We start from the raw sequence: 54,651 nt of genomic DNA, 5'->3' as shown, positions 1-54,651 counted from the left end.
GGTGTCCATCATCGGCCTCGCTGACCTGGTCAAGGCCGCGCAGGACGCTGGCAAAAGCACCTATCAACTGTTCTATTTCCTGGTGCTGGCCGCGTTGATCTACCTACTGATCACCAGTGCCTCCAACTTCATCCTGCGCTGGCTTGAACGCCGTTACGCCGCCGGCTCCCGGGAGGCCGTACGATGATCGAACTCCTGCAGGAATACTGGAAACCCTTCCTTTACACCGACGGTTACAACATCACCGGCCTGGCCATGACCCTGTGGCTGCTCAGTGCGTCGATCTTCATCGGTTTCCTGGTGTCGATCCCGCTGTCCATCGCCCGGGTGTCGCCGCATTTCTACATTCGCTGGCCGGTGCAGTTCTACACGTACCTGTTCCGCGGGACGCCGCTGTATATCCAGCTGCTGATTTGCTACACCGGGATCTACAGCCTGGCCGCCGTGCGTGAGCAGCCGATACTGGACGCGTTCTTTCGCGACGCCATGAACTGCACCATCCTGGCGTTCGCCCTGAACACCTGTGCCTACACCACGGAGATTTTCGCCGGGGCGATTCGCAGCATGGCCCATGGTGAAGTCGAAGCGGCCAAGGCCTACGGTCTGACGGGCTGGAAGCTGTATGCCTACGTGATCATGCCGTCGGCCCTGCGTCGCTCGTTGCCTTATTACAGCAACGAAGTGATTCTGATGCTGCACTCGACCACGGTGGCGTTCACCGCGACCATCCCGGACATCCTGAAAGTCGCGCGGGACGCCAACTCGGCGACCTTCCTGACCTTCCAGTCGTTCGGCATTGCCGCGCTGATCTACCTGACCGTTACCTTTGCGCTGGTCGGCCTGTTCCGCCTCGCCGAACGCCGATGGCTGGCGTTCCTCGGGCCGACCCACTAGGACTTCTTGCAAATGCGCCACCAGATACATGACCTGCTGGCCCCGCTGCCGGGGACCGCGCGACAGATTCACAGTTTCCACTTCGGCCCGACGTCGGCCCAAGGCAAGATCTACATCCAGGCGTCCCTGCACGCCGATGAAATGCCCGGCATGCTGGTCGCCTGGCACCTCAAGCAGCGCCTGGCGGAACTAGAAGCCTCCGGCCGCCTGCGCAGCGAAATCGTACTGGTGCCGGTGGCCAACCCGGTCGGCCTGGAACAAGTGCTGATGGATGTGCCGCTGGGCCGCTACGAGCTCGAAAGCGGCCAGAACTTCAACCGCTGGTTCGTCGATCTGAGCGAAGAAGTCGGCAATGAGATCGAAGGTCAGCTCGGCGACGATCCGCAGCGCAACCTCGAACTGATCCGCAGCAGCCTGCGTCAGGCACTGGCGCGACAGACCGCCAGCACCCAACTGCAATCCCAGCGTCTGGTCCTGCAACGGCTGGCCTGTGACGCGGACATGGTGCTCGACCTGCATTGCGATTTCGAAGCGGTTGCGCACCTCTACACCACGCCCGAGGCCTGGCCGCAGGTCGAGCCGTTGGCCCGCTACATCGGTGCCGAAGCGAGCCTGCTGGCCACCGACTCCGGCGGCCAGTCGTTCGACGAGTGCTTCACCCTGCTCTGGTGGCAGTTGAAGGAACGTTTCGGCGAGCATTTCGACATTCCGCTTGGCAGCTTCTCGGTGACCGTCGAATTGCGTGGCCAGGGCGACGTCAATCACCCGCTGGCCAGTCTCGACTGCCAGGCGTTGATCGATTACCTGATTCATTTCGGCGCGATTGCCGGCGAAGCGACGCCGCTGCCGGAACTGCCGTATCCCGCCACGCCGCTGGCCGCCGTCGAACCAGTGGCCACGCCCGTGGGCGGTTTGCTGGTGTTCACCGCGCTGCCGGGGGAATACCTGGAAGCCGGGCAACTGATCGCCGAAATCATCGACCCGATCGCTGATCGCGTCACCCCCATTCACTGCACCGTCGCCGGGCTGATGTACGCCCGCTCGCTGCGGCGCATGGCCACTGCAGGCATGGTGATCGCCCACGTCGCGGGCATCGAAGCCTATCGCAGCGGCTACCTACTTTCGCCTTGAGGATGCATGCCCCATGTACAAACTGACCATCGAAGGCCTGCATAAAAGCTATGGCGATCATCATGTGCTCAAAGGCGTTTCACTCAAGGCCAACACCGGCGACGTCATCAGCCTGATCGGCGCCAGCGGCTCGGGTAAAAGCACGTTTCTGCGTTGCATCAACTTTCTCGAACAACCCAACGACGGCGCGATGACCCTGGACGGTCAGGACATCCGCATGATCAAGGATCGCCACGGCATGCACGTGGCCAACCCCGATGAACTGCAAAAGATCCGCACGCGCCTGGCCATGGTGTTCCAGCACTTCAACCTGTGGAGCCACATGACCGTGCTGGAAAACATCACCATGGCGCCGCGCCGGGTGCTGGGTTGCAGCAAGCAGGAAGCGGAAGACCGCGCCCGTCGTTATCTCGACAAGGTGGGCCTGGCCGCACGTGTGGCGGACCAGTACCCGGCGTTTCTGTCCGGGGGTCAGCAACAACGGGTGGCCATTGCCCGAGCGTTGGCCATGGAGCCGGAAGTCATGCTGTTCGACGAACCGACCTCGGCGCTCGACCCCGAGCTGGTGGGTGAAGTGTTGCGAGTGATCCAGGGCCTGGCCGAAGAAGGCCGGACCATGATCATGGTGACTCACGAAATGAGTTTCGCCCGCAAGGTGTCGAGCCAGGTGCTGTTTCTGCATCAGGGACTGGTCGAGGAAGAAGGCGCGCCGGAAGACGTGCTGGGCAATCCGAAAAGTGAACGGTTGAAGCAGTTCCTCAGCGGCAATCTCAAGTAAACCCCCGCCCCCTGTAGGAGCAGAGCTCCTACAGGGGGCAGTGTTGATCAAGCGCAAAATTAAACTTGTTCACTCGCGCCGCGGTCACTGAAAGAACACTTTCAGAGCGCACACCGCCGGCATGGGAACCTCCCCCGACTTCGCAAAACACTGGTTCACTGCCCGAGGCTGGAAGCCGTTCGCCTTTCAAAAACAAGTGTGGGCGGCGGTCAAACAAGGGCGATCCGGGTTGCTGCACGCCAGCACCGGCGCCGGTAAAACCTATGCGGTCTGGTTTGCGGCGCTCAATCGCTTCGCCTCTTCAGTCCCTTCCGTTGAAACGCCTCGCAAACGAAAACCGCTAGCCGAACCACTGACGGTGCTGTGGATAACTCCCATGCGCGCCCTGGCCGCCGACACCGCTCGCGCACTGGAAGCGCCGCTGCACGACTTGCAGATCCCGTGGAGCGTCGGCCTGCGCACTGGCGACACCAGCAGCAGCGAACGCGCGCGGCAGACTCGGCGGCTGCCCTCTGCGCTGATCACCACACCGGAAAGCCTCACCCTGATGCTCGCCCGGGCCGACTCGCACACCGCGCTGTCGACCTTGCGCATGGTGGTCGTCGACGAATGGCACGAATTGCTCGGCAACAAACGCGGCGTTCAACTGCAACTCGCCCTCGCCCGCCTGCGTCGGTGGAATCCCGAGCTGATCGTGTGGGGTGTTTCCGCAACGCTGGGTAATCAGGCCCACGCCGAACAGGTGTTAATCCCACAGGGCGCAGGCATCAGCGTTCAGGGCGAGACCCGCAAGGCGCTGCACGTCGACACACTGTTGCCACCCGCCATCGAGCGCTTTCCATGGGCCGGGCATATCGGTCTGAAGATGTTGCCGCAGGTGGTCGCGGAACTGGAGGTGAGCCCCGCCAGCCTGGTCTTCACCAACACCCGTGCCCAGTCCGAAATCTGGTATCAGGCCCTACTGGAAGCGCGCCCCGACTGGGCCGGTTTGATTGCCTTGCACCACAGCTCACTGTCACGGGACACCCGCGACTGGGTCGAGCGCGCACTCAAGGACGGCCTGCTCAAAGCGGTGGTCTGCACCTCCAGCCTGGACCTCGGCGTGGATTTCCTGCCGGTGGAGCGGGTGTTGCAGATCGGCTCGGCCAAAGGCGTCGCGCGGCTGATGCAGCGTGCCGGGCGTTCCGGTCATGCACCGGGCCGCGTGTCGCGGGTGACGCTGGTGCCGACGCACAGCCTGGAGTTGATCGAAGCCGCCGCTGCACAGGACGCCGTAGCGCAACGCCGGATCGAACCCCGTGAATCGCCGCATAAACCGCTGGATGTGCTGGTTCAGCATCTGGTCAGCATGGCGTTGGGCGGTGGTTTTTTGCCCGATGAGTTGTATGAGGAAGTCCGCGGAGCGTGGGCCTACCGGGATCTCACGGCGGAAGACTGGACCTGGGCGCTGGCTTTCGTACGCCACGGTGGGCTTTCCCTGACGGCGTATCCGGATTATCGCCGCGTTGAACCGGATGAACAGGGTGTCTGGCGTGTGCCGGATGCGCGCTTGGCACGCCGCCATCGCATGAGCATCGGCACAATTGTCAGCGACGCAAGCATCCAGCTGAATTTCTGGAGCAAGGGCGGCGGGGGCAAACAGCTGGGCAGTGTCGAGGAGGGTTTCATCGCACGGCTCAAACCGGGCGACGGCTTTCTGTTTGCCGGTCGTTTGCTGGAACTGGTCAGGGTGGAAAACATGACGGCCTACGTCAAACGCAGCACGGTGAAGAAAGCCGCGGTGCCACGCTGGAACGGTGGGCGCATGCCACTTTCCAGCGAGTTGGCCCGGGCGGTGGTCGAGCGTTTCGGCGCGGCGGCGCAGGGTGAGTTCATCGGTCCTGAAATGCAGGCCCTGCGTCCGTTATTAGAGGTGCAAGAGCGCTGGTCCGGGTTGCCCACCGAGAACAGTCTGCTGGCCGAAACGCTGAAATCCCGCGAGGGTTGGCATCTTTTCCTCTACCCCTTCGCCGGGCGCCAGGTGCATTTGGGGCTGGCGAGCCTGCTGGCATGGCGTGTCAGCCAGAAACAGGCGGTGACGTTTTCCATTGCGGTCAACGATTACGGACTGGAACTACTCAGCGCCACCTGTGTGGAGTGGTCCACTGTCCTGAACCCCGGACTGCTGAGTCCCGAGCAGCTATTGAACGATGTGCTCGCCAGCCTGAACGCTGGCGAACTGGCGCTGCGGCGCTTTCGGGAAATCGCACGGATTGCCGGGCTGGTGTTCGCTGGTTACCCCGGCGCACCGAAAAGTACGCGCCAGGTTCAGGCCTCCAGTGGTTTGTTCTTCGAAGTGTTCAAGCAATACGACGCCGGGAACCTGCTGCTGGCCCAGGCCGGGGAAGAAGTCCTGCGTAACGAGCTGGATATTCATCGTCTGGAACAGACGCTGGAGCACATCAGTCGACTAAAGCTCGACGTGCATCCGGTCAAACGTCCTACGCCCCTCGGTTTTCCACTGCTGGTGGAACGCATGCGTGAAAGCATGAGTTCGGAAAAACTCGCCGACCGCATCCGACGCATGGTCAGCGACCTTGAGAAAACTGCCGAAAGCGGAAAAGCCTGATGAGCACGCCCTATCCCATACGCCTGGCCGGCGAAGAACTGTGGCTGCTGCCGGAAAAAGCCCTCTACTGGCCTGCGCAACAAGCCCTGCTGATCGCCGATGTGCATTTCGGCAAGGCAGCTGCCTATCGAAGTCTTGGCCAGCCAGTGCCTCGGGGCACCACCTCCAGCAATATCGCCGTGCTCGACGGATTGCTGGCGGCCCTGCCCTGCCGCCAGCTGATTTTCCTCGGCGACTTTCTTCACGGACCCGGCTCCCACGCAACCGCGACACTGAAGGCATTGGCTGACTGGAGAGCACGACACCGCGAGCTGCCCATGACACTGATTCGTGGCAACCACGACAAACGCGCCGGGGATCCACCTGCATCGCTGAACACTCGCGTGGTGCCCGAGCCGTTGCTGTTGGGGCCGTTCGCGTTGCAGCACGAACCTGAACCGCATCCGCAGAGGCACGTACTCGCGGGTCATGTGCATCCGGTCTATCGGTTGAACGGTCGAGGACGGCAAAGCCTGCGGCTGGCCTGCTTCAGATTTGGCGGGGAAGTCAGCCTGCTACCGGCCTTCGGCGCGTTTACCGGTGGGTATCAGGTCGAAAGGGACGACAACTGCAGGATTTTTGTCATCGGAGATAACGAAATATGGCCCGTGTAGGAGCGAAGCTTGCTCGCGAAGGCGGTGTGTCAGGCAAGGATGATGTCGGCTGACACACCACTTTCGCGAGCAAGCTTCGCTCCTACAGATCTTTGCGCTGATCAGGCGACAGGCGCGGGAGGCGGCTCATCCGGCAGGGTTGGCTCACCGGGCTCGGTGGGTTGTTCGTTGGGGGTATCGGGATCAGGCTGACCGGGGATGCCCCCCGCCATGCTGATGGGCGGATGTGCCAGCAAGGACCAGGCTAAAACACCAACCTGATTGGGCTCAAGCCTTGCCAGTTCGGCACTTATTCGCGGGTCGATCTTCATAGAGCACTCCTGAGCGATGGCCCGATCCGCCTTGCGCGGATCGGAGCAGTACACTTCATAGAGTGTACGCTCGCTCAAGAATTCCCACAGTCGGTCAGACGGTTGACTCAGGTGCGTGGCAGGGTCACGCCGCGCTGGCCTTGGTACTTGCCGCCACGGTCCTTGTAGGACACTTCGCACTCTTCGTCGGATTCAAGGAACAGCATCTGCGCCACGCCTTCGTTGGCGTAGATTTTCGCCGGCAGGTTGGTGGTGTTCGAGAACTCCAGCGTCACGTGCCCTTCCCACTCAGGCTCGAGCGGGGTGACGTTGACGATGATGCCGCAGCGGGCATAGGTGCTTTTGCCCAGGCAGATGGTCAATACGTTGCGCGGAATACGGAAGTACTCAACGGTGCTGGCCAGCGCGAAAGAGTTCGGCGGGATGATGCAGACGTCGCTGTGGATGTCGACGAAGCTGCCGGCATCGAAATTCTTCGGGTCGACGATGGCCGAATTGATGTTGGTGAACACCTTGAAATGATTCGTGCAACGAACGTCGTAGCCGTAGCTCGACACGCCATAGGAGATCACACGGCTATCGTCGCTGCCGCGCACCTGACGCTCGACGAAAGGTTCGATCATGCCGTGCTCTTGCGCCATGCGGCGAATCCACTTGTCCGATTTGATGCTCATGGCGGGTGTCCTGAATAGCGAGGTGGAAAAAATCTGTCCGGCATCTTACCGGGCGCGCGCTTCGGGTTCAAAGACCGCGGCGCAATTCTCGCCGATCCCCCGTAAATTCCGGAGCTTCGCCGCAATACGATGCACCGTCAGTCACGAAAACAGAGAAACCTGCGCAGGAAGCATTGGCACGTCCCTGAAAAAGGGTTAAGGTGGCGCCACTGTGCTGCTTGTGTCACTGAGAATCTCTACACGATATGTTGAATTTCGATCCAACCATCTACAAGAATTTTTCCTGCTCTTTGCACTCAGTCTCGTCCAGGGTTCTTCCTGTGTCGCAGTTATCTTTGTTCAAGGAGTTACACCATGTCTAATCGCCAAACTGGTACCGTTAAGTGGTTCAACGATGAAAAAGGCTTCGGCTTCATCACTCCACAATCCGGTGACGACCTGTTCGTTCACTTCAAAGCTATCCAATCCGACGGCTTCAAAAGCCTGAAAGAAGGCCAACAGGTTTCTTTCATCGCTACCCGCGGTCAGAAAGGCATGCAAGCTGAAGAAGTTCAAGTTATCTAACTTGTACTTGCTTTAGTAAAAAGCCCCGCCCTTAAAAGCGGGGCTTTTTTGTGCCTGTGTGTTTTGCAGGCAAAAAAAATCGCAGCCCATGGGCTGCGATTTTTTGCGTCTTACCAGGCCACACCGAATCCTGCGGTGTAGCGGGTCTTGTCCAGATCGGCATCGTCATCAGTACCGCTGATGATGTCTCGTTCGGCCTTCAGGTTAAGCGACGCCCACTCGGTCACTTTGTAGCGCAAGCCCACTTCCGCATCGAGCGCATAATCCGCCACGCCCGACAACGGCTTGCCCACTTCGCCATTGGTGAAGAACTCCACCTTCTTGCCGATCAGGTAGCGGTTGTAATCCCACTTCATCGCCAGGGAATAGAAGTTTTCCTTTCTGCCGTCGTCGAACTGGTAGTCCGTGCGGTTGATCAGCGAGCCCAGCGAGAATGCGCCCAGCTCGTCATCCCAGAACTGGTAACCCGGACCGGTACCGACGGTGCGCTGACGGGAGAGTTCTTCAACCTTGTCGCGCTTATATACCGCGCGACCCTGCCAGAACCACTTCTCGGTCAGGAAGCGGTCAAGCGAGTATTCGCCCCGCCAGTTGTCCGTGGTGACCACGTCATCCTGGAATTCTCGGTTGTACTCGCCTTCCGCGATATGCCGCCATCTGCCATGACGCGCAGTGGTCTTGAAGTCGATGTCGTAATCGTCGGTGTCTTTTTCCGCCCGCTGGTAATCCAGCGCTGCATCGATATTGCCTTTCCAGACCAGATCTTCGACGACCGGCTTGGGCTTGAGAATCTGCTGGATACTCGCCAGCTCGACCGTCTTCGGCGCATCGCCGTTTTCCAGCGTCACCTTGCCGTCGTCTGCCGCGTGCAGCGACTTGGCCTTCTCGCCTTTGTAGGTGTCCTGCTTGACCAGCAACTCCTGATCGCTTTCCAGGGTTTTCACCTGTTTCCAGTCGATAGGCACCGCGCCGGCGTACTCGGTCTGAATCAACAGTTTGCCGCCGTCGAACAGCGTGATCTTGCCGCTCAGCTTGTCACCGTTCTTCAACCAGACGGTATCGGCGAGCAAGGGCGTGGAAGCACTCAAGACAGCGAGGCACAGCAGGGTTCTGGACACCATAAGCAAATACAGGCTCAAGTTTGCGAAAAAAGTCGGCATTATCCCAAGGAATAAGGCCCTAGCTTGGACTGACCCGACTATTTCCGTTGAGTTCATTTCTCAGCGGGCGATCAAGGATTTACTCTACAGACGGTAATGCGAACCTCTTCAGGAAGCCCGGACGTGACCGACCCCACCACCGAAACGGAAAGTGCTGCGCAAATCCGACGCACGGCGCTCTATCTGACCCTGGCGCAGGTGCCGGAGGGCAAAGTCGTGAGTTATGGTCAGCTTGCCGAGCTGGCAGGACTCGGCCGCGCGGCGCGTTGGGTCGGTCGCACCCTGAGCCAGTTGCCCGGCGACACCAAATTGCCCTGGCACCGCGTGCTCGGCGCCGGCGGCCGGATCAGCCTGCCTGTGGGCAGCCCTTCGGGGGATGAGCAGCGCGCGCGATTACGCTCCGAAGGCATCAGTGTCCTGAACAATCGTGTTGATATTCAGCGCCATGGCTGGCGCCCGGTAGAGCACAGCGGTTAGAGTGCGCGCTTTGTTTCCGTAATCTTGAGGCAGACTTCAGCCCATGCCCCGTAAAACCTGGCGCGCCGCGCTCGCCGCCTATGCCAGCCCTTCAACACTTGTGCTGTTGTTGCTTGGTTTCGCCGCCGGCCTGCCCTACATGCTGGTGTTTTCGACACTTTCGGTCTGGTTGCGTGAAGCCGGTGTGGCTCGCGAAACCATCGGCTATGCAAGCCTGATCGGCCTGGCCTACGCCTTTAAATGGGTCTGGTCGCCGCTGCTCGACCAATGGCGCCTGCCATTCCTCGGCAAGCTCGGGCGCCGACGCTCGTGGCTGGTGCTTTCCCAGGCACTGGTAATCCTCGGCCTGATCGGGATGGGCTTCTGCGACCCGCAAAAACACCTGTCCTGGCTGATCGCCATCGCCGTCGTCGTGGCCTTCGCCTCGGCGACGCAGGACATCGCGGTCGACGCCTACCGCCTGGAAATCGCCGACGACACCCGCCAGGCCGCTCTCGCCGCCAGTTACATGTCCGGCTACCGGATCGCAGCGCTGCTGGCCACTGCCGGCGCCCTGTTCTTCGCTGAAGGTTTCGGCTCCACCGGGTTCAACTACAAGCATTCGGCCTGGGCCGGCACTTACCTGCTGTTCGGCGTCCTGATGATTCCGGCGTTGCTGACCTCGTTTTTCATGCGTGAACCGCCGGTACCATTGCGCACGCAACTGCAGGCCGGGCGCTACAGTTTTGTGCATCAACTGGCCTCGGTGTTCGTGCTGATCGTGTTGCTGGTGTCCGTGCCGGCCATGTTTACCCAGCTCTACAACACCGACTTCGCCAGCGTGCTGTTCGAAGGCACGAGTCTGCTCGACCTGCTGCTCGAAGACCGCGCGTTCCTGCGGGCGATTCTATACACCACGCTCACCGCGTTGTGCCTGTCGGCCATGGGCCGCCGCGGCCTCGCGCCAGTGCTGACCCCGATCAACGACTTCATTCTGCGTTACCGCTGGCAGGCGCTATTGCTGCTCGGACTGATCGCCACGTATCGGATGTCGGATACGGTGATGGGCGTGATGGCCAACGTGTTCTATATCGACCAGGGCTTCACCAAGGATCAGATTGCCAGCGTCAGCAAAATTTTCGGCCTGATCATGACCCTGGTCGGCGCCGGCATGGGCGGACTGCTGATCGTGCGTTTCGGCATCCTGCCGATCCTGTTCATCGGCGGCGTGGCGTCAGCGGGTACTAACCTGCTGTTCCTGATGCTCGCCGACATGGGCGCCAACCTGAACATGCTGATCCTGACCATTTCCCTGGACAACTTCAGCTCCGGCCTGGCGACCTCGGCGTTCGTCGCCTATCTGTCGAGCCTGACCAACCTCAAGTTCTCGGCCACCCAATACGCCCTGCTCAGCTCGATCATGCTTCTGCTGCCACGTCTGATCGGCGGCTATTCCGGGGTCATGGTGGAAAAGTTCGGCTATCACAATTTCTTCTTGATCACCGCGCTGCTGGGTGTTCCGACGCTGCTGTTGATCGCTTTGCACTGGTTCCAGGAGAACCGCCGCGAAGGCCCGACACCGACACCAGAACCGGTTCCGAGCCAGGTCGCGGAAGAATCGTAGCCTTCCGAACCAGAAGCATGCCGAGGGCGTGGAGAATCCCGCCCTCGAGCCACACCACCGACCGCACGCCTGTACGCCAGCGGATCTCGCCCGTACAATGCTCCGTCATTTCTCGTCATCAGCAACCGACAACGGCCAACCATGCGCACCAGTCAATTTTTGCTCGCCACACAGAAAGAAACGCCTTCCGACGCGGTCGTGATCAGCCACCAGCTGATGCTGCGCGCCGGCATGATCCGCAAACTCGCCTCGGGCCTGTACACCTGGCTGCCGATGGGCTTGCGAGTGATGCGCAAGGTCGAAGCCGTCGTTCGTGAAGAAATGAACGCCGCGGGCTCTCTCGAAGTGTTGATGCCGAGTACTCAACCGGCTGAGCTGTGGCAGGAATCCGGTCGCTGGGAAGAATACGGCCCTGAATTGCTGCGCTTCAAGGATCGTCACGGTCGCGACTTCTGCGCCGGCCCGACCCACGAAGAAGTGATCACCGACCTGATGCGCAACGAATTGAGCAGCTACAAACAGTTGCCGATCAACCTGTATCAGATCCAGACCAAATTCCGTGACGAAATCCGCCCACGCTTCGGTTTGATGCGCGGCCGCGAATTCATCATGAAGGACGCCTATTCGTTCCACGCTGACCAGCCTTCGCTGCAGGTCACCTACGACCGCATGCACCAGGCGTACTGCAACGTGTTCACCCGCCTGGGCCTGAAATTCCGCCCGGTTGAAGCTGACAACGGCTCCATCGGCGGCGCCGGCTCCCACGAGTTCCACGTACTGGCCGAATCCGGCGAAGACGACATCGTCTTCAGCAACGGTTCCGACTACGCCGCGAACATCGAAAAGGCCGAAGCCGTACCGCGCGAAACCTCCCGCGCCGCACCGGCCGAAGAGCTGCGCCTGGTCGACACGCCAGAGACCAAAACCATCGCCGCGCTGGTGGAAAAATTCAATCTGCCGATTGAAAAGACCATCAAGACCCTGGTGGTGCACGCTGAAGAGAAAGGCAAGCTGATTGCCCTGATCATCCGTGGCGACCACGAGCTGAACGAAATCAAGGCCGCCAACCAGCCAGGCGTTGCCAGCCCGCTGGTCATGGCGTCCGAAAGCGAACTGCGTGACGCGATTGGCGCCGGCGCCGGTTCCCTCGGCCCGTTGAACCTGCCGCTGCCGATCATCATCGACCGTTCCGTCGAGCTGATGAGCGACTTCGGCATCGGTGCGAACATCGACGACAAGCACTACTTCGGCGTGAACTGGGAGCGTGATCTGCCGGTTCCGACCGTTGCCGACCTGCGTAACGTCGTGGCGGGCGACCCTAGCCCTGACGGCAAAGGCACCCTGGAAATCAAGCGCGGCATCGAAGTCGGGCACATTTTCCAGCTGGGCAACAAGTACAGCAAAGCGATGAAGTGCGAAGTGCTGGGCGAGAACGGCAAGCCGGTCACCCTGGAAATGGGTTGCTACGGCATCGGCGTTTCCCGCGTGGTCGCCGCTGCCATCGAGCAGAACAACGACGCCAACGGGATCATCTGGAGCGACACGCTCGCGCCGTTCCAGGTTGCCCTGGTACCGCTGCGCTACGAAACCGAGCAGGTTCGCGAAGCCACCGACAAGCTGTATGCAGAACTGACTGCGGCCGGCTTCGAAGTGCTGCTGGACGATCGCGACAAGAAAACCAGCCCGGGCATCAAGTTCGCGGACATGGAGCTGATCGGCATTCCTCACCGGATCGTGGTCAGCGACCGCGGCCTCGCCGAAGGCAACCTGGAATACAAGAGCCGTACCGAGCCCGAAGCGCAAGCGCTGCCGGTCGCTGACGTGCTGTCCTTCCTCCAGGCCCGTATCCGCCGCTGACACCAGATAGAGAAGTCATGTTCAAGCGAAACACCTTAGGCCTCGGTGGTGCCGCCCTGTGCGGCACCCTGCTGGTCAGCGGCTGTGCCAATCACATGTCGCAACGCAGCGAGCACGAGGAACGTGTCGAGCGCAAACTGCTCGATCACAGCCTGCAGATCGATGTCGGTGAGCCCAAGGTGCTTGAGCTGCCGCAACGTCGGGTGAAAATCCACGAGCAGAAGACCTTCGAAGTCACCGAATTCGAAGTCACGCGGCATTACGATCGCTACACGCCTTACCAACCCTGGCGGGAGATCTACGAGATCCCGCTGGGCGCGGTGGCCGTGGTGGCCGGTGTCGGCGCGAACGTGGTCAACGTGTTCGCCCTCGGCAACTTGCCGGATAGCGTGACCAAGGACTGGTTCAGTTACGGTTTCGCCGGGCTCAACCCGTTCATGAACGCGCCGTCTCACGGTCGTGCACAGCAGAACCTCGCGGGTATCGACGAAGTCCAGCTCGACAAACGCACGGAATACTCGAGCCTGCCGTGGAGTGAGCGCCCGGTTGAGGTCAAGGCCGGCAAGGAAACGTTCGAGCTGAGCACCGACAAGAACGGCGTGTTGCGCCTGAACCTGCTCGATAGCCCGTTCGCCGAACATGACATCAATCACCTGAGCCGGCTGCTGATCAAGGTCGAAGATGGTCAGGACGATGTGCACACCGACTCGACCCTGGCGGTCAGCAGCTCGTTGCGCGGCAAACTGCTCGAAGCCCACGGGCTGATTTACGACGATCTTGAAGACGACGAAGTGAGCCAGTGGGTGCACCGGGTCAAACGTCTGTCGGAACTGGGTCTGGAAGAAGAAGCCAGCGAGCTGGAACAGAGCCTGATCGAGCTGACCCGCAACGATCCAGAGCTGCAGACCGAATTCCTCAAGTCATTGACCAAGGATGCCGGGCGACTGGTGGCGGATCCCGGACCGAATTAAAGCCTGAAAAGCATCGCGGGCAAGCCCGCTCCCACAGGTATCTGCTGTGAACACATTATTTGTGATCCCTTCAAATCCCTGTGGGAGCGAGCTTGCCCGCGATGGCGGCCTGACAGTCACAACGGCATCAAAACTCTGCCCCTACCGCTCAAACAACTCCATCTGCTCAAACCCGCCGCGCAAATCCTCCAGCCTGACCCCAATCCCCAACAACCGCACCGGCTTGCCACCGCGATTGAACGCCTGGGTCAGCAACAACTGATAACTCCCCAGATCCCGCCCTGCCCCGGCCTGTTCCAGCGTCGTCTGGGTAAAGTCATGGAATTTCACTTTGACGAACGGTTTGCCCGGCCGATAACTGTCGTCGATTCGCGCCATCCGGCCTGCCAGGGTTTCCAGCAACTCCGGTAATTTATCCAGGCAGCTCACCAGATCCGGCAGGTCCACGTCATAGGTGTTCTCGACACTGATCGATTGCCGTCGACTGTCGTTGTGCACCAACCGGTCATCGATCCCACGGGCCAGACTCCACAGTCGTTCGCCAAAGCTGCCGAATTCACGCACCAGCGCCAACTTGTCCCATTCGCGCAAATGCGAGCAATCGACGATGCCGAGCCGGCCCAGTTTGTCGGCGGTCACTTTGCCCACGCCGTGCAGCTTGCTCACGGGCAAACCACTGACAAAGTCCTCGACCTGGTCCGGTGTAATGACGAACAACCCATTGGGTTTCTTCCAGTCGCTGGCAATCTTGGCCAGAAACTTGTTCGGCGCCACGCCGGCCGAGACCGTGATATGCAACTGATTGGACACCCGCCGGCGAATGTCCTGGGCAATCCGCGTGGCGCTGCCGCCGAACTGCGCGCTGTCCGACACATCCAGGTAGGCCTCATCGAGGGAGAGCGGTTCGATCAGGTCGGTGTAATCGCGAAAGATCGTATGAATTTCCTTCGAGGCTTCGCGATAGGCGTCCATGCGCGGCTTGACGATGGTCAGGTCCGGGCACAACTTCAAGGCGTGCCCGGAAGACATCGCCGAACGCACGCCATACGCCCGCGCTTCATAGTTGCAGGTGGCAATCACCCCGCGCCGATCCGCCGACCCGCCCACCGCCAGAGGTTTTCCGGCCAGGCGCGGGTCGTCACGCATCTCGATGGCGGCGTAGAAGCAGTCACAATCGACGTGGATGATTTTTCGCTGAGTCATATGAAAGCGGTGTTCATGGCGTAGAAAAGGAGACATGGCAGGCCGGATCAGCAGTATCTCACTGACACCTGTATATAGCACCAGTAGTCTGAATGTTCTTTCCCGCCAGTAGGAAAAGTCGCGGATGAATTTATTTTCTCAATCGAACGACCACCCGCGATAGAGCTGCAAGCCTTGCCACGCCTGACTCGCAGCCGATTACACCGTCGTGTTTTCAAGCTAAGCGATTGAACCAGAACAGGTTTTATCCAGATTGAAGGTTGACAGCCCTGCGATCCTCTGTAGAATGCCGACACACAGACGCGGGATGGAGCAGTCTGGTAGCTCGTCGGGCTCATAACCCGAAGGTCGTCGGTTCAAATCCGGCTCCCGCAACCAAACATCAAAAAAGGCTACTCGAAAGAGTGGCCTTTTTTGTGCGCGTGAAGAAACCATCATTACCTGTAGGAGCGAGCTCGCTCGCGATAGTCGTGAACGATAACGCGTAAAACCAGATGCCCCGTGGTGGCCTTGAGCTTTTAGCGAGCAAGCTCGCCCCTACAGGTGACTGTTTTTACCAAAATCGAGAAATCGTTCTGTTTCCGAAACTTAGCGCTCCCCTGCGACCGTTCGCCGCTTATTCACGCTTATTTGACCCGGTTCCGGATTAACGGTTGACACACAGGCGTATCTCTATAGAATGCCGCCACACAGACGCGGGATGGAGCAGTCTGGTAGCTCGTCGGGCTCATAACCCGAAGGTCGTCGGTTCAAATCCGGCTCCCGCAACCAAACATCAAAAAAGGCTACTCGAAAGAGTGGCCTTTTTTGTATCTGTTGAAAAAGTCCTTTCGCAACAATGACCTGTCACTCTGTGGGGAAGCGTTCGGGATCACTGAAACTCTGAGACCAGACTATGCTGGATCACAGACAGAACCCTCAACGACGGATGACCTGCCATCGCCGACAATCGGCGAGAGGCGTTAATATTTGTGATTATTTTTTTCTACAGGGATTGGTAACTTGGCTGGATACCCCCATCCTGTCGCGCACAATCCAAGAGGTGATTGATGCGCGCCAACTCGTCTGATCCACAAGACACCGTCACAGCGACACAACCCATCAAGCCCGAGCGTTTGCGCTTGCTTGATCAGGTCAGCAAGTATCGCCAGCCCATCGGTCTGGCGGTCACCCTGCTGTTGTTCGCGATCGCGCTGATTGCCTGTCGCCATTTGTTGAGCGAACTCGATCTGTACGCTCTGCACGATTCGATTCTTGAAGTACCGAAACCGGCACTGCTGGGCGCCCTGGCGGCGACTGTCGTCGGCTTCATCATATTGCTCGGCTATGAATGGTCGGCCAGTCGCTATGCCGGGGTAACGCTGGCACCGCGAATCCTCGCCCTGGGCGGGTTCACCGCATTTGCCATCGGCAATGCCATCGGTCTGTCGATGCTCTCGGGGGGCTCGGTTCGCTATCGTTTATATGCACGTCATGGTCTGGGGGCTTCCGAAGTCGCTCACATGACGCTGTTCGCCAGTCTTTCGCTCGGCTGCGCCCTGCCCCCGCTGGCCGCCCTTGCCACACTGAGCAACCTGCCGGCCGCTTCCGCTGCCCTAGGTCTCTCCGAGATGTTGCTGGGTGCGATCGCTGCCGCCGTGCTGCTGCTGTTTACCGTGCTGGCGGTCGGCATCTATCGTCGTCGCCTGCAGGAACAGCCTTATGCGGACAACCTGCTGGTCAAGGTCGGTCGTCGCACCTTGCGCCTTCCGGGCCGCCGCCTGACGTTCCTGCAACTGATCATTACCGCCCTGGACGTCGCCGCCGCCGCGACCGTGCTTTATCTGTTGCTGCCGGAAGCGCCGCCCTTCGGTGCATTCCTGCTGGTATACCTGCTGGCGCTGGCCGCCGGCGTGCTCAGCCATGTTCCCGGCGGTGTCGGGGTGTTCGAAGCAATTCTGCTGGCCGCCTTCGCCGACAAATTGGGCGCCGCACCGCTGGCGGCTGCCCTGCTCCTCTATCGCCTGATCTATGTGGTGCTGCCGCTGCTGGTGGCCTGTCTGCTACTGCTGATCAATGAAGGCCAGCGCCTGTTTCAGACGCGTCAGTCTTTGCGCGCAGCGTCCGGTCTGGCGGCGCCGATTCTGGCGGTGCTGGTGTTCCTGTCCGGCGTGGTGTTGCTGTTCTCCGGCGTGACCCCGGAAATCGATACGCGCCTGGAACACATCGGCTTTCTGATCCCTCATCGGCTGGTCGACGCTTCGCACTTCGGCGCCAGCCTGGTCGGCGTGCTTTGCCTGCTGCTGGCTCAAGGCCTGCGCCGACGCCTGTCGGCTGCGTGGATGCTGACCACCATTCTGTTGCTGGTGGGCGCGGTGCTCTCGCTGCTCAAGGGCTTCGACTGGGAAGAAGCCTGCCTGATGACTTTGACCGCAAGCCTGCTGGGGGTTTTCCGGCGCTCGTTCTATCGCCCGAGCCGATTGACCGAACTGCCGTTTTCGCCGCTGTATCTGGTGTCGAGCCTGTGCGTGCTCGGCGCATCGATCTGGCTGCTGCTGTTCGCTTATCAGGACGTTCCGTACAGCCATCAACTCTGGTGGCAGTTCACCCTCGACGCCGATGCCCCGCGTGGCTTGCGCTCGCTGCTGGGCGCCGCCGTGCTGCTGGTGGTGGTGTCCCTGACCTGGCTGCTGCGCACTGCGCGCCCGGTGATCCACCTGCCGACGCCGGATGAGCTGGACCGCGCGGTAAAAATCCTGATGGCCTCTGCACAACCGGATGGCGGCCTGGCCCTGACCGGTGACAAGGCGCTGCTGTTTCACCCTAACGACGAGGCGTTCCTGATGTACGCCCGCCGTGGGCGCAGCCTCGTGGCCCTGTACGACCCGATCGGCCCGACCCAGCAACGGGCGGAAATGATCTGGCAGTTCCGCGACCTCTGTGACATCCATCACGCCCGGCCTGTGTTCTATCAAGTCCGCGCGGAAAACCTGCCGTACTACATGGACATCGGCCTGACCGCGATCAAGCTCGGCGAAGAGGCCCGGGTCGATCTGCAGCGCTTTGATCTCGAAGCCAAGGGCAAAGAGATGAAAGACCTGCGCTACACCTGGAACCGTGGCACCCGCGATGGCCTGTCGCTGGAGATCCATGAGCCGGGACACGCGCCGATGGATGAGCTCAAGGTGATTTCCGATGCCTGGCTGACCGGCAAGAACGTGCGCGAGAAAGGCTTCTCCCTAGGCCGTTTCAGCGATGATTACCTCAAGCATTTTCGCGTCGCGGTGATTCGTTTCGAAGGGCGCCCGGTAGCCTTCGCCAATTTGCTCGAGACTTACGGCCATGACCTGGCCAGCCTCGACCTGATGCGCGCACACCCGGATGCGCCCAAGCTGACCATGGAGTTCATGATGGTCGGCCTGATTCAACATTATAAAAATCATGGATACGCGCGTTTCAGCCTGGGCATGGTGCCGCTGTCGGGGTTGCAACCCCGTCGTGGCGCGCCGCTGACCCAGCGCCTGGGCTCGATGGTATTCCGCCGTGGTGAGCAGCTGTACAACTTCCAAGGTTTGCGCCGCTTCAAAGACAAGTTCCAGCCTGACTGGGAACCCCGTTATATGGCCGTGCCCGCCGGACTTGATCCGCTGGTTGCCCTGGCCGACACTGCTGCCCTGATTGCGGGCGGCTTGACTGGATTGGTGAAACGCTGATGATTCAACGCTCCTTGCGGTACGTACTGGCCACACTGGTAGTGCTGGCCCTGATTCTCGGTGGCGGTTACTGGTACCTCAAACGTCCGGCGCCAGAACCGACCCTCGAACGGCTGACTCCTGCCGACGGTGCCGCGATGACCCGCGTCATCCCCGGCAACACGCCACGCGCCCAGGTGCTGGTGGCGGTCAATGAAGACCAGAAACTCAGCGACAAACAATTGATGACCCTGAGCCGCAGCGGCTCGGCGCAGATCGTTCAGGTGATCCTGCCCAAGGAATGCCTGCTGCAAAGTCGCGCCCTGCAAGCGGGCCTGAGAGAACTCAAAGGCCCGGCGACCCTGGTCAGCGGCATCGGCCCTGGCGCTGTGCTGGCGTGGCGCTGGTTGTCCGAGCAGAAGGACGAAAAGGCCCAGGCCGTTTCGGTGGACCTGGCCCTGGAAAAACCCGGCTGCACCCACCTGCTGCCGAAAAGCGCCGCTCACGGTCACTGGCTGGTGGCGTGGAACGACAACCCGGACGACACCAGCGCCGGTTTCGTGCGCGACCAACCCAACGCCGAAACCAGCATCAGCGACTACGACATCAACCTGCCGCAAGTACTGAACAACGAACTGCGCAAGCTCCTCGTCGGTGGCGACAAAGCCGCTGGCGGCTTGCAAATTCCAGTGGTTGAAGTCCCGGCCGGACAGGCCAAGGACACCGTCACCCTGTTCCTCTCCGGCGACGGCGGCTGGCGCGACCTCGACCGCGACGTGGCCGGCGAGATGGCCAAGATCGGCTACCCGGTGGTCGGCATCGACACCCTGCGCTACTACTGGCAGCACAAGAGCCCGGAACAAAGCGCCCTGGACCTCGCCGAACTGATGCAGCACTACCGGCAGAAATGGGGCACCAAGCGCTTCATCCTGACCGGCTACTCGTTCGGTGCTGATGTGTTGCCGGCGATCTACAACCGCCTTGAAGCCTCGGAACAGCAGCGCGTCGACGCAATCATCCTGCTGGCCTTCGCCCGCACCGGCAGCTTCGAAATCGAAGTCGAAGGCTGGCTCGGCAACGCCGGCAAAGAAGCCGCCACCGGCCCGGAGATGGCCAAGCTGCCACCGGAAAAAGTGGTGTGCATCTTCGGTGAAGAAGAAATCGACGAAAGCGGCTGCACCGACAAGACCGCCGTGGGCGAAGCCATCAAACTGCCCGGCGGCCACCACTTCGACGAGAACTACCCAAAACTGGCGCAACGGTTGGTGGATGTGATCGAGAAGCGTCAGGCGAAGGAGACGGCGGCTCAGGAGTGATCTGATCCCCGCCCACAAAAAAGCCCCCGCTGCCTTACGGTAGCGGGGGCTTTTTCATGGTGCTTCACGGATTACCGGGAAACACAGAACCTGTAGGAGCCAGCTTGCTGGCGATGGTCGTTAACGATTACACGTACGGACTGGTTCACCGCGGCGCACTTGAGTCCATCGTCGGAACGCCGCCCGCAGACAAGCTGGCTCCTACAGTGGACCGCGTAAACGTTGAAAATAAGGTGTCCTCCAGCCAAAGGAAGCTCCAAAAAAGGTTCGTACAGACATGAAGTATTAATGGCTAGGCAGGTTTTATGGCGTGCAGACTGACCATTTTTAACGAACGTAAAATGTATTGACGTTCTACGATGCTGGAAACCCCAAGTGTCCACATTCCATAAAACGTGGACACTTGTCTCAATGAAAATTTCGAGTCGTCAATACCAATCGATACTTGTGGGAATTTTCCGCGCCCATGACTTCGACTCGGAAAAATACTCACAGCGTTTGGTTTTTGTTTGTTTCAGACGACGCAATATCGGATGACGTCCGAAGACCTTGTAGGCAAACTCCGAATCGTGTTTTTTGGGCACTTTGATGCCTTGTTGCGCTTTTCTTTGGCGGGATAGTCTCGGGTCGTCGCTGAATATTCAGCGATCGGGCTTGGAAACCCGTCGGATTACAGCGCAACAGTACCTCTACAACGATTCCAGAGTTTTACGACTGGGAATCAGCGTTATGGCAGCTGTGCGTGGGACGCCTTCGGGCGTGCCGGTTTTGTGGTCCCCGGTTTCCAACCTGCGCACAGTCGCCACCCATTCGCTTGGAACGAACGTGGCGGCTCCTCTGACGCTGGAGAATGACCATGATCAAAACAGATACCTGTGACCTCTCAGAATTAAAAACCATCGGCCTCACCCCCTTCATCTACTGCTCAAACCAACCGCTATTCCACGTCACCCGAAACGTTCCCCTCGGTGATGCACTCGCCATGGCCTCTGACTTCCTGTTCCTCGCCAAGGAACTGACCCGAGACGCTGCCTTCAATCGCGATACCGATCGGCACATCTGGGCCGCGCATTATTTGACGGCGATGAGCAAGGCGGTGGTGGATGATGCGATGAAGGTGTTGCAGGGGCCTCCTCCGGCGAGAGCCGAATCCAAAACATATTGGCCTGAACGCAATCCCAACAGACGCCACAAATCCACTGTAGGAGCGAGCCTGCTCGCGAAAAACCCGAGGACGCCGCGGGGCATCTGTTTTTACGCGTTAACGTTCACGACCATCGCCGGCAAGCCGGTCTCGCTCCTACAGGGGATTGTCGTTAGTTCGGATGAAGCGCAAACCAAAAAAAGCCCCCACTGCCGTAATGGTAAGGGGGGCTTTCTCATTAGACCCGACGCTCCGCCGCGTCATAAACCTCTTCATCCCGTCGTGCTCCGACCGCGACGATCAATACCTGGATCGCTCTTCCGTCGACTCGGTAAACAATCCGCGTGTCACCGGCTCTAATTCTTCTACAGCCCGCAAGGCTGGCCCTCAGGGGTTTACCGCTTTTATCCGGCTCGCCGTTGATAATCCGCTCATCGATGACATCAAGAATTCGATTCGCCGCAACTGCGCCCAGCAGATCCAGATCCTTCTGGACATCCGGGTGATAGGTAACGCCCCAAACCATGCCCAGCTCCTTTAGTCTTTCCTGGCGTACCGTGCCCGCATAGCGTCATGACTGATTGCTTTGGCCTCATCAAAGCCGGTCAGTCGTTCCCTAGCGGCTACTTCAATCCGAAGGTCGTCCAGCTCGTCGAGCATTTCCTGATACGCATCGACATTGATAATCACCGCCGCCGGTTGATTGTCTTTGAAAATAACCAGGCGCTCGGTGGCACGGCTGGAAATTTCCTTGAGCCTCGCGCTGAAACCCCTGACCATCGCAGTCACCGATATCGCCTGGTCAGCACGTTCTAGTAATGCCGTCATATTTACCTCTCTACAATCACGCAACGTTTCGCGCACAATTCTGCGCAGAGTATTGCGTTCAATATCGCATTTCGCAAGTGAGCCTTTATCTTGGCTTGTCGAATCACTTGCGGCGTTTAGTTTTGCGTTTGTTTCAAACGGCGCGATATCGGATGACGTCCGAAGACCTTGTAGGCAAACTCCGAATCGTGTTTTTTGGGCACTTTGATGCCTTGTTGCGCTTTTCTTTGAGGGGATAGTCTCGGGTCGTCGCTGAACATTCAGCGATCGGGCTTGGAAACCCGTCGAGCGTAGGCAACAACGTGCCCAACATGACCGCAGACATTTACGGCTGCAATCCTGTGTCATGGCGGCTGTGCGTGGGACGTCTTCGGACGTGCCGGTTTCCTAGGCTTCCGGTTTTCCAACCTGCGCACAGCTGCCACCCATTCGCTTGGAAACGAACGTGGCGGCTCCTCAGTTTAGGAGATACACCATGAGCAAAACAGATTCATCTGCCCCCTCAGAATTAAAAACCATCGGTCTCACCCCCTTCATCTACTGCTCAAACCAACCGCTATTCCATGTCACTCGAAACGTCCCCCTCGGTGATGCGTTAGCCATGGCCTCTGACTTTCTGTTCCTCGCCAAGGAACTGACCCGAGACGCGGCCTTCAACCGTGATACCGACCGGCATATCTGGGCCGCGCATTATTTGACGGCGATGAGCAAGGCGGTGGTGGATGATGCGGTGAAGGTGCTGGAGCGACCGGCTCGGGTAAAAGCCGAATCAGAAAAATGATGACCTGAGCGCTATTCCAACAGACGCCGCAGATCCCTTGTGGGAGCGGGCTTGCTCGCGAAGGCGGACTGATATTCGACATTGATGTTGACTGTCCCACCGCTTTCGCGAGCAAGCCCGCTCCCACAAGGGATCTGCATCGTCTGCACGCTGTGCGCTCAGACACAAAAAAGCCCCCGCAGCCTTCACGGCAACGGGGGCATTTTGATGGGGCTTACATCTCGACCTGCGTACCCAGCTCAATCACCCGGTTCAGCGGCAGATTAAAGAACCGCAAATTGCCATTCGCATTCTTCAACATGAACGCAAACAACGCCTCGCGCCAACGCGCCATACCCTCAAGCTTGGAGGCGATCACCGTCTCGCGGCTGAGGAAGTAAGTAGTACGCATCGGGCTGAAGTCGAGGTCATCGAGATGGCACAGCTTCAGGGCTTGCGGCACGTCCGGCTCGTCGATGAAGCCGAAGTGCAGGATCACCCGGAAGAACCCTTCGCCGTGGGATTCGACCTCGAAGCGCCGTGTCGGCGGTACCCGCGGGATGTCTTCGTACACCACGGTCAGCAGCACCACTTGTTCGTGCAACACCTGGTTATGCAACAGGTTGTGCAACAACGCGTGGGGCACGGCGTCCGGGCGGGCGGTGAGGAACACGGCGGTGCCCTGGACACGATGCGGCGGTTGCACGGCGATACTGCTGATGAAAATCGGCAGGGGCAGCCCGCCCTCGTCCATGCGCTCCACCAGCAGCTGTTTGCCGCGTTTCCAGGTGGTCATCAGCACGAACAGCGCGATACCGGCGATCACCGGGAATGCCCCGCCCTGAACGATTTTCGGTACGTTGGCGGCGAAGTACAGACCGTCCACCAGCAGGAAGCCGAGCAACACCGGCACCGCGAGGACTGGCGGCCATTTCCATAGCAGCAACATCACCGCCGAGACCAGGATGGTGGTCATCAACATGGTGCCCGTCACCGCCACACCGTAGGCCGAGGCCAGGGCGCCGGAGGATTCGAAGCCGAGTACCAACAGAATCACGCCGACCATCAGCGACCAGTTCACCGCGCCGATGTAGATCTGGCCCTGCTCGGCGCTGGAGGTGTGCTGGATGTGCATGCGCGGAATGTAACCGAGCTGGATCGCCTGCCGGGTCAGGGAGAACGCGCCGGAGATCACTGCTTGCGAGGCAATGACCGTGGCCAGGGTCGACAGGCCGACCAGTGGAATCAACGCCCAGCTTGGCGCCAACAGATAGAACGGGTTACGCGCGGCTTCCGGATCGCCAAGCAGCAAGGCGCCCTGGCCGAAGTAGTTCAGCACCAGCGCCGGCAGCACGAGGATGAACCAGGCGCGAGCAATCGGCTTGCGCCCGAAGTGGCCCATGTCGGCGTACAGCGCTTCGGCGCCGGTCAACGCCAGCACGACCGCACCGAGGATCGCCACGCCCATGCCCGGATGGACGATGAAGAAGCGCACGCCCCAGACTGGGTTCATCGCTTGCAACACTTCCGGGTGCTGCATGATGCCGTAGACACCCAGCGCGCCCAGGACCAGGAACCAGGTGACCATGATCGGCCCGAACAGAATGCCAATGCGTGCGGTGCCGTGGCTCTGGATCAAAAACAGCGCCACCAGCACGATCAACGACAGCGGCACCACCCAATGGTCGATGCCTTCGAAGGCCAGCCCGAGGCCCTCGATCGCCGAGAGCACGGAAATCGCCGGGGTGATCATGCTGTCGCCATAAAACAGCGCCGCGCCGATCAGCCCGCAGACCACCAGCAACGTGCGCAATTTCTTATGCCCCGCCGCCGCCCGTCGAGCCAGTGCGGTCAACGCCATGATCCCGCCTTCGCCCTGGTTGTCGGCGCGCAGGACAAACATCATGTACTTGATCGAGACGACCCAGATCAGCGACCAGAAGATCAGCGCCAGGATGCCCAACACGCCGTCATGGTTGACCGGCACACCGTAGCCACCGGAAAACACTTCTTTGAGGGTGTACAGCGGGCTCGTGCCGATATCGCCATAAACCACCCCGACCGCCGCGACCAGCATGCCGATCGGCTTCGCCGTCGAATGCCCGGCGCTCGCTGCCTGACTACTTGCCTGACCCATCCAACACTCCTACTACTCAGACCCGGACTTCTTATAAGAAGCACTATGCTTTGCCGTGCAGCATGCGCTGTTTTACATGACGTTACAGACGTTTTGTTGACTGTAAAAAATCGGTAAAGCGTAACGGCGCGAAGCATAGCGCAGCACTCGTCGCATTTCCCTCCATAAAGCTGGTCAAGTGAACGTGTCATGGATAGAATTGCGCACTTTTTGATCAGAGGCGCAGCCAAGCGCCCGATAGTCGCCTTGCCCGCTTCAGGCTGGAGGCGTCCCAAATACCGAGGTTAGACATGTCCACCACTCCTGCGCCGGCCAATCCAAAGGTTGGCTTCGTATCCCTGGGTTGCCCCAAAGCACTGGTCGACTCCGAGCGCATCCTTACCCAGTTGCGCATGGAAGGTTATGACGTTGTGTCCACCTATCAGGACGCCGACGTCGTGGTGGTCAACACCTGCGGCTTCATCGACTCGGCCAAGGCTGAATCCCTGGAAGTGATCGGCGAAGCCATCAAGGAAAACGGCAAGGTCATCGTGACCGGCTGCATGGGCGTCGAAGAAGGCAACATTCGCAACGTGCACCCGAGCGTGCTGGCCGTGACCGGTCCGCAGCAATACGAGCAAGTGGTCAATGCCGTGCACGACGCCGTGCCGCCGCGCCAGGATCACAACCCGCTGATCGACCTGGTGCCGCCGCAAGGCATCAAGCTGACCCCGCGCCACTACGCGTACCTGAAGATTTCCGAAGGCTGCAACCACAGCTGCAGTTTCTGCATCATCCCGTCGATGCGCGGCAAGCTGGTCAGCCGCCCGGTCGGTGACGTGCTCGACGAGGCCCAGCGCCTGGTCAAGGCCGGCGTCAAAGAGCTGTTGGTGATTTCCCAAGACACCAGCGCCTACGGCGTCGACGTGAAGTACCGCACCGGTTTCTGGAACGGCGCGCCGGTGAAAACCCGCATGACCGAACTCTGCGAAGCCCTGAGCACCCTCGGTGTCTGGGTGCGCTTGCACTACGTTTACCCGTACCCGCACGTCGACGAGCTGATCCCGCTGATGGCCGCCGGCAAGATCCTGCCGTACCTGGACATCCCGTTCCAGCACGCCAGCCCGAAAGTCCTGAAAGCCATGAAACGCCCGGCCTTCGAAGACAAGACCCTGGCGCGCATCAAGAACTGGCGCGAGATCTGCCCGGACCTGATCATCCGGTCGACCTTCATCGTCGGCTTCCCCGGCGAAACCGAAGAAGACTTCCAGTACCTGCTGAACTGGCTGACCGAAGCCCAGCTCGACCGCGTTGGCTGCTTCCAGTACTCGCCGGTCGAGGGCGCACCGGCCAACCTGCTGGACGCGGCCATCGTGCCGGACGACGTCAAGCAAGATCGCTGGGACCGCTTCATGGCGCACCAGCAGGCCATCAGCTCGGCACGCCTGCAAATGCGCGTCGGCCGTGAAATCGAAGTGCTGGTCGATGAAGTCGACGAGCAAGGCGCAGTGGGTCGTTGCTTCTTCGATGCCCCGGAAATCGACGGTAACGTGTTCATCGACAACGGCAGCAACCTGAAGCCAGGCGACAAGGTCTGGTGCAAAGTGACCGACGCCGACGAATACGACCTGTGGGCTGAACAGATCTAAACGCAAAAAATACGCAAAGCCCTGCTCTCTTGACGAGATGCGGGGCTTTTTTACGTCTATCGTTTTGTGGGAGAAGGGACTCGCGTCATCCACTGCAAAAGGGGCATTCGGCCATGCGCCAACATTCGGTCATCCACACGCCGAAACAGAGCGACTATCAGGAACTGACGCAAGTCTGGGAGGCCTCGGTGCGCGCCACCCATGACTTTCTGCCGGACAGCTACATCGAACTGTTGAAGAACCTGGTGCTGACCCGCTACCTCGACGCGGTCATGCTGATCTGCACCAAAGACTCGCGCCAGCGCATCACCGGGTTCGCCGGCGTCGCGGCGGGCAAGATCGAGATGCTCTTCATCGACCCCGCTCATCGCGGCCAGGGCCTGGGCAAACAATTGCTGCGTTATGCCATGGAACACCTGAACGCCGATGAACTGGACGTCAACGAGCAGAACCCCCAGGCGCTGGGGTTTTACTTCAAACAGGGCTTCGAAGTGATCGGCCGCACCGAGCATGACGGCATGGGGCAGCCCTATCCGTTGCTGCACATGCGTTTGCGTCAAAACCAGCAAAGTTCACAGCATGGCTGACACAACACGGAACAAATGTGGGAGCGGGCTTGCTCGCGAAAGCGGTGTGTCAGTCAACATTGATGTCAGCTGACAAATTGCATTCGCGAGCAAGCCCGCTCCCACAAAAAGCCAAACGGTGAAATGGAGCCGGGATTAACCGGCGCCCAGCAGGTACAATGCCCACCCCTTTTTTGTTACGGCCCTGTCATGACTGACCCGATTCGTCTCTCCAAACGCCTCATCGAACTCGTCGGCTGTTCCCGTCGGGAGGCTGAGCTGTTCATCGAGGGCGGCTGGGTCACCGTGGACGGCGAAGTCATCGACGAGCCGCAGTTCAAGGTCGATACCCAGAAAGTCGAACTCGACCCCGAAGCCAAGGCCACCGTGCCGGAGCCGGTGACCATCCTGTTCAACGTGGCAGCAGGCATGGACGCGGAAACGGCCATGGCGACCATCAGCGCCGAGACCCTGAGCGAAGAACACCGCTTCAGCAAACGTCCACTCAAGGGCCATTTCCTGCGCCTGAGCGCCAGCACCGACCTGCAGGCCAACGCCAGCGGTCTGCTGGTGTTCACCCAGGACTGGAAGATCCTGCGCAAGCTCACCGCCGACTCCGCGAAAATCGAGCAAGAGTATGTGGTCGAGGTTGAAGGCGACATGGTGGCTCACGGCCTCAACCGCCTGAACCACGGCCTGACCTACAAGGGCAAGGAACTGCCGCCGGTCAAAGCCAGCTGGCAGAACGAAAACCGCCTGCGTTTTGCGATGAAGAACCCACAACCGGGCGTGATCGCCCTGTTCTGCCAGGCCGTCGGCCTGAAGGTCGTCGCCATCCGCCGCATCCGCATCGGCGGCGTGTCCATCGGCAAAGTGCCGTTGGGCCAATGGCGCTACCTGTCCGGCAAAGAGAAGTTCTAAGGCTTCTCACGCCGCCACACATTTCGGCGCCGCGACTTATGCGGCGCCCACTGCCGAATATCAGGATTGCACATCATGATTCATAACGACGTACTGCGCAGCGTGCGCTACATGCTCGACATCAGCGACAAGAAAGTCATCGAGATCATCAAGCTCGGCGGCATGGACGTGTCCCTGGAAGACCTGCTGACCTACCTCGACAAGAAAGAAGAAGACGAAGAAGGTTTCGTGCGCTGCCCGGACGAAGTCATGGCGCATTTCCTCGACGGCCTGGTGATCTTCAAGCGCGGCAAGGACGAAAGCCGTCCGCCGCAGCCGATCGAAGTGCCGGTCACCAACAACATCATCCTGAAAAAGCTGCGTGTGGCCTTCGAACTGAAAGAAGACGACATGCACGCGATCCTCAAGGCCGCCGAGTTCCCGGTGTCCAAGCCTGAGCTCAGCGCGCTGTTCCGCAAGTTCGGCCACACCAACTACCGTCCGTGCGGCGACCAGTTGCTGCGCAACTTCCTCAAGGGCCTGACCCTGCGCGTTCGCCCGCAGTAAATCACCCACGAACGCCACGGCTCCTGTAGGAGCGAGGCTTGCTGGCGAAGGCGATCTTCAAAACGCCTTCGCCCTGTAGGAGCACAGCTTGCTGGCGAAGGCGTTTTGAAGATCGCCTTCGCCAGCAAGCTGTGCTCCTACAGAGGCCGCGACAGGTCCAGCTGTATGAACGCTCATTCCTCGCAAAAATAGTGGCTCCGCTTCGGGCGGCTGACGACTAGGGTGTATTGACCCTCAGCTCTCAGGATTCGCCATGCACCCGTACTTTTCCCTGCAAGGCCGCACCGCCCTGGTGACCGGCGGCACCCGTGGTATCGGCAAAATGATCGCCAAGGCCTATGTCGAGGCCGGCGCCACCGTGTATGTCTGTGCTCGGGATGTCGAAGCCTGCCAGCAAACCGCTGACGAATTGAGCGCATTCGGTGTTTGTCACGGGGTGGCGGCCAATCTGGCCACCGAAGAAGGCGTGCTGCAACTGGCCACGCGATTGGGCGAACAGCTCAGCCATCTGGATATTCTGGTGAACAACGCTGGCACCACATGGGGCGCGCCGTTGGAGAGCTACCCGGTCAAGGGCTGGGAGAAGGTCATGCAGCTCAATGTGACGTCGGTGTTCAACTGCATCCAGCAGTTCTTGCCGCTGCTGCGCAAGGCCGGGACCGAAGCGAGTCCGGCGCGGATCATCAACATCGGCTCGGTGGCGGGGATTTCTTCCTTTGGCGAACAGGCTTACGCCTACGGGCCGAGTAAAGCCGCCCTGCACCAACTGTCCCGAATTCTGGCGCGGGAGCTGGTGAGCCAGCACATCAACGTCAACGTGATCGCACCGGGGCGCTTTCCGAGCAAGATGACGCAACACATCGGCAATGATGAACAGGCGCTGGCGGACGACACGGCGCTGATTCCGATGAAGCGCTGGGGCCGGGAGGAAGAGATGGCGGCGTTGGCGATCAGTCTGGCGAGCACAGCCGGGGCTTACATGACCGGGAATATTATTCCGCTGGATGGTGGGTTCAGTCTCTAGATCGGCAGTGTGGCCATCGCGGGCAAGCCCGCTCCCACAGGGTTCTCGAGCGAACACGTATTTTGTGTACGACTTAAAACCTGTGGGAGCGTGACTTGCCCGCGAAGAGGCCGCCCCAGCCACCACCAGATTTGAGGCCCGCCGGGTTATCATGCCCACCCAAATTCCCGCCTCGACCCCAACTCATGACCTACAGCGTTTCCCCCATCGGCTTCGTGCGCTCCTGCTTCAAGGAGAAATTCGCCATTCCGCGTCAACCGCAACTGGCCCCGGCTGCTCGCGGCGTGCTGGAACTGGTGGCGCCGTTCGATCAGGGTGATGCGGTCCAGGGCCTGGAGCACGTCAGTCACGTCTGGCTGCTGTTTCTGTTCCATCAGGCCCTGGAAGAAAAACCACGCCTGAAAGTCCGCCCTCCTCGCCTCGGCGGCAACAAGTCCATGGGCGTGTTCGCCACCCGCGCGACGCACCGCCCCAATGGCATCGGCCAATCCGTGGTGAAGCTGGACAAGGTGGAAGCCAGCCGCCTGTGGATCTCCGGCATCGACCTGCTCGATGGCACACCGATTCTCGACATCAAACCCTACGTGCCGTACGCCGACATCATCGACACGGCCTCCAACAGCATCGCCAGCGCCGCGCCGCAATTGATTCCCGTGCAGTGGACGGACTCGGCGCTGCAACAGGCGCACGGGCATGCTCAGCGGCTGGAAGAGCCGTTGGTTGAGTTGATTGAGCAGTGTCTGGCACAGGATCCGCGTCCGGCATACCAGACGCCAATGCCGGAGCGGGAATATGGGGCGCAGTTCTGGGATGTGGATGTGCGGTGGCATTACCCCGAACCCGGAGTTATCCGCGTCCTCGAAGTCATCCCCGCGAAAGTCTGAACGCCAGAAACAACTGTGGGAGCGGGCTTGCTCGCGAAGGCGTCGTGTCAATCAACGTTGATGTCGACTGATACGCCGCCTTCGCGAGCAAGCCCGCTCCCACAGGGACAGCGGTGCAGCGGATGTCACTTCTCGACGAATGCACGCTCGATCAGGTAATCACCCGGCTCGCGCATCCGCGGCGATACTTTCAGGCCGAAGCTGTTCAACACTTCGCTGGTCTCGTCGAGCATGCTCGGGCTGCCGCACAGCATGGCGCGGTCGTCCTGCGGGTTGATCGGCGGCAGGCCGATGTCGCTGAACAGCTTGCCGCTGCGCATCAGGTCAGTCAGGCGACCTTCGTTCTCGAACGGCTCGCGGGTCACGGTCGGGTAGTAGATCAACTTGTCACGCAGCGCCTCGCCGAAGAACTCGTTCTGCGGCAAGTGCTCGGTGATGAATTCGCGGTAAGCGACTTCGTTGACGTAACGTACGCCGTGGCACAGGATCACTTTTTCGAAACGCTCGTAGGTTTCCGGGTCCTGGATGACGCTCATGAACGGCGCCAGACCGGTACCGGTGCTGAGCAGGTACAAATGTTTGCCGGGCTTCAAGTCGTCCAGTACCAGCGTGCCCGTAGGCTTCTTGCTGATGATGATCTCGTCGCCTTCCTTCAGATGCTGCAACTGGGAAGTCAGCGGACCATCAGGCACCTTGATGCTGAAGAACTCGAGATGCTCTTCCCAGTTCGGGCTGGCAATCGAGTAAGCGCGCATAAGCGGGCGGCCGTTGGGCTGTTGCAGGCCGATCATCACGAACTGACCGTTCTCGAAGCGCAGGCCCGGATCACGGGTGCACTTGAAGCTGAACAGAGTGTCGTTCCAGTGGTGAACACTGAGGACACGCTCGTGGTTCATGTTGCTCATGTACGTGGGACTCCTGGAGATTTTGCCTGCGCCGATGATGTGCGCAATTGCATCGCATTCTAATGGCAGCGACAATATCTGTTAAATGGATTATTAAGATAAGGGTTATCGGTTATATAGATATGCGATTTACTCTCCGTCAACTGCAAGTCTTCGTCGCTGTCGCCCAGCAGGAAAGCGTATCCCGTGCTGCGGGTCTGCTCAACCTGTCGCAATCGGCGGCAAGCACCTCAATCACCGAGCTAGAGCGCCAGTGCAGTTGCCAACTGTTCGACCGCGCCGGCAAACGGCTGAGCCTCAACGCCCTCGGCAAACAGCTATTGCCGCAAGCGGTGGCGCTGCTCGACCAGGCCAAGGAAATCGAAGACCTGCTCAACGGCAAGTCCGGTTTCGGCTCTTTGGCCGTCGGCGCCACGCTGACCATCGGCAATTACCTCGCCACGCTGCTGATCGGCAGCTTCATGCAGCGTCACCCGGAAAGCCAGGTGAAGCTACACGTGCAGAACACTGCCAACATCGTGCAACAAGTCGCGCACTATGAAATTGATCTGGGTCTGATCGAAGGTGATTGCAGCCATCCGGACATTGAAGTGCAGAGCTGGGTCGAGGATGAGCTGGTGGTGTTCTGTGCGCCGCAGCATCCGCTGGCCATTCGCGGTACAGCGACCATGGATGAGCTGAGCCACGAAGCGTGGATCCTGCGGGAACAAGGCTCTGGTACGCGACTGACCTTTGATCAGGCCATGCGTCACCATCGCAGCGCGTTGAACATCCGACTGGAGCTGGAGCACACCGAAGCCATCAAGCGCGCGGTGGAATCGGGATTGGGGATTGGCTGCATTTCGCGGTTGGCCCTGCGCGATGCGTTTCGCCGCGGCAGCCTGGTGCCGGTGGAGACGCCGGACCTGGACCTGGCCCGGCAGTTCTATTTCATCTGGCACAAACAGAAATATCAGACGTCAGCGATGCGCGAATTCCTCGACCTGTGCCGCGCCTTCACCGCCGGGGTGCAGCGCAGCGACGAGATCGTGCTGCCCACCATCGCTTAAAGCAGAATCACCGCCCACACCAGCCCGATCATGGTCAACGCCACGAGCTGGGCGGCGCTGCCCATGTCCTTGGCGTTCTTGGACAGCGGGTGCAGCTCAAGGGAGATGCGGTCTATGGCCGCTTCCACTGCCGAGTTGAGCAACTCGACGATCAAGGCCAGCAAACAGACGGCGATCAACAGCGCCTGCTCGACGCGGCTGACGTTCAAAAAGAACGAAATCGGAATCAGGATGACATTGAGCAACACCAGTTGCCGAAAAGCCGCTTCGCCGGTGAAGGCTGCGCGCAGGCCGTCCAGCGAATAACCGGAAGCGTTGAGGATGCGTTTCAGGCCGGTCTGGCCTTTGAAAGGGGACATAGAAGTGGCAACTGACCAAAAAAGGAGTGGGAAAGCTAGATCAACGAAAGTCAAAAAAGCGTGAAGACACCAATCCTTAGTGGCTTGAAATTGACTCAAGTTGTTGCAGAAGTAACGCCGCCTGAGTTCGGGTCCGCACATTAAGCTTACGGAAAATCGCCGTGACGTGCGCCTTGATTGTTGCTTCGGACACGCTCAGTTCGTAGGCAATCTGCTTGTTCAGCAACCCTTCACAGACCATGGTCAACACCCGGAACTGCTGCGGTGTCAGGCTGGCAAGGCCTTCGCTGGCGGCCTTGGCTTCGTCGGAAACGCTGACGGCTTCGAACGCCTGGGGCGGCCAGAACACGTCGCCATCCAGCACCGCACGTACGGCTTTCTGGATAACGCTCAGGTCACTCGATTTGGGAATGAAGCCGCTGGCACCGAACTCTCGGGACTTCACCATGATCGACGCTTCTTCCTGGGCCGACACCATCACCACCGGAATTTGCGGGTACTGACCACGCAGCAGCACCAGCCCGGAAAAGCCGTAGGCTCCCGGCATGTTCAGGTCGAGCAGCACCAGATCCCAGTCGGACTTTTCGTCCAGGCGGGTTTCCAGCTCGGCAATGCTCGCCACTTCCACCAGACGGACATCCGGACCAAGGCCAAGGGTCAACGCTTGATGCAGGGCGCTACGAAAAAGAGGATGGTCATCGGCAATCAGGATTTCGTATGTGGCCATTTTTCAAATGATCCTGTTCTTCAAACAACTCAAGGCACAGCCACGGAGCTGCACCAACAGGGCACGTTCAACGCCAATCACGTGGCAGTTCACGTAAGAATACGGCGTATCAAACCGCGGCCGCGCCCTAATCGGCGCCAAGCATGCCCAGCGAAACCGGGGTGGTCAAGGTGCCTGGCCGCTACAGTTCTTTGCAGTATGGGCGACAATCAGCCCGAGACAGCGGCCGTTTTCTGCACGAAAGGCGTTAGCTCGGCATGTGCCGGTGTCGTGACGTTCATTTCAAGCTGGTGTTTGGCATCGAGGTAATGCTGGCTGAATACGTCGAAATAAGCGTCCAGTGCCGACGCGGCGTCTACATCGCCCGCCAGATCGAGGCACAGTGCCGCGACTTCGGCCGTGCACAAATGCTCGCTGCGGGTCGACCGACGCAGCCGATAGCGTGAAAGCTTCTCGGGCAGCAGGCTCAGGATCGGCAGCGCATCAAAATAAGGGCTTTTGCGGAATATCTTCCGGGCTTCGGTCCAGGTCGCGTCCAGCAGAATGAACAGCGGCCGCTTGGTGCTATCGACTGCGACCGTGTTCGTCACTCGCTCAGGCTCGACGTACTCGCCTGGAAAGACCAGATACGGTTGCCATTGCGGGTCGGCGAGCAATGCCAGCAGTTGCGGATCCGTTTCCGTACGCGACCAGATGAACGCATGGTTGTCGCGCACCACGTCAGCGATCAGCCACCCCGTGTTGCTCGGTTTGAACACTTCCTTGTTGGTCATGATCAGGCATACGCCAGAGCGGGTCTCGACCTGCGGACGCCACGCGCACAGGCAGTGGCTCTCGATCACGCGGCAGGCACGGCAACGGGGTGCCCGCCAGCCACGGGCCTGAATCGGCTTGATGCCCTCCTCTTCGCGCTGATCACGCAAGCGGGCTACGGCGTTGGGGGCGTGGTTCATCGCAGGCAACACCGGCAGAAAGGAAGACTCGACACGAATAGCACTCTGGGCAATAAAGGCCGGCAGTTTACCAGAGCGGCCGGCGCAAGCCTGTACCGTCCAGACGGGCTCCCCTATAATTCGTCACCACTGAACGCACAGTCATGTGACGGGTCGAAGCACCAGTCACTGAACCAGGAGAGTTTCATGTTGCGCCTTATCGTTCCCACCGCTGCCATTCTGCTGGCGTCGTCCTTCAACGCTCAGGCTGCGTCCTTGAGTGAGCAGAATCTCAACAGAGAGCTGCGCAACGTCGCCGCCCAAAGCAGCGTCGGCACGCCACGGGCGATCAACGAAGACATTCTCGATCAGGGCTACACCGCCGAAGGCAATGTGTTGATCAACCACTTGAGCGTGCAAAGCAGCCACGCCAACAAGATGCGGGCCGACCCGAAAGCCGTGTATTTCCAGCTGGGCGCTTCTGTGTGCAACAACCCGTCGTTCCGCAAGCTGATGGCCAAGGGCGCGGTCATGCGTTACGACTTCACTGAGGTGAAGACCAACCGTTCGGTCGGCTCCGCCAGCTATCAGGAATCGGATTGCCCGAAAGCCACGCCGGCCAAGAAAAAGTAATTCAACGGGAATGGGAATTGGCGCGCCGCTGTTCATCCTCGGCGCGCAGTTCTGCCAACAGCGCCTGCAAATAGCGCGAGCGCCGGTCAGCGCCCTCCAGGCGTCGGCAGCACTCCTCTTCAAGACTCAAATGATTGGTCTCGGCCGATGACTTCAATAATCGATACAGCTGCGTATCGATCTCCAGAATGACTCTGGCCATAGCATCCCGCCTCCTTGCACTTCGCCCTTGCTTGAGCGACAAAATCCTTGAACCGCTTGTATCGAGCGCCCTGCCATTGACGCAAAGTTGTTGTGTCACGCCTGTCATTCAGTAAATCAGACTGCCACACACTCGGCGTACGTTCAGACGAGCGGTGAAACCACCTTGCAAATCGTCAATAAGCGGTTGCCAGGAAAGACATTGCAGCGCAATGATCAAGTCAGCGCAAATCACCGCGAGGGTCTAGATTCATAGTGTTCCCGTTCACTTTTCAGGGCAGAAAAGGGGCTGCCTGGTTTGCGATTTTGATGCGAATGTTTCCTTCATCCAAAGGAACAACAGAGCCTGTATGGAAGGAGAAGTTGATGCCTTACCAACCGAATGACCTCTTGAGCCGTCATTTCGAAGAAAGCGGCCACGACCTCATCAGCAAGGTCGAAGAACAACTCAACCTGGTTTCACCCAACAGCCCGAACATTCCGATTTACCGCGACATGATCCTGACCGTGCTGCGCATGGCTCAGGAAGACCACAACCGCTGGAATGCCAAGATCACCCTGCAAGCCCTGCGTGAACTGGAGCATGCCTTCCGTGTGCTAGAACAGTTCCGGGGGCGGCGCAAAGTCACCGTTTTCGGCTCGGCCCGAACGCCGATAGAACACCCGTTGTATGGCCTGGCCCGAGAACTCGGCGCGGCATTGGCGCGCTCGGACCTGATGGTGATCACCGGCGCGGGCGGCGGCATCATGGCCGCCGCACACGAAGGTGCCGGCCTGGAACACAGCCTGGGATTCAACATCACCCTGCCCTTCGAGCAGCATGCCAATCCCACTGTGAACGGCACCACCAACCTGCTGCCGTTCCACTTCTTTTTTACCCGCAAGCTGTTTTTCGTCAAGGAAGCCGATGCGCTGGTCTTGTGCCCCGGCGGTTTCGGTACGCTGGACGAGGCGCTGGAAGTGCTGACGCTGATCCAGACCGGTAAAAGCCCGCTGGTGCCAGTGGTACTGCTGGACGCTCCGGGAGGCAAGTTCTGGCAAGGCGCCCTGGATTTCATCCGCAATCAACTGGAGGAGAATCGCTACATCCTTCCCACCGACATGAAGCTGGTGAGTCTGGTCTATAGCGCCGAAGAGGCGGTGGAGCAGATCAATCAGTTCTACAGCAACTTCCACTCCAGCCGCTGGCTCAAGCATCAGTTCGTGATCCGCATGAATCACCAGCTCAGTGACAATGCGCTGGAACACATGCAACACGCATTCGCCGACCTGTGCCTGAGCGATCACTTCCATCAGCATGTCTACAGCGGCGAGGAGCACGACGAGCCGCAGTTCAGCCACCTCGCACGTCTGGCCTTCACCTTTAACGCCCGTGATCATGGACGCCTGCGTGAACTGGTGGACTACATCAACCTGCCGGAAAACTGGGCGCAACCCAAACCCCAGGCGCAACAACGCACGCGGGAACCCTCGAAGGTTACGTGAGGCGAAAAAAAACGGCCCGCTATCAAAATAGCGAGCCGTTTCAGTCAATCGTCCATCCCTCGGCCGCTGAACAAGCGGCTGATCATTTCCATGGAATAGCCCCGATAACTCAGGAACCGCCCTTGCTTGGCGCGCTCCCGGGCGTCTATCGGTAAATGCCCGGAGAACTTGCGCCGCCAGGTGTCTTCCAGTTGTTCCTGCCAGTTGATACCGCTCTCGCGTAACGCGAGTTCGATGTCGTTGCGTTGCAGGCCACGCTGGCTCAACTCTTCGCGGATACGCAAAGGGCCATAGCCGGAACGGGCACGGTAGGAAACGAAGCTTTCGAGGTAACGGGATTCGGACAGCAGGCCCTCTTCCGTCAAGCGGTCGAGTGCTGTGTCGATCATTTCAGGGAGGGCGCCGCGCTGACGCAGTTTACGCGTCAGCTCGACTCGACCGTGCTCGCGTCGCGCGAGCAGGTCCATTGCGGTTCGCCGCACCGCGACGAGTGTATCGAGTACGGCGGTCATCGGATCAATCAGATATCAGCGTCAGCCAGGTCATCTGCAGTCTCTTTGACTGGCGATGCTTTGACGTCCGGCGCCGGAGTCAGCAGTTTGTCGCGCAGCTGCTTCTCAAGTTTCGCGGCGATCTCCGGGTTGTCCGCCAGGAACTTGGCCGAGTTGGCCTTGCCCTGACCGATCTTGGTGCCTTCATAGGCATACCAGGCACCGGATTTCTCGACGAAACCGTGCAGAACACCCAGGTCGATCATCTCACCGTTGAGGTAGATGCCTTTGCCGTAGAGAATCTGGAACTCGGCCTGACGGAACGGCGAAGCGACCTTGTTCTTCACAACCTTGACGCGGGTTTCGCTACCGACGACTTCATCACCTTCTTTCACCGCGCCAGTACGGCGGATGTCCAGACGAACCGAAGCATAGAACTTCAGCGCGTTACCACCGGTGGTGGTTTCCGGGCTGCCGAACATCACGCCGATTTTCATACGGATCTGGTTGATGAAGATCACCAGGCAGTTGGCGTTCTTGATGTTACCGGTGATTTTACGCAGCGCCTGGGACATCAGACGGGCTTGCAGGCCCACGTGCATGTCACCCATTTCGCCTTCGATTTCAGCCTTTGGTACCAGAGCGGCTACGGAGTCGACGATGATCACGTCAACCGCGTTGGAACGCACCAGCATGTCGGTGATTTCCAGCGCCTGCTCGCCGGTGTCCGGCTGGGAAACCAGCAGGTCGTCGACGTTGACGCCGAGTTTGCCGGCGTATTCAGGATCGAGGGCGTGTTCGGCGTCGACGAATGCGCAGGTCGCGCCGGCTTTTTGAGCCTGGGCGATCACCGACAGTGTCAGCGTGGTTTTACCGGAGGATTCAGGACCGTAGATTTCAACGATACGGCCTTTTGGCAGACCGCCAATGCCGAGCGCGATGTCCAGACCCAGAGAGCCAGTGGAGATAGCCGGGATCGCCTGACGGTCCTGATCGCCCATACGCATTACGGCACCCTTGCCGAATTGACGTTCGATCTGACCCAGGGCCGCAGCCAAGGCTTTCTTCTTGTTGTCGTCCATTAAAGTCCTCACGTAATCAATAAGGCCTGACGGCCAACACCTGTATAAGTAGCCAGTATTATTCCACAGCGATTCAGGATCGCCTACCCCTGATTTGAGATTTCTCCAGCGGCATGTCGCAGCAGCCCCTCTAGCGCGGCCCTCACCGTTTGTCGGCGGACCTCGTCGCGGTTACCGGGGAAGTGCTGCACCTCGCTGAACACCCGCTCCCCCACGCCCCAGGCCAGCCAGACCGTGCCCACCGGCTTGCTCGGCGAACCACCATCCGGCCCTGCCACACCGCTGACCGCCACGGCAAAAGACGCCCGGCTTTTTTCCTGCGCGCCTCGCACCATGGCCTCGACCACCTCGCGACTGACCGCCCCCACCGTCGCAAACAACTCGACCGGGACATTCAGTTGTTCGGTTTTCTGACGGTTGGAGTACGTGACATACCCGGCCTCGAACCATGCCGAACTCCCCGGAATGCGCGTGATGGCCTCGGAAATCCCACCGCCGGTACAGGACTCGGCTGCCGTGACGTGAGCATTGAGAACCTGCAGGCGCCTGCCAAGTTCAGCGGCCAGTTGGGTGATTTCTTTCACGGTCATCTCCTGAGCGAGCGGAATGGGGACTACCGTACACGAGCGAATCGCGCTTGCAAGTTACAGCATCGATCAAAATGTTAGCGACCGAGCGCCCGGATATAGGCCTGACACGCCTGCAAGGCAATCAGTGCACGGTCGCCGGCGTCGGTGATGGCGATAATTCGTTGAGCATGCGCCGGGTCAAGTCGGGCGCGTAGGGGGCCATGATCCACGCCGCCGGCGCCGGAGGCGGTGGGCACTGTGCAGCCAGTGGAAGTGTCGCGGGCATCGAGGAGGACTGACAGCCGCACATCAGCAGTGGCAAGACGATCGCGCAAGCGACCTTGATCACGTTGGGCATCGCTAAGCGCTCGATAATGGGTTTGTTCGCTGACCGACAGCTGTTGCTCCAGCGCCAGGCGCTTGTCCTGTTCGGCCTGTTGTCGGGCGGCGGCCGCCTGGGTCAGCCGGTTGAGCGTCTCGGCGTGCGCCCTGTCCTGCTCCGCCAGTTGCTGCCCGTAACGCCCCTCCTGAAATCGCCAGGCCAGCGCCGCCGAGCCACCGGCCAACACAGCCAGTAACACAACAACACCAATGACCCGCCACGACGCCGGCATCAGACCGAAGGCTGGCATAACACCGCCCTCGCCCGCGCCCACAGTTGCAAACGGTCTTGCAGCCCGTTCAGACCACCATTGATCCGGCGGGTGATGCTGTTGAACTGATCACGATCAGCCAGTTCGTTGAGGCCGTTTTGCACCCAGAACCAGGCGGCGGACTCCGCAGCCCATCGCGGTTGTTCCAGCAGTTCCGGCAATTCGAGCAGACGCTCGTCGCCAAACACACCGACACTGCACTGTTGATAGTTGTGGCGGCCAGTGATCTGAATCAAGCCACGACCGCAGTACTTTTGCCCGTCACCGTCGAGCGCTGCCGTATTACCCAAACGAGCGGCCAAGGTGCCGGTGTCATATTTGCTCAGATAGAGGTCACCGCCGAGTTCGCGCATGTAGTGCAACTGCCCCGATTCGTGCCCCACTTGCGCAAGGAAAGCAGCGCGGCGTTTGGGCGTGTTTATGAAATGGCCCTCCATGGCGGTATCGAGGGCGGAAACGAAAACGCCCGCTTGGCTGCGGGCGTCGGGAAATATTTGCTGTAATTGCAGAACCGTAAGCGGCATCAGTCATGTTCCGTTCGCCATTGATCAACCCGACCGGCGTCAATGCGTTATTGGGTAGCGTCCAGGCAGATCGCATCGATCGAGCAGCGATAGCTTTGATATTTATCGCCACTGGCAGTGACCTTCTCGATTGACCAGTAACCGCGCATGAAATCCGGCCAGGAGGGGTCCAGCAGTAAAACGCCCTCGGCTGACAGGGCCGGATTGCCCGGGCAGGCGATTTTCACCTTGAGTTTTTCACGCAACAATTTGCGCACCTCACCCTCGCCTACATCCCTGGCCTCGTCTTCATTCTGACAAAGCCGGCCGATGACCTTGAACGGCGGGCTACCGGTTTCGATCACCCGCACCACCCCGGCCGCCGCGTCCCACCAACTTGTCTTGCAGCCCTGGTTCTTCGCCCGGGCGGAGTCATCGAGCGTGGCGGAGATGAAGGCGCGATCGCCTGGACGATTGTCAGTGGTCACCGACAGTTTCACTTGGGGCAACACCTTGCCCGACAGCGAGTTGGTCTGACCGGGGAGCGCCAGCACATACAGCCCATTCACCGGTTTGGCGATTGCATGATTCCTGAGGGCAAGGCGTGTCAGAAACGCCATGTCGCTTTCGTTGGACTGATCGATGTGATGGATTTTTCTCAGTGCCAGTTGGGGAGCCACACGTGGCGAAAAGCCGTGCCGTAAAGCGATCTCGCGAAACAACGCACCGAGGGTGGTCGGGCCATGACTGGCCGACCGACGCTGCAGAAACCCGGTCTCGTCCTTTGCACTGAACGGCGCGGCGGTGGCCACCAGCGTCAAGCGCAGCGGGAACAGCGTCGGTGTCAGGCGAGACACCATGAACTGCCCCTTGTCCACCAATCCGGACTCCACGTAACCGACTAGCAGGCCGATCTTGCCACCCAGGATCGGCAACCCTTCGAGCCCTTCCAGGTCGAGCGTCAAGGTCAATTGATCGGACTCGATACCCGCGGCGTCAATGTGCTCCCAACTGATCAGTCGTTGATTGATCAGGACCTCATTGGCCCCATAAATGTGTACTGCTGGCGTGAAACCCAATGCCATGGAGCCTCCTTAATCCCACGCGGTAACCGGCGTGGTCACAACGGGTTTTGCGTCGATTTCCGGCAGTACCACCCAGACACCTGCAGGCAATACCGGCCCCGGTTCCGCCAGCGTGGGGTTGAGCCGCCACAGTGCTTCCTCGACGGCATCGTCACAGCGACCCATTTCGCGGTACAGCAACAGGTTCAGCGAATCACCGGCCATACTTCGAACTCTACGCATGGATGAACTCCGAGATGTCGACGGCCCAATTGACGACCATCGCCGTGCCGTCATCGATGATCACGCTCTGGGTCTCCGTCACCGTGTTGATTCGCCAAAGCCCCCAGTTGCGTCCGATGCCATCCACCAACGGCACCGGCTTGCGCTGTTCCTGTAGCGCGCGCAGCTCAGTGAGCCGGTCCATGGCCACCGCGTACATCGACGTCCCTGTGATCTTCAGCGTCTGGGACTTTTGCCCGGTCTGGCTGGATTTCGGCTTGCCGGTCACGATGTCCAGTTCCACCCAGCCACCGTCCGAGGTGTGCACGATGCCGCTGTACGCGAAGTGACGGGACAGGCCGAAAATGAAACTGCCCAATGCCATTTGCTGGCGCATTACATACCTCCATCGGTCAGGGCCGCGCCACGTCGGGTGGCGAGGGCGTTGGTGCTCATCAGGGGGACGAATTCACCGTGGAACTGCGTCTGCAGCTGTTGCGCCACGATCGTCCGGATGTGCTCGGAGTTATCCGCTCCCGTGCAGGTGACCTGGATCGATGGTGCGTAATTGATCTGCTGCGTTTGTGACTGCGTCGAGGCGCTGGTCAGGTCTTTACTGACTTGATCAGGAGCGCCGAGCTGGTCGGAAGGTGTGGCGAGTTTTTCGCCCAGCCAGGATCCGGCGATGCCGCCGAGAAAACCGCCGATGGCCGTGCCCACGCCTGGAAAAATCATCGTGCCGAGCGCTGCTCCCGCATAAGAACCGGCCACCATCCCGGCAGAGGAAGCGACGGCTTTGGTGTCTCCATTGGCGACACCTTGTGCGATATCGACCCCGGCGCTGAGCAAGCCAAGCCCTGGTGCTCTTTTGGGGAGAGAGGAGCCGACCTTGGCGACTTTGCCGAGCAAGGGGCTGGCCTGACTGGAACCAGCGAACTGCAGCAGACGCTGAGCTGGGGCTGGAGCTGGAGCTGGAGCTGGAGCTGGAGCCAGAGTTTGAGCCTGAGCCAGAATCGGGGCCACTGCCGGTCTATCGACCCGAGGCCGCACAGTGACGTCGAATTGCGGTTGATCCTTGGGATTGCCCTGCCCCTTGGCTTTGTCCTGTCTTGCGTTCCTGCGCTTCTTGCGTGCCTGATCACCTGTGTAACCCAGGCTGCTTTCCGTGTGTTTTTTCGGTGGCGGATGCTTGTTGTCCTGATCGCCGCCGCGAGTGTCTTCGCTGACCAGATCGCCCAACCCCCAGGGCAGGTTCGGCGCAGTGCGCTTCAGGATCTTTTTGGTAACGTTGGTCAACGCTTCGGTGGTAACGGCGGACACGATCTTATAGAGCGTGACCGCAACAACCGCCAGTCCCGTGGCAATCGTGGGGTATTGCTCGGCAACTGAACTGAGCTTGTCGACTTGAGCAGAAAGTGACGTCAGCGGGCCGGACATGTCTGGCGTTACTGCACGCCCCAGACGACTGAGACTCGCATCCAGCACATCCCCACCGGGTGTCGAATTGTGCCCTTCGTCTTTGCCGGATTGTCCTTTCGAGCCATTGCTTTCGACTGTTGGCGTTGCAGTGGCGGCTTTATCGGACGCGTCCTTGCGCACACCGGGGTTTTGAGGAGCGGCGGCGCTTGCAGCCGCCCGCTCGGGGGCCGTGACCGCAACCTTACCGGCCTCGCCACTGCTGCGCAGAGTGGAGCGTATGCCTGCCTCACTGACATTCAGGTTGTGGGCGCCCAATTGATCGGGCGCTTCAGTCGCCACCCTGCCATCGAGGTTTGATTGCGAGGGGCTGCCAGCGACAGGTCCCACTCCGAGCCGTTTGAATGCCGCGCGTGCTGAAGACACCACCGCCGTCAGTGACGTCAGCGCTTCACCCAGTTTGTTCTGTCCTGCCGTCAGTAATCGTATGTCCAGGCTGACCGTGTTCAGTGCCTGGTTGAGCTGCGCCAGCGGGGCGATGAAACCGGCCAGCCCGAGGGTTGCTGACCCGCCGCCCATTGCTGGCGACCCCATGCTATTGATCGTCGCACTGGCGAGCGAATATTGACTGTCTGCCATCCCGCTCTACTCCTGTTTCACGCCAAGGCGAGTGATCGCGATGTCGTAGCGGCGCAATGCCTTGCCGACGTCCCACTCCAGAATGTCCGCTTCACTTACCGGGTAAATGAGCGGCACCACATCGAGGATTACTTCGATGTCGCGCTCCGAAAGAAGGCCGCCGGTTTGTTTAAAAAATCGTCGATGCGTACCTGAAGCTGTGTCCAGTCGGGCACGGTCAGCAGGGCCAGATCGGGAATCATCAGACCGGTGCAATGGGCGGTGATGAACTCGGCGCGTTCCTTGGGCGTCTTGAGTTTTTTCATCGCTTTGGTCGCGCGCAGCACCGGCATTTCGAGGGTCAGGGACGTCAGGGTGCGACCGGCTACGTGGAGCGGTTGCAACAAGGTCACTTCGTTGAGATCGGCCGAAGGTTGTTCGCCCTCCTCCTCTTGCGCAAGGAAATGCGACGTCGGCAAAGTCGACATCTCGTGCACGTACTGCGCGATGCTCACGTAGTCCGGGCGTTTGAGCTGGTCGAGTTCCTTGACTGACAGCCCGGTGGCCAGCAGCGCCAGTTCGAAGAACTGATCGTCCTCATCATCGCCGGCACGGGCCAGGGCTTCTTTCTGTGCGGCGTAGTACAACGGTTTGAGCTGAATCTGCTCGATCGATGCCTGATCGTCGGCCGTGATCGGCGACAACAAGGCGTGAACAGGAGGTGTCCAGGACATGAAATGAATTCCTTGGTGAATCATGAGGGGCCGTTGGGCAACGCACCTTGTGGAAGCGAGCCTGTGTGGCGAGGGGATTTATCCCCGTTCGGCTGCGAAGCAGTCGTAAAACCCTTGTGCGCGGTGTACCTGATACACCGCGTTTTTCGATTTCGGGGCCGCTTCGCAGCCCAACGGGGATGAATCCCCTCACCACAGGTTCAATCCCACAGGTTCAAGGGATCAACACCGCGCGGCGGGCGTCGCCGAGAATGTCGACGCCGTTGAGCACGAACTTCTGGGTGCGCACGTCGATGTCGATCACCGGGATGCCGTTTTCCAGGCGGTTGTAGGTGCGGCAGGACAGTTCAAGCGTGGTGGTCGGTTTGTCATTCATTTTGAGCGCCGTCTCGGCCAGGGACTTCAACTTGCCGCCGACGGTGTGGTAGGTGAACCAGGTGTTGCCATCCTGATCCTGACCGGCCTCACGAACGTTCAGCAAAATGTCGTCGCCCAGTTTCACACCCAGGGCGAGCATGACTTCTGCGCCCACGCCTTGCAGCTTGAGCGTGGCGGTGAGGGCTTTGCCGCTCTTGGCCATTTCCTCGCCGATGAAGCGCCCGCCGACCATGTTCTCCATCTCGAACTCGATCTTCGGCGGGGTGAACTCTTCCACCGTCGCCGACAACGGCAGGCCTTGCAGGGTGGCCGCGATGGCCTGTCTTACGCGGTTGGTAAACATTAGAGAACGTCCTCCAGGAACTGCTCGATGATTTCATCGCGGGCATTGAGTTGATAAACCATGTGTTCGTTCGGCGCGTAGCGGCCGTAGTCGATGACCACGTACCAGGTGCCGTTCTTGTACTTCTCGACGCTGTTCAATTCCGGGTGCAGGTACACGCTGCCGCCAGGAATGGTTTCGTCGGCAACCAGGGTTTGCAGCCAGTCGTTGATGCGCTTGACCTCCTGGTCCATGAACGACTTGGTCAGGTTCTTGGCCATGGCTTTCTGGCCGGCCTTGACCAGCTTGCGGCTGATCGCATCTTCGAGGCCGACGTAGCTGATGAACTTGCCGGTGATAGAGCGGTTACCCAGCAGCGAGAAGCCGCCGAGGATGGTGCGGGCGTAGTAGCAGATGCCGTAGCGGTTGAGCAGATCGCCCTCGGTGGAGGTGTCGAGGATGTTGTATTCCACGACCCGCGAAACGTCCTCGGCGAAGGTCACCTGGTTGCCCGGGCTCTCCCATTGCTTGACCTTGGCCAGGGCCGCGATGGCCAGGCTCGACGGCGACAGGAACACGTTTTTCTTGGCCGCCTTGGAGTACACCGACGGCATGTTGTGCACCAGCAGGCAGCGGTCGAAACCCAGCTCCGCGCCGCCCAGTTCCTGGCTGTACGTCACCTGATCGGCGACCGCGGCATCCTTGCCGTCGAGCACCACACGGGCCTTGATGCGCTTGCCGAAAGACGCGAACTCACCGGCCACGGCTTTGGTGCTGGTGAAGCCCGGCGCGCCGATGATGGTCAGGTCTTCAGGCACGCTGCCCAGCGCTGCGAGGCCGAGCTTGCGACCGGTCAGCGGATCGATGCCGCCGATCACATTGTTCAGCGTGTCCGCAGGGGTCGCGCCCTCTTCGACGATGACCACGTAGACCGGCACCTTGACCACTTTCAGGATCTGGAAGACCGCGTGATACAGCGTGCCAGCCTCGGTACCGGTCGGATCGAGCAGCGCCTGGGTGGTGAAGCTGTTGATGCGGAACGGCGCGTTGCGTGGAATCAACGGATCCGCCTTCGGCGCGGTGCCGATCAGACCGATGACGTTGTCGCCCAGGCCACCCATGGCCTCGGGGGATTCGGTGGCATTGACGGTAATGCCGTTGTGCTCGAAGTTCAGAACCTCAGCCATGGTTATTCAGCCTTCTTGGCAGCGGCTTTTTTCGCCGCGGTGGATGCAGAGGCCGACTCGGCAGCCTCGGTTTTTTTCAGCTCCAGACGACCAGCGCTGCGCAGCGCGTTGGCCTCCACATCGAGCAGTTGCAGCTCCTGGCCGATGCTCGACCAGTGGCCGCCCCCGGTGGGGAACGGGAGGAGCACGGTGTACGTTTGGCGTTCTGCCATTTCTGTTTCTCCATAAACGAAAAAGCCCCTTGGGTAAGGGGCTGTCGGGTGTTGTGTGTGTTGTATTGCGGGAAAGAAAACGCCCCGGCAGTGCGGGGCGTTTATTGGGTTTGTTCGGCGATCCAGGGCGGAGCGACCGGACGGTATTGGCTGTCAGGGAAATCTGCTGATTGCGGCCAGTCGCGCAGGACCTGCATGTAAACCAACAGCTCGTTGAACTGCTCGGCCGTCAGAGTCGTGTCACCACCGATCTCCAGTTGATCGCGGTGGCGATCGCGCAACCAGATCAGCGACGCCAGTTCGGTGTCTCGCCAAGCCCGCTCAGTCACCGCGGCCTGATCCACTGCGCCACCCTGCAGTTCAGGGTCGTCGTCGGGCAAAAACTCTTCGGCATAGCCGAGCTGCTGATTCGCAAACCGGCCACAGATGCGGCCCGATTCGTCGCGTTGAATAAATGGCATGGCTTATTCCTCCGTCCAGCCTTGAGTGTGTAACGAGGCGCGTAACACGCTGTATCCGGGGTATCCCAAGACTTGCGCTACCACCTGCCCGCTTTGGTTCGTCAGGGCTTCGCCGTAGCCCGACATGTTCTCATTCGCCGTCGCGTCATTGCTCATGCCGATGCCGCCCACGAAGCTATCTGCCGACGTGTTGTTCAAAGTGACGGCTGCTGCCTCCGGTGAACGCACGTAAATGACGCTCGACTCACCCTGTACGCGCGCAAAGAACCGGACTCGAACTCGCGCACCGGGTGGCACGCTGACGGCCAGCGTGTAGCTGCTCGTTTGGACATTGGACACAAACATGTCCTGCGGCATCGTCTTGAAGTCGGTGCTGTTTCCCGTGTTAATGAAGGGAATGATGCTGCCGCTGGCATCCGTCTTGATCGACCGACCTTTCAACCTGGCAATCAGCTCGTAGCCGCCCGGCACTTGGGGCGCCGCTCCGATCGAGAGCAGCATGTCTCGCTCACCGCTGTCATTCTTGCGAATGACGTAGGCGTGATACCAGGTGTTTGCTACGCGGATACCGGTATCGATCTTGTTCCCGCCAGACCCTGCCGACCAGGCTCCAGCGGACTGCAAAACGCAACTGATCGCGGTAGAGGCCACAACTGCATTGCCTGCGCCGCGTGCGCTGCCTGCGGAAAAATCGACGGTGGTTGTCGGTGCGGCGACGTTCATCGACATGATCATGCCGGTTTGATAGTCACGGGGCACGAAAGCAGCGAGCTGCGCAGCCAGGGCAGCTACGTCGATGTTTCCCTGATTAATCGGCGCATTCCAGGCCTTGATGCACCACATCACCGCCAGGTTGCGAGGACGGGTTTCTGTAGAGGTGCGAGCTACTCGCGATGCGTCAAACGTGAAGCTGGTAATGCCACCGACGGTTGCGCCTGTCGGCTGGTTGACTGCTCCGCCAACACCTAAGTAGGCACCGGAAACTGACGAACCGAGTTGTGTGTTGTTACCCGCGGAGATCCCGCCCGTAATATTTTGCAGCGTATCTGTCTGATAACTGCCCAATGCACGCCCTGCGTCTATGCCGCGCCCATGGTCCCAACCGCGCAGAAATTCGCCACGCGACTCAGGCAAACGGAAGTTGCCAGCTCCCTCGCCGCCCGTATTAAAAGAAGTACCCAGATACGCAAACAAATCCGGGTAAGTCGCGATGCTCTGCACACTGCCATCAATTTCAAGAAAGCCCGGTGGCACTGCGGTCTTTGGAAACGCAACCACAGCCCCGACCGGCAGCGCCGAAGCCTGCGCAATCATCGCTTCGATTTCAGGCTTGGTATAAGTGTCCTTGATCCCAAAACCAGCCAGCGTTTCCGGATTAGTACCAGCAGTGGCACGGCCATATTTATCAACCGTCAGACTTTTATAAGTGCCAGCCTGAATTCCCGTCCTACCCGCCAGCATTTCAAAGCTCAGCGCCGTAGTGCCCAGCGTGATCGGCCCATTCGTGACTAAGTGCCAAAGCGAATCACCGTTCGCCGCACCCTCCTCGATCATCACGGTCAGGCCCGGCGTCACCTTGGCGCTGGTGTTCGAATCACCCGAACGCACCCAGTCGCCATTGGCGGCAACGTAAATGCCGTTATCCTTCGCCGTCGTCTGGCCCGCCACCAGCACCCGCTGACCAGACACCACCGCGACACCATCAATCTGCTGCGCACCACTTAATACGATGTTCCCCGTAGCCGCCACGCGCACCGACTGCTTGCCATCCAGCTTCGCCAACTCATCGGCGAGATAACCCATCACCCACGCCCGTGTCGCCTTGACCACGGTGTCGTCGATCAGCAGCGTGACGTTCGCCGCATTGCTGGTCTCGAAAATCGAGCGAATGTAAAACTCTTTCCCCGACCCCGACGTCGCCAGCACCGGCTTGAACGACTCCGGGTATTTGACGATGGCGTACAAAATCCCGGTGTCAGTCCAGAGCCCGGCCTCACGCACATACCAACCGCCCTCTTCCGGCGGGATGGTTACCTCGGCGAGCAGCCAGCTCGGATTTTTCTCATCCTGGAACAGCGCATTCAGCGGCCCGCGCCACACTTCTCGTTTAAGCGCAGTGGCGGTCGCCGCCGGGTTGTAAACCGCGCCGCCGCCGTCACCGACCGAAATCTGTGACAACTTGATCGGCGCGCCCGCCGCCTTGCAGGCGGTTTCATAGGCAATCCCTGCATTCGTGAGCAGGGTGTAATAGTCAGCCATTCAGGCCCCCTGAGGATAAATAGTGGATGTTTCAACGGCGTAGAGCCCGGCAGCCATAAAGGCCTGACCCGAGGCTTCGAGCCCTTCGATGACAATCGGATACACCGTGGTGAGTTCGCCGCACACCGTCGCCGCGCCGATGACGTGGCTGCCGAACGCGCTCAAGCCAACGGACACCGACAGAATGTCGCGCTCGCTTTTGGCGTCCGCCAGGCGTCGGTCGAGACGGGCGTCGATTTCTTCGCTGTAGGGCTGCTCGGTAAACGCCCTGACGGAAAAGCTGTAAGGCTGACCCGGTGGCGTCTGCTCGTACCAGGCCCGCACTTCAGGCATCAACCGCAATCCTTTCGCGGCGTTTTCCAGCGCCTGTCGCGTCCCGGCCTGTCGCGCCGTGGGCCAGGCGAGTTCAACCGTCAAACGCTTTTCCGCCTCGGCCGCCTCGGAGCTCCATTCGCTGACACCTCGATCGGCCGCGAGATACGGCAGAAACGCCGAGGGCGTCGCTGTCGGGTTCATCAGCTCGGGGAACGGCGGCGTGATGCGATCAAGCAACGTGCCGAAACCGAGATCCAGTGCTTTTTCCAGCGGTGAGCTGTTGGACGGAAGCAGGCTGGGACGAGGTGTTTGATCACTCATAGCGTGAGCACCTCAACCTCGACACCCGTGCACCAAGGCGCTTCGAAGGCGGTCGTCACAATCGGCTCGAGCGGTTCGAGAATCTCGAGTTGAATCGCGCCGGCGTTATGCAGCGTGAAGTCGATCCAGCTCGGGTCGACCCGCCCTTCCAGCCGATGACAACTCTGGGCATACGCTTGCAGTTGCTGGTGTGCGGCGACCTTGGTCAGCCCCGAATCAGGGCCGGCGTTGATCCTCGCGACGACGCGGATTTTGTAATGTTTGATGTGGGCGCCCTGCACCGTGACCCGATCCGTTTCCGGTCGCACATCAGGCCGGGCAAAGTGCTGGCGCACACCGTCGAGCAGTTCTTCGGACGCGCTGCCATCGCCTTCCCGGGCAAGCACCGTGACCATCACTTCGCCCGGTGCCGTGCGGCGTCCATTGCCGTCCTTGACCTGCGCCGCATGGCCGTCCGGGTCGAAGGTGTACGTGACCGTCACCTCGCCCGGCGCCGCGGTTTCCACCTTCACCGCAGGACGCTCGCCGAGGGTGAACACCTCGCGGCGATACTGCATCCGCGAACCGGCGGCCGGTGCATGCGGCGCCAGGTAGTAACGCAACCGGGCGTCATCGTCGCTTTCGTACACGGGGGCAATCGGCGGGAACGCCGCCGGATCGCCCGGATCGAGCAACTGACGCTCAAGCCCCATGTCCGCGAGGCGGGCATCCAGATTGCTGCCGGTCGCCCACCAGGCCAGCATCTGCTTGATGCGGGCGTTGTATTTGCGTTCGTGGATTTGCAGGCGAACGCAAAACGCCTCAAGCGCCAGGGTCAGCAACTCGCTTTCGTTTTCAAGGCTGGCCTTGAGCTTCGCCGCCGTCTCGGGAGATCGGGCGCCGACGTACTCGACGACAAACGTCTTGAACTCGGCGAGCAACTCCTCGAACGCTTCGACGGTGACGATCGACGGTTCGGCCAACTGGTTCTGGCCAGGGATCAACATGCTCATGTCACCACCTCGAAGGTCTGATTGCGGTTTTTCCAGGTGCCGGCAAATCGCAGTACAAGCCCGGCACCTTGCCGGCCGGCGACAATGACCTGCGGCTGGAAATCACTGATGCCGTTCTGTTCGTTGTAAAACGCCTGCGCCGCATGGCTCTGGGCAAGAATCAGCAGGTCGTCGCCGAGGTTGCGGCCCAGCAGGTCCGGGATCATCGAGCCGTACAAAGGACGCTTCTGTCGGGTGCCCAACGGCGTGGTCAGCGCCCGGGTTGCGCGCTGCACGAATTGCGGCCAGTCGTCGACCGCCGCCCCGGTGTTTCTATCGATTCCGATCATGGGAAACTCTTTATGCGGTACTGATGACGCGTCCCTGGTGATCCACCACCGGGCCGCTCAGGTGCACACCGGAAGCGTCGAGTCGCAAGCCGACCGCGCCCAGTTGCAGTTCGATGGCTTCAGGCGTGATCGCGAGGCTCGCCGGGCCGAGATTCAACTCGAGCGCTTCGCGAGAGCCGTTGAACGCCGCCGGGCCGTTCTTCCAGTGCAAGGCGTGACGGGCGTCGTCGTAGCCGCTTTCCGTACCGTCCAGATAGAGGCGACGCGTCAGCGAAGCCTGTGTCGAAGCGGGTGGAAAACGATCGCCGTTGAGTCCGAACAACGCCACGGATTGGGCGCTGCCCTCGCCGCCGCCATGGTTCAGCAACAGGCATTGCTCGCCGACCGAGGGGATCCGCGATTCGCTTTGCGCCCCGGCGCTGGGGTTGAAAAAGCGGATGGCCGGGGTCAGCAATTCCCCGTGAATGACCCGGCACGTATTACTCGCCGCATCGACTTCCTGGCACACGCCGATGCGACACAAGCTGTCGGTTCGCCGGTGCAAATCTTCCAGCTCTGCCTCCATCTCGGCCAGGCGTTCGATGATCGGGCCGAGTTGCTGACGTAACAGTGCATCGAACATGACTCAGCCCTCGAGTTCGGTGTATTGGTCCGGGTCGTCGATGTTCGAGACTTCCCAGGTGCGGGCGAATTTCGGAATGCCGAGCGGGTCGTCCAGCAGCAGCGCGCCGAGGTAAATCGTCTGAGTGAAGGAAAGGGTCCAGGCGAGGTATTCCTGCGAACCGCTGATTAGCGTCGACGGCAAGGCATCGATGTTCACGGGCAAATCACATTGGCTACCCGACAAGCCCCATCGGTTATCCGTCACCCATCCCTTGAGTACGGCTGCCAGATCGCAAGCGGCCAACCCGGGGTTATCCAGGGTTGGCGAAACAATGATTTGCAGAGAAAACGTCAGGGCATGAGCGATGCGTCCATCATGGGCGCGCTCGCCGGGGGCATTGCGTTCGACGGCGATCAGGATCCACGCCTGATCGAACGTGCCGTCGAAGTCCTGACGACCTCCGACTTTCAAACCCGGGTCAGCCGAGCGCAGCGCTTCGGCAATGGCAAACAACAGCCGCGACGGCTTATCGATGTCGAGGGACATAGGGGTTTCCAGTTCAAATATTGAAGCGTTCGGCTGCGCGGGGGATGCAGCGTGTCGGCATTGCCAGAACGGCAGAGGGGTTGGCTTTATTGATCCGGGCGGGAATCCCGCGGCGGTACTTCGCACACGCCGATCCGCTTGGCTGCCCATCGCTCGTAAAGGCCGATGGCGACGTCGGCGCCGGCCATTGCCGTGAGGCAACCGAATGCACCGGCCGCCCAGATCGACATGCCGGCGGCGTACAGCAGCATGATGGCCGAGACCCCGCAGATCATGCAGGCCCCGGAGCGCAAGGCCAGGCGCCGCAGCAATGACCAGCCGCGGGCGCCCTCCTTGTCGGCACGCCACATTTCGCCAGACACCCCGCCCATCACGGCGAGCACGATGACCAGCCAGATCGGCATGTCCAGCAACGCTTGTTGCTCGTTTGTCATGTCACGCCTCCTGCGGGGTGAATTGCGTAACGAAAAGGCCCCGCGAATACGAAGCCATAAATAGAGGCGTGTCTTTCCACGCTGTCTGTCGAAGAACATCGTTCTGATTTTGCTTCGGATAGCAGGCCTGCCCATCGACAAGCCTGCCCTTCAACCGCATCACCGGGCGCAGAACTCAGGCAATGCCGGTGAGTTGCCCCCATCGCATACCTGCGATCAAATGTTTTCGTTACGGCGCATAGCCTGCAGCAACGCATAACCCTTCCACGTCAGTTGATAAAGCTGCGTGCCCTTCGGGCCGATGCCTTCGTTGGAGAAATAACCTCCGTCCATCAGCAATTTGAATTGAAACATCTCCTCTGCCTGCGCTGGACGATTGAAGGCTTTCTTGACGAGATCCTCCATCTCCAAACCAGCAACGGGTGCGATCGCTTCGCACGCAGTCATGAACGATTGGGCTACACCAGTAAAACGTTGCATAGGTTTCTCCTGAACGATTAACCCAACAGCTCTATGCCAATTGGGAAGTTGCGGCATGTGCCGCTTCTTTGTCGCTCAACGGCGATCGCTCAAGGCTCGCGGCCTTCACATGATTCAATGTTCCGCATCGGGAGCATTTGATCTGGAGCTCGGTGTACTCACCCACCCGGGCGAGAAGTCGTTTGCACTGTCCACATCTGCAATCTTTCAACATCGAGAGCCCTCCTGGCTTCTGCCGAATCCTTTCTGTAGATGAGGTTGCCAAGCCTCGGACGAGGTAGGCATTCCAAAAAGCCCGGCGCTAACCGGGCTTTTCAGTAATGCGGTCCTTCGCGTTGACCTTTCGGCGCTACTGGCGCGGTACGGGTCCATTAGATTGTTTTTCCGACCGCGGTCCCTGCCCGCCGGATAACTGCTTCTGGTGCTTTACGCTGCACACCCGGGTCAGTTGCCAACCCTCTGAACCGTTGAGGCCGGTTCATCGCTGCCTTTGTGGTGGAACTAAAGAGCTTCGTTTCGAGCTGCTTTGTTGAGCGGCTTGAGACAAAGAATATGCATGGATGCATATACAGTCAATGCACAAATGCATTTATTTATGCATTAAGAATGCACTGGCGCATGAAAGCCCCCACAGACAAAGGCGTTGGCGGTTTTCAGCAGGCGAAAAAAAACCCGCACAGTGGCGGGTTTTGTCTGACAGCGATGAGGTTAACGGGCGTACATGCCCCACCAGAAGACGTGGCCGAGGATGACAATCTGCTCTTCCTGGATTTCCTGGAAGGTGTAGTCCTCGTCCGGATGTTCATCGCGATTGAAGCTGCGCAGGCGAATCCCCGTCGGCAGGCGATAAAGCTGTTTAACCCGCAGCTGGCCGTTGTGGTTGATGGCATACAGGTCGCCATCGACGATGTCGCCAATCCCGCATTTACCGGCATTGACCCCCACGGTGGCGCCGTCGCGCAGTACCGGCAACATGCTGTTGCCGCGCACCGTCACGCATTTCGCCTGGTCGAACTGCACACCGTTGTGGCGCAAGCTGCGCTTGCCGAAGCGCAGGCTAGAGCGCTCGCTTTCTTCGATGACGAATCTTCCTGATCCAGCAGCCAATTCAACCTCGCGAAGAAAGGGGACCGACACCTCGTCGTCATCGACGGGCGTATCGTCATCCCACAGGCTTATGTCCTTGAGTTCCGAATGCAATTCATCCCGACCGGAATTGACGGCGGGCGCGACATCCGCGCGGCCACGCAACTGGTCGGTGCTCACGGCGAAGTACTCGGCGATCTTCGAGATGTGTTTGTCCGAAGGATCGACGATCTTCCCGCTGAGGATTCGCGAGAGAGTGGATTGAGGCACGCCGGTGCGACGGTGAAGCTCCGTGGGGGAGATCCCGTGCTGATCGAGCAGCGCTCTTAAGACGGTAGAAACATTGCGTTTTTGCATAACGCGCATAGTGCTTGATCTTTTTTTCGGAGGCAAATGCAGAATTGCATAAATAGCGCATAAATTGTGTATGGACGGCAGAAATGTATCCCGCCGCTTTCATGCCTGCGTCGGGTGGACCGCCCATGTTAACCTTGCGCCCATCGCGGAAAAGCCGGGCCGATGTCCCTCCTTTGCCCTACACCTTTCAACGAATTTGCCTGATATCCGATGAATAAAGCACTCACCGATCTGTCCTCGCACACGCCAATGATGCAGCAGTACTGGCGCCTGAAGAACCAGCACCCCGACCAGCTGATGTTCTACCGCATGGGTGACTTCTACGAGATCTTCTACGAAGACGCGAAGAAGGCCGCCAAGTTGCTGGACATCACCCTGACCGCCCGTGGGCAGTCGGCCGGTCAGGCGATTCCGAT

General features: G+C 59.9%; 60 protein-coding genes, 2 tRNA genes and 1 pseudogene (2 of these 63 cut by a window edge). 27 read left to right on the top strand and 36 right to left on the bottom strand.

All coding sequences use genetic code 11. The features are described from left to right. From J2Y86_RS24285 to pdeM, 6 genes are all read left to right on the top strand, one after another. On the top strand, positions 1–187 hold the end of the coding sequence (locus J2Y86_RS24285) for an ABC transporter permease (RefSeq protein WP_253437393.1). The gene continues 542 nt to the left of window position 1, outside the view; 187 of the gene's 729 nt are visible here — the last part of the coding sequence; its start codon lies beyond the left edge, outside the window; it ends in the stop codon at positions 185–187. Then, positions 184–894, top strand: a complete 711-nt coding sequence (locus J2Y86_RS24280) for an ABC transporter permease (protein WP_008030066.1) — start codon at positions 184–186, stop codon at positions 892–894. The genes J2Y86_RS24285 and J2Y86_RS24280 overlap by 4 nt, the downstream gene beginning before the upstream one ends. Positions 895–906: 12 nt before the next feature. Beyond that, on the top strand, positions 907–2,025 hold the full coding sequence (locus J2Y86_RS24275) for a succinylglutamate desuccinylase/aspartoacylase family protein (RefSeq protein ID WP_253437389.1): 1,119 nt from the start codon (positions 907–909) through the stop codon (positions 2,023–2,025). 13 nt (positions 2,026–2,038) lie between these two features. Further along, complete coding sequence (locus tag J2Y86_RS24270; RefSeq protein WP_214381061.1) at positions 2,039–2,803, top strand: ABC transporter ATP-binding protein; 765 nt, start codon at positions 2,039–2,041, stop codon at positions 2,801–2,803. A 121-nt stretch (positions 2,804–2,924) separates the two neighbouring features. Next, positions 2,925–5,411, top strand: a complete 2,487-nt coding sequence (locus J2Y86_RS24265) for a ligase-associated DNA damage response DEXH box helicase (protein ID WP_253437386.1) — start codon at positions 2,925–2,927, stop codon at positions 5,409–5,411. Next, entirely contained in the window at positions 5,411–6,064 is a 654-nt protein-coding gene (pdeM, locus tag J2Y86_RS24260; RefSeq protein WP_253437383.1) for a ligase-associated DNA damage response endonuclease PdeM, read from the top strand. The genes J2Y86_RS24265 and pdeM overlap by 1 nt, the downstream gene beginning before the upstream one ends. A 101-nt stretch (positions 6,065–6,165) precedes the next feature. Here the strand turns inward: pdeM and J2Y86_RS24255 are convergent, their stop codons facing one another. Both J2Y86_RS24255 and dcd read right to left on the bottom strand, forming a co-directional pair. Continuing rightward, positions 6,166–6,375 (bottom strand): hypothetical protein, encoded by a 210-nt coding sequence (locus tag J2Y86_RS24255; RefSeq protein ID WP_017336784.1) that lies wholly within the window; start codon positions 6,373–6,375, stop codon positions 6,166–6,168. Between the two features lie 107 nt (positions 6,376–6,482). Then, positions 6,483–7,049, bottom strand: a complete 567-nt coding sequence (dcd, locus tag J2Y86_RS24250; protein ID WP_007904652.1) for a dCTP deaminase — start codon at positions 7,047–7,049, stop codon at positions 6,483–6,485. Positions 7,050–7,403: 354 nt separating this feature from the next. On the opposite strand from dcd, the gene J2Y86_RS24245 reads away from it, so the two are divergent. Next, the gene (locus J2Y86_RS24245) at positions 7,404–7,613 is read left to right on the top strand and encodes a cold-shock protein (protein ID WP_002554837.1); all 210 of its coding nucleotides are present in this window, start codon (positions 7,404–7,406) and stop codon (positions 7,611–7,613) included. Between the two features lie 110 nt (positions 7,614–7,723). On the opposite strand, the gene J2Y86_RS24240 is transcribed toward J2Y86_RS24245, so the two are convergent. After that, positions 7,724–8,734 carry a DUF481 domain-containing protein gene (locus J2Y86_RS24240; protein ID WP_253437380.1) on the bottom strand — a complete coding sequence of 337 codons (1,011 nt, stop codon included), beginning with the start codon at positions 8,732–8,734 and terminating at the stop codon, positions 7,724–7,726. 135 nt (positions 8,735–8,869) lie between these two features. Here J2Y86_RS24240 and J2Y86_RS24235 point away from each other — a divergent pair, with 135 nt between their 5' ends. From J2Y86_RS24235 to J2Y86_RS24220, 4 genes are all read left to right on the top strand, one after another. Then, a complete protein-coding gene (locus J2Y86_RS24235) occupies positions 8,870–9,250 on the top strand; it encodes an MGMT family protein (RefSeq protein ID WP_253437378.1) in 381 nt (126 codons plus the stop codon). A 43-nt stretch (positions 9,251–9,293) separates the two neighbouring features. Next, positions 9,294–10,853 carry an AmpG family muropeptide MFS transporter gene (locus J2Y86_RS24230; RefSeq protein WP_253437376.1) on the top strand — a complete coding sequence of 520 codons (1,560 nt, stop codon included), beginning with the start codon at positions 9,294–9,296 and terminating at the stop codon, positions 10,851–10,853. A gap of 141 nt (positions 10,854–10,994) precedes the next feature. Continuing rightward, a complete protein-coding gene (locus J2Y86_RS24225) occupies positions 10,995–12,710 on the top strand; it encodes a proline--tRNA ligase (protein WP_253437373.1) in 1,716 nt (571 codons plus the stop codon). Between the two features lie 17 nt (positions 12,711–12,727). Then, positions 12,728–13,681: a hypothetical protein gene (locus J2Y86_RS24220; RefSeq protein WP_253437370.1), complete on the top strand. Its 954-nt coding sequence runs from the start codon at positions 12,728–12,730 to the stop codon at positions 13,679–13,681. Between the two features lie 141 nt (positions 13,682–13,822). Here the strand turns inward: J2Y86_RS24220 and dinB are convergent, their stop codons facing one another. Beyond that, a complete protein-coding gene (gene dinB, locus J2Y86_RS24215) occupies positions 13,823–14,884 on the bottom strand; it encodes a DNA polymerase IV (protein WP_253437367.1) in 1,062 nt (353 codons plus the stop codon). A 301-nt stretch (positions 14,885–15,185) separates the two neighbouring features. Here dinB and J2Y86_RS24210 point away from each other — a divergent pair. The 5 genes and pseudogenes from J2Y86_RS24210 to J2Y86_RS24190 all read left to right on the top strand — a co-directional run. After that, a tRNA-Met gene (locus J2Y86_RS24210) sits at positions 15,186–15,262 on the top strand. Between the two features lie 316 nt (positions 15,263–15,578). Then, a tRNA-Met gene (locus tag J2Y86_RS24205) sits at positions 15,579–15,655 on the top strand. Positions 15,656–15,933: 278 nt separating this feature from the next. Beyond that, entirely contained in the window at positions 15,934–18,576 is a 2,643-nt protein-coding gene (gene mprF, locus J2Y86_RS24200) for a bifunctional lysylphosphatidylglycerol flippase/synthetase MprF (RefSeq protein ID WP_253437363.1), read from the top strand. Beyond that, a complete protein-coding gene (locus J2Y86_RS24195; RefSeq protein ID WP_253437360.1) occupies positions 18,576–19,871 on the top strand; it encodes a virulence factor family protein in 1,296 nt (431 codons plus the stop codon). Before mprF ends, J2Y86_RS24195 begins: the two co-directional genes overlap by 1 nt. An 856-nt stretch (positions 19,872–20,727) precedes the next feature. After that, positions 20,728–21,027: pseudogene (locus J2Y86_RS24190) on the top strand (DUF3077 domain-containing protein); the annotation flags it as partial. Positions 21,028–21,253: 226 nt separating this feature from the next. Here J2Y86_RS24190 and J2Y86_RS24185 read toward each other — a convergent pair. Both J2Y86_RS24185 and J2Y86_RS24180 read right to left on the bottom strand, forming a co-directional pair. Beyond that, positions 21,254–21,541: a type II toxin-antitoxin system RelE family toxin gene (locus J2Y86_RS24185; RefSeq protein WP_253437357.1), complete on the bottom strand. Its 288-nt coding sequence runs from the start codon at positions 21,539–21,541 to the stop codon at positions 21,254–21,256. A gap of 11 nt (positions 21,542–21,552) precedes the next feature. After that, the gene (locus J2Y86_RS24180; protein ID WP_253437353.1) at positions 21,553–21,843 is read right to left on the bottom strand and encodes a type II toxin-antitoxin system Phd/YefM family antitoxin; all 291 of its coding nucleotides are present in this window, start codon (positions 21,841–21,843) and stop codon (positions 21,553–21,555) included. Positions 21,844–22,318: 475 nt separating this feature from the next. Between J2Y86_RS24180 and J2Y86_RS24175 the strand changes: the two genes are divergently transcribed. Next, entirely contained in the window at positions 22,319–22,624 is a 306-nt protein-coding gene (locus J2Y86_RS24175) for a DUF3077 domain-containing protein (RefSeq protein WP_253437349.1), read from the top strand. A 214-nt stretch (positions 22,625–22,838) separates the two neighbouring features. On the opposite strand, the gene J2Y86_RS24170 is transcribed toward J2Y86_RS24175, so the two are convergent. Continuing rightward, positions 22,839–24,740, bottom strand: coding sequence for a potassium transporter Kup (locus J2Y86_RS24170; RefSeq protein ID WP_253437346.1), 1,902 nt, complete (start codon positions 24,738–24,740; stop codon positions 22,839–22,841). A 290-nt stretch (positions 24,741–25,030) separates the two neighbouring features. Between J2Y86_RS24170 and rimO the strand changes: the two genes are divergently transcribed. The 6 genes from rimO (at position 25,031) to tsaA (ending at position 30,309) form a co-directional block, all read left to right on the top strand. Then, positions 25,031–26,368 carry a 30S ribosomal protein S12 methylthiotransferase RimO gene (gene rimO, locus J2Y86_RS24165; protein WP_048393845.1) on the top strand — a complete coding sequence of 446 codons (1,338 nt, stop codon included), beginning with the start codon at positions 25,031–25,033 and terminating at the stop codon, positions 26,366–26,368. Between the two features lie 113 nt (positions 26,369–26,481). Continuing rightward, entirely contained in the window at positions 26,482–26,955 is a 474-nt protein-coding gene (locus J2Y86_RS24160) for a GNAT family N-acetyltransferase (protein WP_253437343.1), read from the top strand. Between the two features lie 189 nt (positions 26,956–27,144). Beyond that, entirely contained in the window at positions 27,145–27,855 is a 711-nt protein-coding gene (locus tag J2Y86_RS24155; protein WP_253437340.1) for an rRNA pseudouridine synthase, read from the top strand. A 75-nt stretch (positions 27,856–27,930) separates the two neighbouring features. Further along, positions 27,931–28,401 (top strand): DUF1456 family protein, encoded by a 471-nt coding sequence (locus J2Y86_RS24150; RefSeq protein ID WP_017336769.1) that lies wholly within the window; start codon positions 27,931–27,933, stop codon positions 28,399–28,401. Between the two features lie 253 nt (positions 28,402–28,654). Beyond that, positions 28,655–29,425 carry an SDR family oxidoreductase gene (locus J2Y86_RS24145; RefSeq protein ID WP_253437337.1) on the top strand — a complete coding sequence of 257 codons (771 nt, stop codon included), beginning with the start codon at positions 28,655–28,657 and terminating at the stop codon, positions 29,423–29,425. 185 nt (positions 29,426–29,610) lie between these two features. Next, a complete protein-coding gene (gene tsaA, locus J2Y86_RS24140; RefSeq protein ID WP_253437334.1) occupies positions 29,611–30,309 on the top strand; it encodes a tRNA (N6-threonylcarbamoyladenosine(37)-N6)-methyltransferase TrmO in 699 nt (232 codons plus the stop codon). Positions 30,310–30,434: 125 nt separating this feature from the next. Here the strand turns inward: tsaA and fpr are convergent, their stop codons facing one another. Continuing rightward, positions 30,435–31,214 carry a ferredoxin-NADP reductase gene (fpr, locus tag J2Y86_RS24135; protein ID WP_003443014.1) on the bottom strand — a complete coding sequence of 260 codons (780 nt, stop codon included), beginning with the start codon at positions 31,212–31,214 and terminating at the stop codon, positions 30,435–30,437. Positions 31,215–31,336: 122 nt separating this feature from the next. Here fpr and J2Y86_RS24130 point away from each other — a divergent pair, with 122 nt between their 5' ends. Next, on the top strand, positions 31,337–32,263 hold the full coding sequence (locus J2Y86_RS24130; RefSeq protein WP_253437331.1) for a LysR family transcriptional regulator: 927 nt from the start codon (positions 31,337–31,339) through the stop codon (positions 32,261–32,263). Here the strand turns inward: J2Y86_RS24130 and J2Y86_RS24125 are convergent. From J2Y86_RS24125 to J2Y86_RS24115, 3 genes are all read right to left on the bottom strand, one after another. Next, the gene (locus J2Y86_RS24125) at positions 32,260–32,622 is read right to left on the bottom strand and encodes a diacylglycerol kinase (RefSeq protein WP_150630766.1); all 363 of its coding nucleotides are present in this window, start codon (positions 32,620–32,622) and stop codon (positions 32,260–32,262) included. The genes J2Y86_RS24130 and J2Y86_RS24125 overlap by 4 nt on opposite strands. Positions 32,623–32,698: 76 nt before the next feature. After that, positions 32,699–33,349 (bottom strand): response regulator transcription factor ErdR, encoded by a 651-nt coding sequence (gene erdR / locus J2Y86_RS24120; RefSeq protein WP_017336764.1) that lies wholly within the window; start codon positions 33,347–33,349, stop codon positions 32,699–32,701. A gap of 209 nt (positions 33,350–33,558) precedes the next feature. Next, positions 33,559–34,302: a tRNA-uridine aminocarboxypropyltransferase gene (locus J2Y86_RS24115; RefSeq protein ID WP_253437328.1), complete on the bottom strand. Its 744-nt coding sequence runs from the start codon at positions 34,300–34,302 to the stop codon at positions 33,559–33,561. Between the two features lie 186 nt (positions 34,303–34,488). On the opposite strand from J2Y86_RS24115, the gene J2Y86_RS24110 reads away from it, so the two are divergent. Then, positions 34,489–34,914 carry a PA3611 family quorum-sensing-regulated virulence factor gene (locus tag J2Y86_RS24110; protein ID WP_017336762.1) on the top strand — a complete coding sequence of 142 codons (426 nt, stop codon included), beginning with the start codon at positions 34,489–34,491 and terminating at the stop codon, positions 34,912–34,914. A gap of 1 nt (position 34,915) precedes the next feature. Here J2Y86_RS24110 and J2Y86_RS24105 read toward each other — a convergent pair whose 3' ends face one another. Continuing rightward, positions 34,916–35,116, bottom strand: coding sequence for a hypothetical protein (locus J2Y86_RS24105; RefSeq protein ID WP_150630769.1), 201 nt, complete (start codon positions 35,114–35,116; stop codon positions 34,916–34,918). Between the two features lie 365 nt (positions 35,117–35,481). On the opposite strand from J2Y86_RS24105, the gene J2Y86_RS24100 reads away from it, so the two are divergent. Further along, positions 35,482–36,600, top strand: coding sequence for a TIGR00730 family Rossman fold protein (locus J2Y86_RS24100; RefSeq protein WP_253437325.1), 1,119 nt, complete (start codon positions 35,482–35,484; stop codon positions 36,598–36,600). A gap of 44 nt (positions 36,601–36,644) precedes the next feature. Here J2Y86_RS24100 and recX read toward each other — a convergent pair whose 3' ends face one another. The 24 genes from recX to J2Y86_RS23980 form a co-directional block, all read right to left on the bottom strand. Continuing rightward, positions 36,645–37,112: a recombination regulator RecX gene (gene recX, locus J2Y86_RS24095; RefSeq protein WP_084322318.1), complete on the bottom strand. Its 468-nt coding sequence runs from the start codon at positions 37,110–37,112 to the stop codon at positions 36,645–36,647. An 8-nt stretch (positions 37,113–37,120) separates the two neighbouring features. Continuing rightward, positions 37,121–38,173, bottom strand: coding sequence for a recombinase RecA (recA, locus tag J2Y86_RS24090; RefSeq protein WP_007907270.1), 1,053 nt, complete (start codon positions 38,171–38,173; stop codon positions 37,121–37,123). Positions 38,174–38,256: 83 nt separating this feature from the next. Beyond that, positions 38,257–38,757 (bottom strand): CinA family protein, encoded by a 501-nt coding sequence (locus J2Y86_RS24085; RefSeq protein ID WP_253437322.1) that lies wholly within the window; start codon positions 38,755–38,757, stop codon positions 38,257–38,259. An 80-nt stretch (positions 38,758–38,837) separates the two neighbouring features. Beyond that, positions 38,838–39,374: a lysis system i-spanin subunit Rz gene (locus J2Y86_RS24080; RefSeq protein WP_253437318.1), complete on the bottom strand. Its 537-nt coding sequence runs from the start codon at positions 39,372–39,374 to the stop codon at positions 38,838–38,840. Continuing rightward, positions 39,356–39,919 carry a glycoside hydrolase family 19 protein gene (locus J2Y86_RS24075; protein ID WP_253437315.1) on the bottom strand — a complete coding sequence of 188 codons (564 nt, stop codon included), beginning with the start codon at positions 39,917–39,919 and terminating at the stop codon, positions 39,356–39,358. The genes J2Y86_RS24080 and J2Y86_RS24075 overlap by 19 nt, the downstream gene beginning before the upstream one ends. A gap of 47 nt (positions 39,920–39,966) precedes the next feature. After that, on the bottom strand, positions 39,967–40,983 hold the full coding sequence (locus tag J2Y86_RS24070) for a phage late control D family protein (RefSeq protein WP_253437312.1): 1,017 nt from the start codon (positions 40,981–40,983) through the stop codon (positions 39,967–39,969). 9 nt (positions 40,984–40,992) lie between these two features. After that, the gene (locus J2Y86_RS24065) at positions 40,993–41,205 is read right to left on the bottom strand and encodes a tail protein X (RefSeq protein WP_253437309.1); all 213 of its coding nucleotides are present in this window, start codon (positions 41,203–41,205) and stop codon (positions 40,993–40,995) included. Beyond that, the gene (locus tag J2Y86_RS24060) at positions 41,198–41,581 is read right to left on the bottom strand and encodes a phage tail protein (RefSeq protein ID WP_253437306.1); all 384 of its coding nucleotides are present in this window, start codon (positions 41,579–41,581) and stop codon (positions 41,198–41,200) included. The genes J2Y86_RS24065 and J2Y86_RS24060 overlap by 8 nt, the downstream gene beginning before the upstream one ends. Continuing rightward, a complete protein-coding gene (locus J2Y86_RS24055; protein WP_253437303.1) occupies positions 41,581–43,239 on the bottom strand; it encodes a hypothetical protein in 1,659 nt (552 codons plus the stop codon). Before J2Y86_RS24055 ends, J2Y86_RS24060 begins: the two co-directional genes overlap by 1 nt. Positions 43,240–43,367: 128 nt before the next feature. Beyond that, positions 43,368–43,952: a phage tail assembly protein gene (locus tag J2Y86_RS24050; protein ID WP_253437300.1), complete on the bottom strand. Its 585-nt coding sequence runs from the start codon at positions 43,950–43,952 to the stop codon at positions 43,368–43,370. 214 nt (positions 43,953–44,166) lie between these two features. Then, entirely contained in the window at positions 44,167–44,673 is a 507-nt protein-coding gene (locus J2Y86_RS24045; RefSeq protein ID WP_253437297.1) for a phage major tail tube protein, read from the bottom strand. Continuing rightward, on the bottom strand, positions 44,673–45,839 hold the full coding sequence (locus J2Y86_RS24040) for a phage tail protein (RefSeq protein WP_253437294.1): 1,167 nt from the start codon (positions 45,837–45,839) through the stop codon (positions 44,673–44,675). Before J2Y86_RS24040 ends, J2Y86_RS24045 begins: the two co-directional genes overlap by 1 nt. A gap of 2 nt (positions 45,840–45,841) precedes the next feature. Beyond that, positions 45,842–46,051 (bottom strand): hypothetical protein, encoded by a 210-nt coding sequence (locus tag J2Y86_RS24035; RefSeq protein WP_253437291.1) that lies wholly within the window; start codon positions 46,049–46,051, stop codon positions 45,842–45,844. Positions 46,052–46,152: 101 nt separating this feature from the next. Then, entirely contained in the window at positions 46,153–46,512 is a 360-nt protein-coding gene (locus J2Y86_RS24030; protein WP_253437288.1) for a phage tail assembly chaperone, read from the bottom strand. A gap of 3 nt (positions 46,513–46,515) precedes the next feature. Then, entirely contained in the window at positions 46,516–48,771 is a 2,256-nt protein-coding gene (locus J2Y86_RS24025) for a phage tail-collar fiber domain-containing protein (RefSeq protein ID WP_253437284.1), read from the bottom strand. Further along, the gene (locus tag J2Y86_RS24020) at positions 48,772–49,407 is read right to left on the bottom strand and encodes a phage tail protein I (protein WP_253437281.1); all 636 of its coding nucleotides are present in this window, start codon (positions 49,405–49,407) and stop codon (positions 48,772–48,774) included. Next, positions 49,404–50,399 (bottom strand): baseplate J/gp47 family protein, encoded by a 996-nt coding sequence (locus tag J2Y86_RS24015; RefSeq protein ID WP_253437278.1) that lies wholly within the window; start codon positions 50,397–50,399, stop codon positions 49,404–49,406. The genes J2Y86_RS24020 and J2Y86_RS24015 overlap by 4 nt, the downstream gene beginning before the upstream one ends. Beyond that, on the bottom strand, positions 50,396–50,728 hold the full coding sequence (locus J2Y86_RS24010; protein ID WP_214381006.1) for a phage baseplate protein: 333 nt from the start codon (positions 50,726–50,728) through the stop codon (positions 50,396–50,398). Before J2Y86_RS24010 ends, J2Y86_RS24015 begins: the two co-directional genes overlap by 4 nt. Before the next feature lie 10 nt (positions 50,729–50,738). After that, the gene (locus tag J2Y86_RS24005; RefSeq protein ID WP_253437275.1) at positions 50,739–51,350 is read right to left on the bottom strand and encodes a phage baseplate assembly protein V; all 612 of its coding nucleotides are present in this window, start codon (positions 51,348–51,350) and stop codon (positions 50,739–50,741) included. Between the two features lie 3 nt (positions 51,351–51,353). Continuing rightward, on the bottom strand, positions 51,354–51,878 hold the full coding sequence (locus J2Y86_RS24000) for a hypothetical protein (RefSeq protein ID WP_253437273.1): 525 nt from the start codon (positions 51,876–51,878) through the stop codon (positions 51,354–51,356). A gap of 86 nt (positions 51,879–51,964) precedes the next feature. Beyond that, positions 51,965–52,312 carry a phage holin family protein gene (locus J2Y86_RS23995; protein ID WP_017336738.1) on the bottom strand — a complete coding sequence of 116 codons (348 nt, stop codon included), beginning with the start codon at positions 52,310–52,312 and terminating at the stop codon, positions 51,965–51,967. Positions 52,313–52,528: 216 nt separating this feature from the next. Next, entirely contained in the window at positions 52,529–52,792 is a 264-nt protein-coding gene (locus J2Y86_RS23990; RefSeq protein ID WP_214381000.1) for a hypothetical protein, read from the bottom strand. A 31-nt stretch (positions 52,793–52,823) separates the two neighbouring features. After that, complete coding sequence (locus tag J2Y86_RS23985) at positions 52,824–53,006, bottom strand: Com family DNA-binding transcriptional regulator (protein ID WP_008039326.1); 183 nt, start codon at positions 53,004–53,006, stop codon at positions 52,824–52,826. Between the two features lie 494 nt (positions 53,007–53,500). Then, the gene (locus tag J2Y86_RS23980) at positions 53,501–54,235 is read right to left on the bottom strand and encodes a LexA family transcriptional regulator (protein WP_084322326.1); all 735 of its coding nucleotides are present in this window, start codon (positions 54,233–54,235) and stop codon (positions 53,501–53,503) included. Between the two features lie 210 nt (positions 54,236–54,445). On the opposite strand from J2Y86_RS23980, the gene mutS reads away from it, so the two are divergent. Continuing rightward, positions 54,446–54,651: the 5' end (the start) of a DNA mismatch repair protein MutS gene (gene mutS, locus J2Y86_RS23975; protein ID WP_253437270.1), read on the top strand. 2,374 nt of this gene lie beyond the right edge of the window; 206 of the gene's 2,580 nt are visible here — the first part of the coding sequence; it begins with the start codon at positions 54,446–54,448; its stop codon lies beyond the right edge, outside the window.

It is taken from the genome of Pseudomonas migulae, from assembly GCF_024169315.1.
In the GTDB taxonomy this organism is placed as follows: Bacteria; Pseudomonadota; Gammaproteobacteria; order Pseudomonadales; family Pseudomonadaceae; genus Aquipseudomonas; species Aquipseudomonas migulae_B.
The sequence above is the reverse complement of the archived record's forward strand: the minus strand, read 5'-3'. Positions and strand labels throughout refer to the sequence as shown.

Excerpts from the sequence above, each read along its gene's own strand:
- J2Y86_RS24280 (WP_008030066.1), top strand. The coding sequence starts at position 184 with ATGATCGAACTCCTGCAGGAATACTGGAAACCCTTCCTTTACACCGAC.
- J2Y86_RS24275 (WP_253437389.1), top strand. The coding sequence starts at position 907 with ATGCGCCACCAGATACATGACCTGCTGGCCCCGCTGCCGGGGACCGCG.
- J2Y86_RS24270 (WP_214381061.1), top strand. The coding sequence starts at position 2,039 with ATGTACAAACTGACCATCGAAGGCCTGCATAAAAGCTATGGCGATCAT.
- J2Y86_RS24265 (WP_253437386.1), top strand. The coding sequence starts at position 2,925 with ATGGGAACCTCCCCCGACTTCGCAAAACACTGGTTCACTGCCCGAGGC.
- pdeM (WP_253437383.1), top strand. The coding sequence starts at position 5,411 with ATGAGCACGCCCTATCCCATACGCCTGGCCGGCGAAGAACTGTGGCTG.
- J2Y86_RS24255 (WP_017336784.1), bottom strand. The coding sequence starts at position 6,375 with ATGAAGATCGACCCGCGAATAAGTGCCGAACTGGCAAGGCTTGAGCCC.
- dcd (WP_007904652.1), bottom strand. The coding sequence starts at position 7,049 with ATGAGCATCAAATCGGACAAGTGGATTCGCCGCATGGCGCAAGAGCAC.
- J2Y86_RS24245 (WP_002554837.1), top strand. The coding sequence starts at position 7,404 with ATGTCTAATCGCCAAACTGGTACCGTTAAGTGGTTCAACGATGAAAAA.
- J2Y86_RS24240 (WP_253437380.1), bottom strand. The coding sequence starts at position 8,734 with ATGGTGTCCAGAACCCTGCTGTGCCTCGCTGTCTTGAGTGCTTCCACG.
- J2Y86_RS24235 (WP_253437378.1), top strand. The coding sequence starts at position 8,870 with ATGCGAACCTCTTCAGGAAGCCCGGACGTGACCGACCCCACCACCGAA.
- J2Y86_RS24230 (WP_253437376.1), top strand. The coding sequence starts at position 9,294 with ATGCCCCGTAAAACCTGGCGCGCCGCGCTCGCCGCCTATGCCAGCCCT.
- J2Y86_RS24225 (WP_253437373.1), top strand. The coding sequence starts at position 10,995 with ATGCGCACCAGTCAATTTTTGCTCGCCACACAGAAAGAAACGCCTTCC.
- J2Y86_RS24220 (WP_253437370.1), top strand. The coding sequence starts at position 12,728 with ATGTTCAAGCGAAACACCTTAGGCCTCGGTGGTGCCGCCCTGTGCGGC.
- dinB (WP_253437367.1), bottom strand. The coding sequence starts at position 14,884 with ATGACTCAGCGAAAAATCATCCACGTCGATTGTGACTGCTTCTACGCC.
- mprF (WP_253437363.1), top strand. The coding sequence starts at position 15,934 with ATGCGCGCCAACTCGTCTGATCCACAAGACACCGTCACAGCGACACAA.
- J2Y86_RS24195 (WP_253437360.1), top strand. The coding sequence starts at position 18,576 with ATGATTCAACGCTCCTTGCGGTACGTACTGGCCACACTGGTAGTGCTG.
- J2Y86_RS24185 (WP_253437357.1), bottom strand. The coding sequence starts at position 21,541 with ATGGTTTGGGGCGTTACCTATCACCCGGATGTCCAGAAGGATCTGGAT.
- J2Y86_RS24180 (WP_253437353.1), bottom strand. The coding sequence starts at position 21,843 with ATGACGGCATTACTAGAACGTGCTGACCAGGCGATATCGGTGACTGCG.
- J2Y86_RS24175 (WP_253437349.1), top strand. The coding sequence starts at position 22,319 with ATGAGCAAAACAGATTCATCTGCCCCCTCAGAATTAAAAACCATCGGT.
- J2Y86_RS24170 (WP_253437346.1), bottom strand. The coding sequence starts at position 24,740 with ATGGGTCAGGCAAGTAGTCAGGCAGCGAGCGCCGGGCATTCGACGGCG.
- rimO (WP_048393845.1), top strand. The coding sequence starts at position 25,031 with ATGTCCACCACTCCTGCGCCGGCCAATCCAAAGGTTGGCTTCGTATCC.
- J2Y86_RS24160 (WP_253437343.1), top strand. The coding sequence starts at position 26,482 with ATGCGCCAACATTCGGTCATCCACACGCCGAAACAGAGCGACTATCAG.
- J2Y86_RS24155 (WP_253437340.1), top strand. The coding sequence starts at position 27,145 with ATGACTGACCCGATTCGTCTCTCCAAACGCCTCATCGAACTCGTCGGC.
- J2Y86_RS24150 (WP_017336769.1), top strand. The coding sequence starts at position 27,931 with ATGATTCATAACGACGTACTGCGCAGCGTGCGCTACATGCTCGACATC.
- J2Y86_RS24145 (WP_253437337.1), top strand. The coding sequence starts at position 28,655 with ATGCACCCGTACTTTTCCCTGCAAGGCCGCACCGCCCTGGTGACCGGC.
- tsaA (WP_253437334.1), top strand. The coding sequence starts at position 29,611 with ATGACCTACAGCGTTTCCCCCATCGGCTTCGTGCGCTCCTGCTTCAAG.
- fpr (WP_003443014.1), bottom strand. The coding sequence starts at position 31,214 with ATGAGCAACATGAACCACGAGCGTGTCCTCAGTGTTCACCACTGGAAC.
- J2Y86_RS24130 (WP_253437331.1), top strand. The coding sequence starts at position 31,337 with ATGCGATTTACTCTCCGTCAACTGCAAGTCTTCGTCGCTGTCGCCCAG.
- J2Y86_RS24125 (WP_150630766.1), bottom strand. The coding sequence starts at position 32,622 with ATGTCCCCTTTCAAAGGCCAGACCGGCCTGAAACGCATCCTCAACGCT.
- erdR (WP_017336764.1), bottom strand. The coding sequence starts at position 33,349 with ATGGCCACATACGAAATCCTGATTGCCGATGACCATCCTCTTTTTCGT.
- J2Y86_RS24115 (WP_253437328.1), bottom strand. The coding sequence starts at position 34,302 with ATGAACCACGCCCCCAACGCCGTAGCCCGCTTGCGTGATCAGCGCGAA.
- J2Y86_RS24110 (WP_017336762.1), top strand. The coding sequence starts at position 34,489 with ATGTTGCGCCTTATCGTTCCCACCGCTGCCATTCTGCTGGCGTCGTCC.
- J2Y86_RS24105 (WP_150630769.1), bottom strand. The coding sequence starts at position 35,116 with ATGGCCAGAGTCATTCTGGAGATCGATACGCAGCTGTATCGATTATTG.
- J2Y86_RS24100 (WP_253437325.1), top strand. The coding sequence starts at position 35,482 with ATGCCTTACCAACCGAATGACCTCTTGAGCCGTCATTTCGAAGAAAGC.
- recX (WP_084322318.1), bottom strand. The coding sequence starts at position 37,112 with ATGACCGCCGTACTCGATACACTCGTCGCGGTGCGGCGAACCGCAATG.
- recA (WP_007907270.1), bottom strand. The coding sequence starts at position 38,173 with ATGGACGACAACAAGAAGAAAGCCTTGGCTGCGGCCCTGGGTCAGATC.
- J2Y86_RS24080 (WP_253437318.1), bottom strand. The coding sequence starts at position 39,374 with ATGCCAGCCTTCGGTCTGATGCCGGCGTCGTGGCGGGTCATTGGTGTT.
- J2Y86_RS24075 (WP_253437315.1), bottom strand. The coding sequence starts at position 39,919 with ATGCCGCTTACGGTTCTGCAATTACAGCAAATATTTCCCGACGCCCGC.
- J2Y86_RS24070 (WP_253437312.1), bottom strand. The coding sequence starts at position 40,983 with ATGGCATTGGGTTTCACGCCAGCAGTACACATTTATGGGGCCAATGAG.
- J2Y86_RS24065 (WP_253437309.1), bottom strand. The coding sequence starts at position 41,205 with ATGCGTAGAGTTCGAAGTATGGCCGGTGATTCGCTGAACCTGTTGCTG.
- J2Y86_RS24060 (WP_253437306.1), bottom strand. The coding sequence starts at position 41,581 with ATGCGCCAGCAAATGGCATTGGGCAGTTTCATTTTCGGCCTGTCCCGT.
- J2Y86_RS24055 (WP_253437303.1), bottom strand. The coding sequence starts at position 43,239 with ATGGCAGACAGTCAATATTCGCTCGCCAGTGCGACGATCAATAGCATG.
- J2Y86_RS24050 (WP_253437300.1), bottom strand. The coding sequence starts at position 43,952 with ATGTCCTGGACACCTCCTGTTCACGCCTTGTTGTCGCCGATCACGGCC.
- J2Y86_RS24045 (WP_253437297.1), bottom strand. The coding sequence starts at position 44,673 with ATGTTTACCAACCGCGTAAGACAGGCCATCGCGGCCACCCTGCAAGGC.
- J2Y86_RS24040 (WP_253437294.1), bottom strand. The coding sequence starts at position 45,839 with ATGGCTGAGGTTCTGAACTTCGAGCACAACGGCATTACCGTCAATGCC.
- J2Y86_RS24035 (WP_253437291.1), bottom strand. The coding sequence starts at position 46,051 with ATGGCAGAACGCCAAACGTACACCGTGCTCCTCCCGTTCCCCACCGGG.
- J2Y86_RS24030 (WP_253437288.1), bottom strand. The coding sequence starts at position 46,512 with ATGCCATTTATTCAACGCGACGAATCGGGCCGCATCTGTGGCCGGTTT.
- J2Y86_RS24025 (WP_253437284.1), bottom strand. The coding sequence starts at position 48,771 with ATGGCTGACTATTACACCCTGCTCACGAATGCAGGGATTGCCTATGAA.
- J2Y86_RS24020 (WP_253437281.1), bottom strand. The coding sequence starts at position 49,407 with ATGAGTGATCAAACACCTCGTCCCAGCCTGCTTCCGTCCAACAGCTCA.
- J2Y86_RS24015 (WP_253437278.1), bottom strand. The coding sequence starts at position 50,399 with ATGAGCATGTTGATCCCTGGCCAGAACCAGTTGGCCGAACCGTCGATC.
- J2Y86_RS24010 (WP_214381006.1), bottom strand. The coding sequence starts at position 50,728 with ATGATCGGAATCGATAGAAACACCGGGGCGGCGGTCGACGACTGGCCG.
- J2Y86_RS24005 (WP_253437275.1), bottom strand. The coding sequence starts at position 51,350 with ATGTTCGATGCACTGTTACGTCAGCAACTCGGCCCGATCATCGAACGC.
- J2Y86_RS24000 (WP_253437273.1), bottom strand. The coding sequence starts at position 51,878 with ATGTCCCTCGACATCGATAAGCCGTCGCGGCTGTTGTTTGCCATTGCC.
- J2Y86_RS23995 (WP_017336738.1), bottom strand. The coding sequence starts at position 52,312 with ATGACAAACGAGCAACAAGCGTTGCTGGACATGCCGATCTGGCTGGTC.
- J2Y86_RS23990 (WP_214381000.1), bottom strand. The coding sequence starts at position 52,792 with ATGCAACGTTTTACTGGTGTAGCCCAATCGTTCATGACTGCGTGCGAA.
- J2Y86_RS23985 (WP_008039326.1), bottom strand. The coding sequence starts at position 53,006 with ATGTTGAAAGATTGCAGATGTGGACAGTGCAAACGACTTCTCGCCCGG.
- J2Y86_RS23980 (WP_084322326.1), bottom strand. The coding sequence starts at position 54,235 with ATGCAAAAACGCAATGTTTCTACCGTCTTAAGAGCGCTGCTCGATCAG.